At 50.5% G+C, this 57,671-nt stretch carries 56 protein-coding genes, 1 tRNA gene and 1 pseudogene (1 of these 58 running past the window's edge); 37 read left to right on the plus strand and 21 right to left on the minus strand.

The features are described 5' to 3' along the window. Nucleotides 1-210: pseudogene (locus P304_RS0108145) on the minus strand (hypothetical protein); the annotation flags it as partial. Nucleotides 211-747: 537 nt separating this feature from the next. Here P304_RS0108145 and P304_RS0108150 point away from each other — a divergent pair. Genes P304_RS0108150 through P304_RS0108180 form a run of 7 tightly spaced genes read left to right on the plus strand, consistent with a single transcriptional unit; the run spans nt 748 to nt 8,950 of the window. Then, the gene (locus tag P304_RS0108150; protein WP_027390143.1) at nt 748-1,710 is read left to right on the plus strand and encodes a TAXI family TRAP transporter solute-binding subunit; all 963 of its coding nucleotides are present in this window, start codon (nt 748-750) and stop codon (nt 1,708-1,710) included. A gap of 33 nt (nt 1,711-1,743) precedes the next feature. Then, nucleotides 1,744-2,193 carry a DUF1850 domain-containing protein gene (locus P304_RS0108155; protein ID WP_160165039.1) on the plus strand — a complete coding sequence of 150 codons (450 nt, stop codon included), beginning with the start codon at nt 1,744-1,746 and terminating at the stop codon, nt 2,191-2,193. Then, nucleotides 2,190-4,142, plus strand: a complete 1,953-nt coding sequence (locus tag P304_RS0108160; RefSeq protein WP_027390145.1) for a TRAP transporter permease — start codon at nt 2,190-2,192, stop codon at nt 4,140-4,142. The genes P304_RS0108155 and P304_RS0108160 overlap by 4 nt, the downstream gene beginning before the upstream one ends. A 39-nt stretch (nt 4,143-4,181) precedes the next feature. Continuing rightward, entirely contained in the window at nt 4,182-6,176 is a 1,995-nt protein-coding gene (locus P304_RS0108165) for an ATP-binding protein (RefSeq protein ID WP_027390146.1), read from the plus strand. Between the two features lie 6 nt (nt 6,177-6,182). Next, a complete protein-coding gene (locus P304_RS0108170; protein ID WP_027390147.1) occupies nt 6,183-7,556 on the plus strand; it encodes a sigma-54-dependent transcriptional regulator in 1,374 nt (457 codons plus the stop codon). Next, the gene (locus tag P304_RS0108175; RefSeq protein WP_027390148.1) at nt 7,553-8,212 is read left to right on the plus strand and encodes a class I SAM-dependent methyltransferase; all 660 of its coding nucleotides are present in this window, start codon (nt 7,553-7,555) and stop codon (nt 8,210-8,212) included. Before P304_RS0108170 ends, P304_RS0108175 begins: the two co-directional genes overlap by 4 nt. A gap of 3 nt (nt 8,213-8,215) precedes the next feature. Continuing rightward, nucleotides 8,216-8,950: a DUF1847 domain-containing protein gene (locus P304_RS0108180; RefSeq protein ID WP_027390149.1), complete on the plus strand. Its 735-nt coding sequence runs from the start codon at nt 8,216-8,218 to the stop codon at nt 8,948-8,950. 34 nt (nt 8,951-8,984) lie between these two features. Here P304_RS0108180 and P304_RS0108185 read toward each other — a convergent pair whose 3' ends face one another. After that, nucleotides 8,985-9,791, minus strand: coding sequence for an NAD(+)--dinitrogen-reductase ADP-D-ribosyltransferase (locus P304_RS0108185; RefSeq protein WP_027390150.1), 807 nt, complete (start codon nt 9,789-9,791; stop codon nt 8,985-8,987). Between the two features lie 38 nt (nt 9,792-9,829). Here P304_RS0108185 and P304_RS14705 point away from each other — a divergent pair, with 38 nt between their 5' ends. Further along, on the plus strand, nt 9,830-10,792 hold the full coding sequence (locus tag P304_RS14705; RefSeq protein WP_084417629.1) for an ADP-ribosylglycohydrolase family protein: 963 nt from the start codon (nt 9,830-9,832) through the stop codon (nt 10,790-10,792). On the opposite strand, the gene P304_RS0108195 is transcribed toward P304_RS14705, so the two are convergent. Beyond that, nucleotides 10,789-12,219 (minus strand): 3-deoxy-7-phosphoheptulonate synthase class II, encoded by a 1,431-nt coding sequence (locus P304_RS0108195; protein ID WP_236613321.1) that lies wholly within the window; start codon nt 12,217-12,219, stop codon nt 10,789-10,791. The genes P304_RS14705 and P304_RS0108195 overlap by 4 nt on opposite strands. Nucleotides 12,220-12,239: 20 nt before the next feature. Between P304_RS0108195 and P304_RS0108200 the strand changes: the two genes are divergently transcribed. The 12 genes from P304_RS0108200 (at nt 12,240) to P304_RS14720 (ending at nt 22,462) form a co-directional block, all read left to right on the plus strand. Continuing rightward, on the plus strand, nt 12,240-13,613 hold the full coding sequence (locus P304_RS0108200; RefSeq protein WP_027390152.1) for a Do family serine endopeptidase: 1,374 nt from the start codon (nt 12,240-12,242) through the stop codon (nt 13,611-13,613). A gap of 127 nt (nt 13,614-13,740) precedes the next feature. Beyond that, nucleotides 13,741-14,667 (plus strand): ADP-glyceromanno-heptose 6-epimerase, encoded by a 927-nt coding sequence (gene rfaD / locus P304_RS0108205; RefSeq protein ID WP_027390153.1) that lies wholly within the window; start codon nt 13,741-13,743, stop codon nt 14,665-14,667. Then, entirely contained in the window at nt 14,664-15,230 is a 567-nt protein-coding gene (mobA, locus tag P304_RS16210) for a molybdenum cofactor guanylyltransferase (RefSeq protein WP_051321534.1), read from the plus strand. Before rfaD ends, mobA begins: the two co-directional genes overlap by 4 nt. Before the next feature lie 47 nt (nt 15,231-15,277). Further along, nucleotides 15,278-15,427, plus strand: a complete 150-nt coding sequence (locus tag P304_RS17060) for a hypothetical protein (protein WP_160165040.1) — start codon at nt 15,278-15,280, stop codon at nt 15,425-15,427. 44 nt (nt 15,428-15,471) lie between these two features. After that, nucleotides 15,472-16,542: an OmpA family protein gene (locus P304_RS0108220; RefSeq protein ID WP_051321535.1), complete on the plus strand. Its 1,071-nt coding sequence runs from the start codon at nt 15,472-15,474 to the stop codon at nt 16,540-16,542. Nucleotides 16,543-16,607: 65 nt separating this feature from the next. Beyond that, complete coding sequence (locus P304_RS0108225; RefSeq protein ID WP_027390155.1) at nt 16,608-17,042, plus strand: hypothetical protein; 435 nt, start codon at nt 16,608-16,610, stop codon at nt 17,040-17,042. Further along, nucleotides 17,030-17,806: an RNA methyltransferase gene (locus P304_RS0108230; RefSeq protein ID WP_027390156.1), complete on the plus strand. Its 777-nt coding sequence runs from the start codon at nt 17,030-17,032 to the stop codon at nt 17,804-17,806. Before P304_RS0108225 ends, P304_RS0108230 begins: the two co-directional genes overlap by 13 nt. A gap of 84 nt (nt 17,807-17,890) precedes the next feature. Beyond that, nucleotides 17,891-18,340, plus strand: coding sequence for an adenine phosphoribosyltransferase (locus P304_RS14715; protein WP_201766939.1), 450 nt, complete (start codon nt 17,891-17,893; stop codon nt 18,338-18,340). 145 nt (nt 18,341-18,485) lie between these two features. Next, nucleotides 18,486-19,262, plus strand: coding sequence for a 3',5'-cyclic-nucleotide phosphodiesterase (locus tag P304_RS0108240; RefSeq protein WP_027390157.1), 777 nt, complete (start codon nt 18,486-18,488; stop codon nt 19,260-19,262). 45 nt (nt 19,263-19,307) lie between these two features. Next, entirely contained in the window at nt 19,308-20,771 is a 1,464-nt protein-coding gene (locus P304_RS0108245) for a circularly permuted type 2 ATP-grasp protein (protein WP_034764824.1), read from the plus strand. Beyond that, the gene (locus P304_RS0108250) at nt 20,761-21,717 is read left to right on the plus strand and encodes an alpha-E domain-containing protein (RefSeq protein ID WP_027390159.1); all 957 of its coding nucleotides are present in this window, start codon (nt 20,761-20,763) and stop codon (nt 21,715-21,717) included. Before P304_RS0108245 ends, P304_RS0108250 begins: the two co-directional genes overlap by 11 nt. Nucleotides 21,718-21,736: 19 nt before the next feature. Beyond that, nucleotides 21,737-22,462 (plus strand): Eco47II family restriction endonuclease, encoded by a 726-nt coding sequence (locus tag P304_RS14720; protein ID WP_236613322.1) that lies wholly within the window; start codon nt 21,737-21,739, stop codon nt 22,460-22,462. Here P304_RS14720 and dcm read toward each other — a convergent pair. Further along, nucleotides 22,353-23,660: a DNA (cytosine-5-)-methyltransferase gene (gene dcm, locus P304_RS16660; RefSeq protein ID WP_084417632.1), complete on the minus strand. Its 1,308-nt coding sequence runs from the start codon at nt 23,658-23,660 to the stop codon at nt 22,353-22,355. The genes P304_RS14720 and dcm overlap by 110 nt on opposite strands. 170 nt (nt 23,661-23,830) lie before the next feature. Between dcm and P304_RS0108265 the strand changes: the two genes are divergently transcribed. After that, nucleotides 23,831-23,906: transfer RNA gene (locus P304_RS0108265), tRNA-Gly, on the plus strand. A gap of 46 nt (nt 23,907-23,952) precedes the next feature. Here P304_RS0108265 and P304_RS0108270 read toward each other — a convergent pair. The 11 genes from P304_RS0108270 to P304_RS0108325 all read right to left on the minus strand — a co-directional run bounded on the left by P304_RS0108270 (nt 23,953) and on the right by P304_RS0108325 (nt 34,073). After that, entirely contained in the window at nt 23,953-24,384 is a 432-nt protein-coding gene (locus P304_RS0108270; RefSeq protein WP_236613324.1) for a flagellar export protein FliJ, read from the minus strand. A 29-nt stretch (nt 24,385-24,413) separates the two neighbouring features. Beyond that, nucleotides 24,414-25,727, minus strand: coding sequence for a flagellar protein export ATPase FliI (gene fliI / locus P304_RS0108275; RefSeq protein WP_034764826.1), 1,314 nt, complete (start codon nt 25,725-25,727; stop codon nt 24,414-24,416). Next, complete coding sequence (locus P304_RS0108280; protein ID WP_027390162.1) at nt 25,727-26,878, minus strand: FliH/SctL family protein; 1,152 nt, start codon at nt 26,876-26,878, stop codon at nt 25,727-25,729. The genes fliI and P304_RS0108280 overlap by 1 nt, the downstream gene beginning before the upstream one ends. A gap of 35 nt (nt 26,879-26,913) precedes the next feature. After that, entirely contained in the window at nt 26,914-27,921 is a 1,008-nt protein-coding gene (gene fliG, locus P304_RS0108285) for a flagellar motor switch protein FliG (RefSeq protein ID WP_027390163.1), read from the minus strand. Then, nucleotides 27,921-29,594, minus strand: a complete 1,674-nt coding sequence (fliF, locus tag P304_RS14730) for a flagellar basal-body MS-ring/collar protein FliF (RefSeq protein WP_051321538.1) — start codon at nt 29,592-29,594, stop codon at nt 27,921-27,923. The genes fliG and fliF overlap by 1 nt, the downstream gene beginning before the upstream one ends. 84 nt (nt 29,595-29,678) lie before the next feature. Then, nucleotides 29,679-30,002, minus strand: a complete 324-nt coding sequence (gene fliE, locus P304_RS0108300; RefSeq protein WP_027390164.1) for a flagellar hook-basal body complex protein FliE — start codon at nt 30,000-30,002, stop codon at nt 29,679-29,681. A 3-nt stretch (nt 30,003-30,005) separates the two neighbouring features. Further along, nucleotides 30,006-30,473 carry a flagellar basal body rod protein FlgC gene (gene flgC, locus P304_RS0108305; RefSeq protein ID WP_027390165.1) on the minus strand — a complete coding sequence of 156 codons (468 nt, stop codon included), beginning with the start codon at nt 30,471-30,473 and terminating at the stop codon, nt 30,006-30,008. Between the two features lie 2 nt (nt 30,474-30,475). Then, nucleotides 30,476-30,901, minus strand: a complete 426-nt coding sequence (flgB, locus tag P304_RS0108310; RefSeq protein ID WP_027390166.1) for a flagellar basal body rod protein FlgB — start codon at nt 30,899-30,901, stop codon at nt 30,476-30,478. Between the two features lie 56 nt (nt 30,902-30,957). Beyond that, on the minus strand, nt 30,958-32,442 hold the full coding sequence (locus P304_RS0108315) for a sigma 54-interacting transcriptional regulator (protein ID WP_034764829.1): 1,485 nt from the start codon (nt 32,440-32,442) through the stop codon (nt 30,958-30,960). A gap of 115 nt (nt 32,443-32,557) precedes the next feature. Continuing rightward, nucleotides 32,558-32,749 (minus strand): YjfB family protein, encoded by a 192-nt coding sequence (locus P304_RS0108320; protein WP_027390168.1) that lies wholly within the window; start codon nt 32,747-32,749, stop codon nt 32,558-32,560. Nucleotides 32,750-32,852: 103 nt separating this feature from the next. Beyond that, complete coding sequence (locus P304_RS0108325; RefSeq protein ID WP_027390169.1) at nt 32,853-34,073, minus strand: EAL and HDOD domain-containing protein; 1,221 nt, start codon at nt 34,071-34,073, stop codon at nt 32,853-32,855. Nucleotides 34,074-34,235: 162 nt separating this feature from the next. On the opposite strand from P304_RS0108325, the gene P304_RS0108330 reads away from it, so the two are divergent. Both P304_RS0108330 and P304_RS14735 read left to right on the plus strand, forming a co-directional pair. Continuing rightward, the gene (locus P304_RS0108330) at nt 34,236-34,427 is read left to right on the plus strand and encodes a hypothetical protein (RefSeq protein WP_027390170.1); all 192 of its coding nucleotides are present in this window, start codon (nt 34,236-34,238) and stop codon (nt 34,425-34,427) included. A gap of 85 nt (nt 34,428-34,512) precedes the next feature. Beyond that, nucleotides 34,513-35,127, plus strand: coding sequence for a response regulator transcription factor (locus P304_RS14735; RefSeq protein ID WP_034764833.1), 615 nt, complete (start codon nt 34,513-34,515; stop codon nt 35,125-35,127). 237 nt (nt 35,128-35,364) lie between these two features. On the opposite strand, the gene P304_RS16220 is transcribed toward P304_RS14735, so the two are convergent. The 3 genes from P304_RS16220 to P304_RS14745 are packed head-to-tail and all read right to left on the minus strand — an operon-like array spanning nt 35,365 to nt 39,931. Continuing rightward, the gene (locus P304_RS16220) at nt 35,365-37,647 is read right to left on the minus strand and encodes an alpha/beta hydrolase-fold protein (protein WP_051321539.1); all 2,283 of its coding nucleotides are present in this window, start codon (nt 37,645-37,647) and stop codon (nt 35,365-35,367) included. Between the two features lie 9 nt (nt 37,648-37,656). Beyond that, nucleotides 37,657-38,073 (minus strand): hypothetical protein, encoded by a 417-nt coding sequence (locus P304_RS0108345; protein WP_027390171.1) that lies wholly within the window; start codon nt 38,071-38,073, stop codon nt 37,657-37,659. A gap of 19 nt (nt 38,074-38,092) precedes the next feature. Further along, complete coding sequence (locus P304_RS14745) at nt 38,093-39,931, minus strand: N-acetylmuramoyl-L-alanine amidase (protein WP_027390172.1); 1,839 nt, start codon at nt 39,929-39,931, stop codon at nt 38,093-38,095. Between the two features lie 618 nt (nt 39,932-40,549). On the opposite strand from P304_RS14745, the gene P304_RS0108360 reads away from it, so the two are divergent. From P304_RS0108360 to P304_RS0108385, 6 genes are all read left to right on the plus strand, one after another. Beyond that, a complete protein-coding gene (locus tag P304_RS0108360) occupies nt 40,550-41,332 on the plus strand; it encodes a class II glutamine amidotransferase (protein WP_027390174.1) in 783 nt (260 codons plus the stop codon). 123 nt (nt 41,333-41,455) lie between these two features. After that, nucleotides 41,456-41,833: a hypothetical protein gene (locus P304_RS0108365; protein ID WP_027390175.1), complete on the plus strand. Its 378-nt coding sequence runs from the start codon at nt 41,456-41,458 to the stop codon at nt 41,831-41,833. Between the two features lie 52 nt (nt 41,834-41,885). Next, a complete protein-coding gene (locus P304_RS0108370) occupies nt 41,886-43,118 on the plus strand; it encodes a TolC family protein (protein ID WP_027390176.1) in 1,233 nt (410 codons plus the stop codon). Continuing rightward, on the plus strand, nt 43,115-44,611 hold the full coding sequence (locus P304_RS14750; protein WP_051321540.1) for an efflux RND transporter periplasmic adaptor subunit: 1,497 nt from the start codon (nt 43,115-43,117) through the stop codon (nt 44,609-44,611). The genes P304_RS0108370 and P304_RS14750 overlap by 4 nt, the downstream gene beginning before the upstream one ends. Further along, a complete protein-coding gene (locus P304_RS0108380; RefSeq protein ID WP_027390177.1) occupies nt 44,608-47,733 on the plus strand; it encodes an efflux RND transporter permease subunit in 3,126 nt (1,041 codons plus the stop codon). Before P304_RS14750 ends, P304_RS0108380 begins: the two co-directional genes overlap by 4 nt. A 3-nt stretch (nt 47,734-47,736) precedes the next feature. Further along, complete coding sequence (locus P304_RS0108385) at nt 47,737-48,123, plus strand: copper-binding protein (RefSeq protein WP_027390178.1); 387 nt, start codon at nt 47,737-47,739, stop codon at nt 48,121-48,123. A 348-nt stretch (nt 48,124-48,471) separates the two neighbouring features. On the opposite strand, the gene P304_RS0108390 is transcribed toward P304_RS0108385, so the two are convergent. Further along, a complete protein-coding gene (locus P304_RS0108390) occupies nt 48,472-49,023 on the minus strand; it encodes a hypothetical protein (RefSeq protein ID WP_027390179.1) in 552 nt (183 codons plus the stop codon). Between the two features lie 79 nt (nt 49,024-49,102). Continuing rightward, complete coding sequence (locus tag P304_RS0108395) at nt 49,103-49,618, minus strand: hypothetical protein (RefSeq protein ID WP_027390180.1); 516 nt, start codon at nt 49,616-49,618, stop codon at nt 49,103-49,105. 217 nt (nt 49,619-49,835) lie between these two features. On the opposite strand from P304_RS0108395, the gene msrB reads away from it, so the two are divergent. Continuing rightward, nucleotides 49,836-51,005 carry a peptide-methionine (R)-S-oxide reductase MsrB gene (gene msrB, locus P304_RS0108400; RefSeq protein ID WP_027390181.1) on the plus strand — a complete coding sequence of 390 codons (1,170 nt, stop codon included), beginning with the start codon at nt 49,836-49,838 and terminating at the stop codon, nt 51,003-51,005. Nucleotides 51,006-51,554: 549 nt separating this feature from the next. Beyond that, a complete protein-coding gene (locus tag P304_RS0108405) occupies nt 51,555-52,553 on the plus strand; it encodes an adenosine kinase (protein ID WP_027390182.1) in 999 nt (332 codons plus the stop codon). Nucleotides 52,554-52,555: 2 nt separating this feature from the next. Here P304_RS0108405 and P304_RS14755 read toward each other — a convergent pair whose 3' ends face one another. Then, complete coding sequence (locus P304_RS14755) at nt 52,556-53,908, minus strand: MFS transporter (RefSeq protein WP_201766940.1); 1,353 nt, start codon at nt 53,906-53,908, stop codon at nt 52,556-52,558. Between the two features lie 274 nt (nt 53,909-54,182). Between P304_RS14755 and rpmH the strand changes: the two genes are divergently transcribed. The 6 genes in view from rpmH to fsa are tightly spaced (at most 29 nt apart) and all read left to right on the plus strand, a layout consistent with a single transcriptional unit that may run on beyond the window. After that, a complete protein-coding gene (gene rpmH, locus P304_RS16665; RefSeq protein WP_084417634.1) occupies nt 54,183-54,326 on the plus strand; it encodes a 50S ribosomal protein L34 in 144 nt (47 codons plus the stop codon). Beyond that, nucleotides 54,262-54,663, plus strand: a complete 402-nt coding sequence (rnpA, locus tag P304_RS16225; protein ID WP_051321541.1) for a ribonuclease P protein component — start codon at nt 54,262-54,264, stop codon at nt 54,661-54,663. Before rpmH ends, rnpA begins: the two co-directional genes overlap by 65 nt. Before the next feature lie 29 nt (nt 54,664-54,692). Continuing rightward, nucleotides 54,693-54,935, plus strand: a complete 243-nt coding sequence (yidD, locus tag P304_RS0108420) for a membrane protein insertion efficiency factor YidD (protein WP_027390183.1) — start codon at nt 54,693-54,695, stop codon at nt 54,933-54,935. Continuing rightward, entirely contained in the window at nt 54,920-56,485 is a 1,566-nt protein-coding gene (gene yidC / locus P304_RS16230) for a membrane protein insertase YidC (protein ID WP_051321542.1), read from the plus strand. Before yidD ends, yidC begins: the two co-directional genes overlap by 16 nt. A gap of 22 nt (nt 56,486-56,507) precedes the next feature. Then, entirely contained in the window at nt 56,508-57,233 is a 726-nt protein-coding gene (gene jag, locus P304_RS0108430; RefSeq protein ID WP_027390184.1) for an RNA-binding cell elongation regulator Jag/EloR, read from the plus strand. 2 nt (nt 57,234-57,235) lie between these two features. Further along, on the plus strand, nt 57,236-57,671 hold the 5' portion of the coding sequence (gene fsa / locus P304_RS0108435; RefSeq protein WP_027390185.1) for a fructose-6-phosphate aldolase. It continues 209 nt past the right edge of the window; 436 of the gene's 645 nt are visible here — the first part of the coding sequence; its start codon is at nt 57,236-57,238; its stop codon lies off the right edge, out of view.

The raw sequence follows: 57,671 nt of genomic DNA on the forward strand, positions 1-57,671 counted from the left end.
GAACGCCATAACGCCCCCAAAGAGAGCCAGGAGCGCGAAGCCTTGCAAAACCCACTCCGAAACAGCTTGGTAAGGCATAAGAAAGCCGAAACCAAGAGATGCTCCCACCGTAGCGAGCAAAGGAAGGCAGCATGGGGTGGCTGCGGCCAAGGCAGCAAAAATACCGCCGATGGCGCCCGCTTTATCAAAATAGCTAAATTTTTCTGACATTTTTAACTCCTGCAACTATTAAGGAAAACTTTCCATATTTTGTGATATTAAGGCTACAAACACGGAAAATTGTATCCCGCATTCTTCCGTGTTGCAATGAAAAATAGAAAATAGTTTCACTTTCTATCTATTGCGATATTAGAGGTGAAACATGGAAAAAAAGTCACAAATTACGTCCCGATTCAAGTGTAAAGCTCATGGATCAGGTTCGTGCAGTGTTGCGTTATGTTTACCGCTTTGGCGGACAATCGCACCCGATCTATTGACGGCAATGTTTCGGCTGCGACACAAAAGCAGGCACTGAATGCTTTGGGAGCGATATTAAGCCATTTACCGAAGATTAGGATTGAATGTTGTCGTGCGACAGTGCGGCGATTTCTGCCGCAGGCGGCAAATAATGCCGCATCATTGTGACGTAAGGCACGATCCAGATCTCCTCTTTCGCGTCACTAATGCAGAAAATAACAGGGTTTTACTGTTTTGGTGCTTCCTTTGCTATCTCTGCCGCGCAGTAGAAAACATTTTAGGAGGCACACCATGAAAAGAGTTTTACTGGCATTTCTGATGGTTCTGGTCGGCATTGGATCGGGCTTTGCCAATTCAAACAAGGATTTTGGCAAGGGTCTGTTCGTTACGGTCGCAACGGGTGGCACGTCTGGCGTGTACTATCCGATTGGTGGCGCGATTTCAAACATCCTTTCACGCGATCTAGGTATCGACACTTCGGTGCAATCAACGGGTGCTTCGGTAGAAAACGTCAACCTGCTGGCACGCAACCGCGCAGAGCTGGCGATTGTCATGGCGGACACGGTAGCGCAGGCGTACAACAGCACCGGTGCTTTTGAAGGCAAGCCTTCGGTCAAGAATCTTCGTGGCCTTACGGCGCTGTATCCGAACTTTGTTCAGGTGGTTACCACATCAAAAAGCGGCATCACCAGCATTGATCAACTGAAAGGCAAGCGCGTTGGTGTTGGTGCGGCCAACTCCGGCGTTGAGCTGAATGCCCGTCTGGTGCTCGAAGCGCATGGCTTAACGTACGAAGATATCCGTCAGGATTACCTTTCGTACAGCGAAGCGGTAGATCAGATCAAAAACGGTATGATTGACGCGGCGTTTGTGACCAGCGGTGTGCCAAATGCTACGGTTATCGACTTGGCGACCACGCACGACGCGGTCATCCTCCCGATTGAAGGGGACGCTATCAAGTATCTGATGGAAAAGTATCCGTTCTTTTCAGCCGGCACTATTCCCGGTGGAACGTATACGCAGAAAGAAGACGTGAAAACAGCGACTATCACAAACCTATTGCTGGTCAATGCCACGCTTTCTGATGAAGTTGTTTACCGCATTACCAAATCACTTTTTGAAAATCTTGATTCGCTCTACAGCGCCCACAATGCCGCTCGCAACGTGAAGCTCGAAACGGTTGCTGATGGTATGCCGGTTCCTTTCCATCCTGGCGCAGAAAAGTACTTCAAAGAAGTAGGCGCGCTGAAATAAGCAGGGATTTCCTTGATGCGTACTCTGGCGTGTATGGCCACTTTTTTTCTGATGTTTATGGCTTCTGGTGCTCAGGCCCACTCTTCGGAGTGGTGCCTGAGCCTTCAACACGGGCGCAGTGGTCACGTGTACCATACGCAAGCGGTCACAACGGGTGATACGTTTGAACTGCGCTGGGTACATTCGGTCGAACTGACACCCTGGATTGAGGCGTACCGCGTTGAGGCAGATGGCACGCTGACCCTGTACCACACCCGTTTTCAGTCGTATGGCGCGGGCGCGCCGGAAGGGTCTACCGCGGTGCGTGCGGCTGACGGCTGGTTTTTCATTGATGATGTGAATCGTCCGTTGCCGGGATTGCGCTGGATTCACTCGCATGCGGCACATCACGAAATATGGCAAAATGGCACACGGAGTGTCAGTGCTCCTGAGCTACCGCACCATGAACCGATTTTACTTACTGTCACGAGGTCGTCATTATGAGTACTACCAATGAGCCTACGCTCGACCCGAATGCCCAAGCGGTTCTGGAAAAATATGACAAGGAATCGTGCTTCCGCACGGTACAGAATAAAGGCATCAAATGGTTTATTTCGGCGCTGGCGATTTCCCTTTCGCTTTACCACCTTTACACCTCTTATTTCGGTATGCCGGTGACGCTGGTGCACCGTTCGCTGCATGTGGCGGTGGTGCTGGCACTGATTTTTCTTTTGTATCCAGCGTCTAAAAAAATGAGTCGTAGCCGGGTGCACTGGTCGGATATTCTCCTGACTCTTGGTGCTTTCAGCACGACGATATACATGATGGTGGAGCACACGGCGATTTATAGCCGTGGTGGTATCCCTAGTCAGATGGATCTGGTATTTGGCGTCATTCTTGTGGTGCTTGTCATCGAAGCGGCTCGCCGGATTACGGGCTGGGCGCTGCCGCTGATGTCAGTTATTTTTCTCGTGTACGGGTTGTATGGCCGCGAGCTTTCGGGAATTTTCCGCCACCGTGGTTATCACTGGGAAGACATTGTCAACTACATGTATGTAACGACGGAAGGGATTTTTGGCACGGCGATTGGCGTTTCGGCGACCTACATCTTTTTGTTCATTCTCTTTGGCTCTTTTCTGGCAAAGTCGGGTATGGGGCAGCTTTTTAATGACTTGGCCATGGCGATTGCCGGACAGACCAAAGGTGGCCCTGCTAAGGTGTCGGTGATTGCCAGCGGTTTTCTGGGAAGTATCAACGGTGCCGCAGTGGCCAACGTGGTGACGACGGGCTCGTTCACCATTCCGCTTATGAAAAAAATTGGCTATACGCGCGAATTTGCCGGAGCGGTGGAAGCCTCCGCCAGCGTTGGCGGGCAGATACTACCACCAGTTATGGGGGCGGCAGCCTTTATCATGGCCGAAGTGCTGGGAATGCCGTACCGCGACATTGCGATTGCGGCGCTTCTGCCAGCGTTGCTCTTTTATCTGGGGATCATCGTCCAAATTCATCTGCGCGCGACCAAAGATGGCTTAAAAGGCATCTCGCGTGAAAATCTACCCCGCGTACGTCAGGTAATGAAAGAGCGCGGTCACTTACTGGTTCCGCTCCTCTTTTTGATGTACATGCTCTTTTTCAGCGGAAAAACTATTATCTACTCCGCGTTTCTGACGATCATCGTTACGGTTGCGGTGGCGATGCTCCACCCCACCACCCGCCTGACGCTGCGGGATTTTCTGGAAGCGCTAGAAGATGGTGCGCGGACGGCGGTTCCGGTGGCAATCGCCTGTGCCGCGGTTGGGATCATTGTCGGGGTTGCCACGCTGACAGGATTCGGTCTGAAGCTTGCGAATGGCATTGTGTTGCTGGGAGGTCAGTCGCTCTTTCTGACGCTCGTCTTCACGATGGTAGCTTGTATTGTCCTTGGCATGGGATTACCGAGTATTCCTACTTACATTATTACCGCGACGATTGCCGCTCCGGCGCTGGTCGAACTTGGTATCCAGCCGCTTGTGGCGCACCTGTTTGTCTTCTATTTTGGTATTTTCGCCAACATTACGCCGCCGGTGGCGCTCGCCTCGTTTGCTGCCGCTGGGATATCGGGTGGCGACCAGATGAAAACCGGCATGATGTCTATGAAGCTTTCGATTGCCGGCTTTATCGTCCCGTACATTTTCGTGTACAATAACGCGCTCTTGCTGATTAACACGACGTTTCTGGAAGGGACGATTGTCACCCTGACGTCAATCGTCGGCGTAACCATGCTGGGCGTAGCGGCCGAAGGGCATCTGTTCACCCGCATTCATTGGCTGCTCAGAATTCTGCTCGGCAGCGGAGCGCTCCTTTTTATGAACCCGAACATGGTGCAGGATATTGTTGGATTCGGGATTGCGATTCTGGCGGTCGCGCTCCAGTGGATGAAAGCGAAGCGGGAAAATATCCCCATCGAAATATAACGCCAAAATGAAAGAGAGAGGCACGTGGCTGCGCCCACCATGCAACAGATAACGCTACGACTTCTTCTGCTGCTTCTCATCAGCATCGCCCCGCTTGTAACACAGGCGGGGCAATCGCTTTCGCAACTGCGGGTGGCCTACGAGCCTGATCTGGTGCCGCAGAATTTCCTGTCGGAAACCACCGCGCAGGGTTTTGCGGTGGAACTCTTGGAAGCGATTGCCGGATGGCATAATTTTGAACTCCTCTACCTGCCAATGACCAAACGCGAAGCGATTGAACGGATGGCGCGTCAGGAGATCGATATCATTCTCAGTACACCGTTTTCCCGCATACAATCGGAGATGATGGAATTTACGGATCCCTACTACTCGGCGTCTATTGGTATTCTGGCGCGTGGGCGGAGTGCGGGCGATGCCAGCGTGACGGAACTGGCGGAGTCGTTGGTGGCCTTGCAGAATATGACCGTGGAGTATGAGTTTCTCAAAAATATCCGCCGTATTCGTTATCAGGTCGCGCATTCGCAACGGGCGGCGTTAGAGCTTTTTGTTGCGGGTCGTGCTGATTATTTCATCGGCAATACCACCACCGCACGCCACTATCTGGAAGCGCATGGACTCCAGCACCAGTACCATTTTGCGCACACCTACCTGATGCCGGTCGATTATTCTTTTGCGGTGCAGAAGGAAAACTACGTCCTGCTCAATATCCTGAACAGCGGCATTCGGCAGCTCAAAAGTTCCGGTGCTCACAGCGATCTGCATCGCAAATGGTTCGGGTATCAAGAGCATGTTTCGTCGGGGATGTTGCTGTTGATCCTGAAAATTGGCTTTTGGGTGCTGGTGGGTTTTCTGGTTATTGTGCTTTTGGGAGCACGTTGGAATCGGCAACTCAAGCGTGAAGTGGAACGCAAAACCCGCGATTTAAGCCATGTGAACGCATCGCTGCGCGACCAGATTACCCTGACGCAAAACAACAGTGAATTTCTCAAACAGATTATCGACAGCAGCCCGCGTGGCATTGTGACACTCGACAAGGCGAGCCGCATCACCAAAATCAACCATCGTGCCATGAAGATTCTGGGATTGGAAACACCGCCGCTTGGCCGACGCTACGACGAAATCCCTTTGCTTGGCGAACTTTTGGCAGGGAAAGCCGAACCGGTGCTTGTCGGTACGCGTGCCAGCTTTCTTGGTGAGTACAAAGAGTGGCACGGCGCGGCGCCGCGTCCGTATCAACTGCGCTACTACGTCTACCCGCTCTACCAGTTCAATCAGGAAATCAACGGGCTGATTCTGACGTTTGAAGATGTGACGGAAGAATTTGAATTGCGCCGCAAACTGTTTGAACAGGAAAAAAGCCGCGCGTTGATTCGTGTCGTGGCAGGCATTGCCCACGAAATCCGCAATCCGCTCAGTTCTATAAAAACCTTTGTTGAGTTGATTCCACGTAAAATTCACAGCGAAAAATTTCAGCGCGAAATCTCCACCTACGTGCCACGCGAAATCGTCCGCATTAACGAGCTAATTGAAGGGTTGATCAACTACGCTCGTCCGCGCCAGATAACCTTGGAGCGGGTGGAGGTCAAAACACTGCTCGAAGAGTGTGCCATTTTGTTTGAGCGCAGTATTCTGAATAAAGGGTTTCAGCTTACCTACACTGCGCCGGAAGCGCTGTGTATCCTTGTCGATCACCACCAGATTAAACAGGTGATCATTAATTTTCTGATCAACGCCCTTGATGCGCTAGAAGAAAAAAGCCATGATGGCGCCAGAGCCCTCTCCATTGATCTGCGGGCGTTTACCGTGGGAAAACGCGTCTGTATTCAGGTCGCTGATAATGGGGTCGGTATGAACGAAGAAGGGAAAGTGAAAATGCTGGAACCCTTTTTTACCACGAAGCCGAAAGGAACGGGGCTTGGCCTGCCGATTGCCGATCAGTTAATTCGTGAAAATAACGGTGAACTGAAAATAGAAAGTCAACAAGGGGTTGGCACGGTAATTTCGGTCTTTTTTGATCTGGCCGCGAAGGAATAACATCGCATGAAAAAAATCCTGATCATTGACGATGAAGCGTCTATCGGAGCCGCGCTAACGTTCGCTCTGGAAGATAATTACGATATTATCTCCTGCACCGATCCGGCGCAGGGGCTTGCCATTGCCGAAAAGGAGACGTTCCACCTCTGTTTGCTCGACCTGAAAATCGGCAATGTTGATGGCATCGATGTGTTGCGGCAACTCAAAACGCTTCAGCCTGCTATTGAAGTGATTATGATCACGGCTTATGGCACCATTGAGTCGTCGGTGCGTGCTCTGCAAAATGGGGCTTTTTCGTATGTAACCAAGCCGATCAATATCGACGAATTGCTGGTCAGCATCGAGCGCGCGTTGGATTATAAGCGACTCAACTCGCAAGTCGAATACCTGGCGCGCGAGCTGGAGCAGAAATATCGCTACCGCGACCTTGTCGGCAACAGCCGCGCGATGGAACCGGTGTATCGACTGATTGACCGTGTCAAAGATGTTGATTCTGCTGTCCTGATTACGGGCGAAAGTGGCACCGGCAAGGAGCTGGTGGCGCGAGCTATCCACTTTTCCGGCAAGCGGAACACCGGGCCGCTGGAAGTGGTCAACTGCGCCGCGATTCCCGAACATCTGCTGGAGAGCGAACTCTTCGGCTATGAAAAAGGGGCGTTTACCGGTGCGGTCGGTGCCAAACCGGGAAAGTTTGAGGTGGCACACGGCGGCACCATCTTTCTGGATGAAATCGGCGATATGCCACTGGCGCTGCAGGCTAAACTCCTCCGCGTGCTTCAAACCAAAAAAGTATCGCGCCTTGGCTCCAATAAAACGCTTGATCTTGATTTTCGCGTTATTTCAGCCACCAATCACGACTTGTCACAGGCGATCAGCGCAAAATCCTTTCGTGAAGACCTCTTTTTTCGCATCAACGTGATTCAAATCGACCTACCACCGCTCCGTGCTCGGGCGGAAGATATTCCGCTGCTTGCCCACCATTTTCTGAAAAAATACAATGACGAACTCGGTTTTGCGCTCCGCCTGAGTAGCGAAGCGCTGCAACGGCTGAGTCATTACCATTTTCCCGGAAATATTCGCGAGCTGGCAAACATCATTGAATCCTCCATGGTTATGGCAGGTGGTGCTGAAATTGGCGTTGGCGATCTCCCGGGCTATGTGCGCCATGTGGACGTGCCTGCAAACGTGCCTCAGACGCAGAGTGAAGCCAGCTTGCAGCCCTTTGTCGGCCTGACGCTCAAGGAACTGGAAAAGCGATTCATTGAAACTACCTTGGCTAGCATGGGTGGCCACCGCAAAAAAACTGCCGAAGTGCTGGGTATCAGCGAGCGCAACCTGCGCTATCAGCTCAACAGTGCGCCGGAGCCGGAAGAAGCATGACAACCGCTCCCACCTTTCTCTGCCCTCTTTGCCATGATGACGCGTCCAAAAGCCTTGTGTACCAAACGCGCAAAAAGCGACGCTATTGGCAGTGTTCGTCATGTGAACTGATTTTTGTTGATCCGTCGTCACTTCCGACACTTGATGTTGAAAGATCGGTCTATCAGCACCACGAAAATTCTCCTAGCCATGCGGGCTATGTTGCTTTTTTGCAACGCATTATCGCACCGGCGCTTGCGTATCTGCATGCCGACATGCGCGGTCTTGATTTTGGCTGTGGGCCGGGGCCGACACTCAGTATTTTGCTGGAAAGGGAAGGGATTGCTTGCGCGAACTATGACCCGCTCTTTTTTCCTGATAAACCAAACGGTGTTTATGATTTCATTTTTGCGACGGAGTGTTTTGAGCATTTTCACCAGCCGTCTCGTGAACTGTCACAGCTATATTCACTTCTTGCCATAAATGGTTACCTCTTTGTGATGACTGATCTCTATGACGATTCTATCGACTTTCGCACTTGGTATTATAAGTGCGATCCAACACACGTTTCATTTTACAAACGTCGTTCAATTCAGTACATTTGCCAACAGTATGGCTTTCGACTTCTCGAATTGCGCGATGAGCGCATTATACTTTTGCAGCGAACGGGAGGGTAAATCATGGAACACGATCACGCACAAAGCACTCCATCGTGCGCCAACTGTGGCGCCACATGGCAACACAAAGGGGGGACGAATTGCTGGAGCAGCGCTCCAGGCGCACTACCGCGTCCGAATAACTGCCCTTCGACTCACTATGGTGAGGTTGTGGAAAACGCTATTGGTGAGTATCTCGGCGATAGCGAAGATGCGCGGATTGCGCTGGTGGCGGGTCAGGTTGAGGGGTTGTGCTATCAGCCTTTGCCCGGAACAGATGCTGTCAATGCGCGGTGGACGCGGGTGGAAGATACCATCGCGTTTGCCAAGTTGATGAACTATAAACGGATTGGCATTGCTACTTGCATCGGCATGTTGGAAGAGAGCCGTCGACTCACACAAATATTGGAAGCGCAAGGGTTTCAGCCGATGAGTGTCTGCTGCAAGGCAGGAAGCTTCGACAAGCTCGAAGCGGGATTAAAGGAGAGTGATAAGGTTCGTCCAGGGACGTTTGAGCCGGTGTGTAATCCAATTGCACAAGCGAAGATTTGCAATGCCGAAAAAACTGACATGAACATTATTGTCGGTCTTTGTGTGGGGCATGATATGCTATTTAGTAAACATTCGGAAGCGCCGGTGACGACACTGGTGGTTAAGGATCGTGTCACGGGACATAACCCGATTGCGGTGCTCTACGGGCAGAACTTCTACTACAAGCGGCTGCAGAAGTTCCCCCTGAAGGTGGAGTTGCCAGAGTAGCGGACACTCCACCGCTGGAGTTTTTCAGCAGTGGCTAAAACCAAGCGATATCGGTCAGGTAATTCCCACCGATAACCAGGAACTCCTTCTCGCCAGCAAACGTCTGGCGCGGGAGGAGGCCAGAGCAAAAAAATATTTTCGTTGTTGGAATCTCAACATTCAGAATCATGTCACCAAATTGCCCGGCAATGTCGCGATCTGCGCTAAACGATACGAGGCTGTTGTAGGCAATAATCGCTTGCTTGGGCGAGGGTTTTTCCAGTACGGCATGTTCGTTTAGGTCGTTTACCCCTCGATACAGCGGTATTTTTGGCGCCAGTTCGGGAAAAAATCGCGCCAGCATTTCCTGCGTAAACGTATAAAGCAAATCGAGTTGATAGTACATCTGGTTGCGATTCAGTCGCGGACTCATCCGTTCAATCAGATAGTCGTGGTAGCTTTCACAGTGAATCGAGCGGATCGGTCTGCGGTGAAACATCGGCACCATTCCGAAGCGGCTTTCCGCCCACCCTTTTAGTACCGCTCCTTCTTTACTGTTCGCATCAAAAAGCCAACCACGCAGCAGGCGAATATAGCCCGCTACCAATTTTCCCCTCACTTTTACCTTGAGGGTAAATAACTCCTCCATAAACTGCATAAAAAGTAGGCCTGCTGACTCAAGGTCGGGAACCTCTCTAAGGGCTCGAAAGAAATCTGCATGGTATTCGTACACACCACTAATGCGAATCGGCACGGGATTTGCCTGATACTGTGTACTGGCAAACAGTGACGACGGGAGGTAGATCATGTTCAGGGGATTGTATCGCGGCTCCCAGGAAGTTTCCGGTGTGGTATCGATCATCGTGCGGGCTCCATTTCCTGTCGAATTTGGATCTGTGTATGAATGAAGTAATCGCTAAAAGAGCGCTTGGTGCCGCTCTGGCATATGCTGCCGGTGACGCATTTGGTGCGACGACAGAGTTTATGACGCCTGCGGAAATCAAGGATCGCTACGGAGTACGTCGCAAAATGATTGGCGAAGGGTGGCTTCGTCTCCGTCCAGGGCAAGTAACAGATGATACTCAAATGTGCATATATCTGGCGAGGAGTATTTTGCGTTCCAAAGGATTTTGTCCCGTCGGTGTGGCGGATGGTTTTGTCGAGTGGATGCGATCAAAGCCTGTTGATATCGGAAGTACCGTGCGTGCAGGGATTCGGCGCTACATCACCGAAAAAAAGGTACTGGCGGAACCCAGTGAGTGGGCGGGGGGAAATGGCTCTGCCATGCGCATACTGCCGCTGGTTGTTTATTGCCTAAAATCATGGCATTTATTTCCAGCCATGGCGCTGGGGCAAGGGCGGATCACTCACCATAATCGCGATGCCGACTTGATTATGCTGGCGCTTGGCGAGTGCCTGAAGGTCGCTATCGAAACGGGCGATAAAATGGCGGTGCTTGATGTTGCCAGTGCGTTTATCCGCCGCTACCCAGCGTATTCATTTTCGCGCTACAAAGGGGAGTGTTCGGGCTATATTGTTGATACGTTTAAATGTGTTATGCACTATTTTTTTGACGAGACAAGCCTAGAAAATATCATCATTGGTACTGCCAGCCAAGGGGGCGACGCTGACACGACCAGCGCGATTGCGGGGATGTTGGCGGGTGCCATTTACGGGGTTGATGCCATTCCGCGTCAATGGCAGCGGACGCTGGACAGTGATGTTCAGCGTACACTTACCGGACATATGTACGAGCTGCTGCAATTGCCCTGCTGCTGGGTAGAGGCGCAGTGGGAAGCGCAGTGTAACGCAGAATGGTTCGCTCTGGAGCAGGCTGAAGGTACTTTATACGATGGTCTTTAATCGCGTAAAAGTTGCGAAAGTAAAAACGCCATTTCCAAGCTTTGGCTGGCATTCAGGCGCGGATCGCAAGCAGTCAGATAATTGCGTCCGAGGTCTTCGTCCGTTACCTGTGCGGCGCCGCCCGTGCATTCGGTGACGTTATCGCCCGTCATTTCAAAGTGCACTCCGCCAAGGCTGCTGCCCGCTTCGCGATGAATGCGGAAGCACGCTTCAAGCTCACCCAGAATATCACCGAAATCGCGTGTTTTATGGCTCCCTGCGGTTACGCGCGTATTGCCGTGCATCGGGTCGCAGCTCCACACAACAGGATGACCGCTGCACTGCACTCTGTTGACCATTCCTGGTAGGGCAGCTTCAACCTGATCGCGCCCCATGCGGGTAATCAGGGTGACTTTGCCAGCGACTTTCTGTGGATTCAGCTTGGCAAGGAGCTCTAGCACTTCCTGCGGGTCAACTTTCGGTCCCAGCTTTACCCCGATCGGATTCGCGATACCACGGCAGTATTCGACGTGGGCACCGTCGAGTTGGCGCGTCCGCTCGCCGATCCAGATCATGTGGGCGCCCATATTATAGTAGAGCCCGCTTTGCGGGTCTTTTCTCGTCAGTGCGCTTTCAAAGCCCAAAAGTAACCCTTCGTGTGAGGTAAAAAAGTCCACGCTCCCCAGTGTATCGGAGCGGACGCCGCATGACCCCATGAAGGCGAGGGCGTCGCTCAGTCTTTCTAGAATCGCGCGATACTCCGGCCAACGGCTACTATTTTCGATTTCTGAAAGATTCCATGCCGCTGCGTTATGTAAATCGGCAAATCCGGCGCTGATCATACCGCGGGCGCAGTTCAGCGTTGTGGCTGCAAGGTAGTAGGCTTGAAGCATCCGTTTCGGGTTGGGGGTGCGCGCCAGTAGTTCAGGGGTAGGATCGTTGATGATATCGCCCCGATAGCTCGGCAATGTGAGATCGCCGATTTTTTCGGTGTCGCTGGAGCGTGGTTTGGCATATTGTCCGGCAATGCGGCCAAGTCGTACCACGGGACGCCGCGCGCCGTAGGTCAGAATGAGACTCACTTGTAGGAGAATCTTGAGCTGTCCGGCAATGCTTTCGTGGCGACAGGCGGAAAATTGCTCGGCGCAATCGCCCCCTTGCAAAACAAACCTTTCGCCACGCCCCGCTTGGGCAAGCTGTACCAGTAGGCGGTCGATTTCGCCGGGGAAGACAAGCGGCGGTAATGTGGCAAGGTGTTGCAGCACGGTATGGTAGGCGGCTGGGTCGGAATACTGCGGCTGCTGTTTGGCGGGAAACTGTTCCCAGGTCGTCGGGTTCCAAGTTGTTTGATTCATGGCTCTCTCGGTGTTTGGTTTTTCTGTAGTGGCGTATGCCGGCTTACGGTTGCAGCGCTGCAAGGCATGGTCTATACTTGAGTTATTACTCATCAATATTTTTGGAGGTATATATGCGACGTTTTCTTCTGTTTCTGGTGCTTTTTGTGTGCGTTAGCCCTCTCGCTTTTGCCCAAGCGTATCCCGACATTACCCGCCTCGTCAAGCAAGTAGAGCCATCGGTAGTAAACATTTCTACCGCCAAAGAAGTCACGACAGCGCAGCGTGGCGTCCCTTTGCCGGAAGAGTTTTTCCGTCGCTTTTTTGGTGATGACTTTCCTTTCCAATTTCCGCAACAACCCCAGCAGGGTGAGCCGCAAACGCGTCGCTCAACGAGCCTGGGATCAGGATTTGTGGTTTCGAGCGATGGTTATATTGTCACCAATAACCACGTTATCGAAGGGGCGGATGAAATTACCGTGACCATGAATGATGAGCGGGAGTTTAAAGCAAAGCTGATTGGGCGTGATAAAGCGCTGGATTTGGCACTCCTGAAAATTGAAGTTGCTGGGTTGACCCCGCTACGTTTGGGCGACTCGGACGCCGTTGATGTCGGTCAATGGGTCTTTGCGGTTGGCAACCCGTTTGGGCTGAGTGGCACGGTAACGGTTGGCGTGATCAGCGCCAAAGATCGTGAAATCGGCCAGTCGCCCTACGACAGCTTTTTGCAAACCGATGCTTCGATTAACCCCGGCAACAGTGGCGGCCCACTGCTGAACCTGAACGGCGAAGTCATCGGCATCAACACGGCTATCGTGGCGTCTGGTCAGGGGCTCGGGTTTGCTATTCCAATCAATATCCTGAGCAGTTCGTTAACACAACTCAAAGAAAAAGGGAAAATTTCGCGCGGCTGGCTGGGAGTGGCGCTCCAGAAGTTAACGCCGGAGCTGGCGCAGTCGTCTGGGTTGCCGAAGGATGCCAAAGGGGTTTTGGTAACGTCGGTCGAGCCGGGACAACCCGCCGAAAAAGGCGGAGTACGCGCTGGCGATGTTATTGTGACATTTAACGGTCAGGAGATTGGCAAATACCACGACATTTTCAAAATGGTCGCGCGCACAGCGCCGGGCACCACGGTAAATATGGAAGTGATGCGCGCTGGTGGTCGCAAACTCCTGCGGGTGACGCTTGGCGAGCGCCCTGATGAACAGACGGCGGATGGGGCGGCTCCGGCACCAAAAGCGCCGGAAGAACCGGGCGTGTTCCGTGAGCACGGTATTGCCTTTGCGATGGAGAATAGTGTACTGGTGATCCGCAGTGTTGAAGAAAAAAGTGCGGCCTTTGGTGCTGGGGTTCGTATAGGGATGCAGGTGCTGGAGGTGAACGATCAGCCGGTCAATGACTTCGGCACGCTTAAACGGGCGCTGCGCCGGACATCGACGGGATTTGTCAAGCTGCTGGTGCGGCATCAGGGGGCGAATCGGTTTATTGCGTTTAGATTAGAGTCGTAACTGATAGTTGTTCTTTTTTTTGGCACCAAAAGAAAGAACCAAAGAAAAGTGCCCTCGCGCTTCAAAGGCAAAAGCTTACCGAGGGAAGAACAAGATACAATGTGAAGAATAACAAAAAGGAAACTCTATGAAATTTATTGTTACCGGCGGCGCCGGCTTCGTCGGCTCCAACATCGCCTTTACACTTGAAAAGATGGGTCACGAAGTGCTTATCATTGACGATTTCTCCAGCGGCGACTACCGCAATCTGATCGGTTTCCCCGGTGAAGTGTTAGCCATCGACATCACGGATCGTTCCGCGATGGAGTACATCGTCGGCACCGACATTGACGGTATTTTCCACGAGGCGGCGATAACCGACACCACGGTCATGGATCAAAAGCGGATGATGCAGGTGAATACCGATGCCTACCGCTTTTTGCTCGACTGGGCTGTTTCCGACAATGTGCGCGTGGTCTACGCCTCTAGCGCCGGGGTGTACGGTAATTCGGCAGCGCCAAATCGTATCGACCACGGTCTGCTGCCGGAAAATGTCTACGGTTTTTCCAAGTATTCGATGGATATGACGACGAAGCGTTACCTGAATGATTTCCCTGATTTGGGTGTCGTCGGTCTGCGCTACTTTAACGTCTACGGCCCAGGCGAGTCGTTCAAGGGGCATGCGGCGAGCATGGTCTATCAACTCTATCATCAAATTAAGGCGGGCAAAACGCCGCGTCTTTTCAAACACGGCGAACAGAAGCGTGACTTTATTTTTATCGAAGATATCGTCCAGGCCAATATGAAAGCGATGTTTGGCGAAGAGGTTCAGTCTGGAGTGTATAATGTTGGCACGGGCAAAGCGCGGACGTTTAACGATATGATTGCTATCATTCAGCGTTGCCTTGGGACGTCCATCGAAGTCGAATATTTCGACAATCCCTACCGCTTTTACCAAAACCACACCGAAGCCGATATCAGCGAGACGACGAAACAGCTTGGTTATAAGCCGGAATTTACTTTTGAGGCCGGAATCGCCAAATACATCGAATACCTTGAGGCGACTGGCCGTTGAAAACACTCGGCGTTGTTTTAGCGGGAGGCAAAAGTTCGCGCATGGGATGCGATAAGGCGCTCTTGCAAATTGATGGACAGACATTGCTGGAGCGTGCCACGGCAACGCTTGCGCCGCATTGCGAGCAGGTTGTAGTGTCGGGACGTATGACAGAAGGGCTATTATCGATTCCCGACACACACCCAGGCGACGGGCCGATGGGCGGTTTGGCCACGATTGCTGAGGCGCTTGATATGCATTTTCCGCAGGTCGAAACGGTGTTGCTGGCACCATGCGATATGCCGTTCGTTCCCTCAGAGGCCTACCGAATTTTACTGGACGTCTTGCAGGGAGATCCGACGCTTTTGGTGGCGGTCGCGACCAATGGCACCAGAGAATTTCCCCTGACCGCGGCGTATCGCCGCGAAGGTTTGCAACGCATGGCGGCATCATACGCCACAGGCAATCATCGTGTCTTTCGTGCGCTGCAGACGTTGCTCTGGCAACGTGTTGCCCTCGCAGAAGCGTGGCTGGTCAATATTAATACGCCAGAGGTCTACCGAAAGGCATTGGCAAGTGAGTGAGTTTAGGCTACACTTTGCTGCATATATTGATTTGAGGAGGAATCTCTATGAGCGATCATGATGTTCATGAGGCCATTGAAACGCCACTAACATTTGACCAAGCAATGCCTTACGTTTTAGGTTTTATCGGTACGTGGATTTTTGCATTTGTTGTGTATCTTGGCGTTATTGCCATGAGCGGAAGCGGCACGCACTAAGCGTGTGTTCGCTAACATTGGTTTACTGATTTAGGAGGCTTTCTATGATGAATCGTATTATGTTCCTGTGTTTCTTTGTTGTCGTATCAGTTCTTGGAGCGTTCAGCTCTGTTGCCGCTCAAGAAAAAATGATCCAGCTGAAAGCAGATAATTTCCTCTTTTTTGTCGACCATTCACTCTCAATGTCAGTGCGTCATGCGCAAACTGGTGAATTCAAACATGTCATGGGAAATGACGCTCTGGCGGCAGTCAATAGCGACTTGCCTGCACTTGGGGCAAAAGGCGCATTGCACAGCTATGCGCCTTTCAGTGAATACGTTGCGGTAGCACCATACAGCCAGAAAACGATAGCTGATGGGCTTGCCAAGCTTCCGACATCGCTCTTTTCTTTTGGCGCAACGACCCCTATGGGTGTCGGCCTAGCGCAACTTTCGGAGCAGGTGATGAAGGGGCTGACGGGGAAAATCGGCGTTATCGTGGTTACCGATGGTGAGTCAAACCGTGGCGAAGCACCTTTGGCAGTTCTGGAAGGGTTGAAAAGCCAGTACAAAGATCGCCTGTGTGTCCACTTTATCAGTGTCGCGGATGAAGCACCGAATCGTGCCAGTATTGCTGATATGGCAGCATTATTTTCTGGATGTGGTGCCAGCGTAACGGCAGCCGACCTTCAGGATAAAACGAAGCGCGATGCTTTTATTAGCAAAGTGTTTTATGAAATGGTTGCAAAACCAGCAGCAGTCGCTCCGGCGCCTGTAGCGAAGCCGAAGCCGGTAGTTGAAGACGTTGTCGTGCTTCGTGGTATTCAGTTTGACTTTGACCGTGCAGACATTAAAGAGCAGTGGCAGTCTGTATTGCAAGAGGGTGCTGCTATTATCAAGCGCAACACGGGTAAAAAGGTTGTTTTAGAAGGTCATACTTGTTCACTTGGATCAGAAGCGTACAACCAAGGGTTGTCACAGCGTCGTGCGAATGCGGTGCGGGCGTTCTTGATTGAGCAAGGTGTGTCGGCATCACAAATTCAGGCGATTGGCAAGGGCGAGCTTCAACCTCGCTACGACAATACTACAAGTGATGGCCGTGCGATGAACCGTCGAGTCGAAATATCTTTTGAATAATTACGATGTGTGCTGATCGTTCGCACCATCTTTTATTGCTCCAATTATCCCCAAGGAGCCACCGTTTGCGGTGGCTCTTCGTGGGGATTTTTTGTTGTTATTTTTCTGTTTTTCCACCGCTGGTTTTGGCACAAGATGACGACCTGCTCCATGCAAGTTTGCATGCTGAGTTTGCCAGTTTTGCTGTGCAATGGATTGAAAAGGTACGTACCAATACGGTGCCTCGCCCTGACAAGAAAGAGGTCATTCCCAATGGCACTCACTTTACGGGACGCTATGCTGCCATTGACCCTGCCTCGGTTGATTTTTCCGTTAAGCGTTCAGGCGCTACCATTAACTCGCCGTGGGTAGCCACACTCCAATATCTGGAAGGGGTGTATGAGCATCAGGCGATAAGTATGGAAGAGGCGCTCAATGGTGCGGCATTCGAATTGGTGCGCTTACGCCGTATAACCGAGGTGTTTCGCTATGATGCGGTACGCAAGCGGTGGGTGGAATAGCTCTGTCGCACATTACCTGCTCCACTCTTACTGTTCTGCTTCACCATGTTGAAGGAGCTATTAACCTTGGCTTTGTCGCACGGGCGCTTGCCAATACGGGTTTTCGCCGTATGGTTTGCTGTGGCGGGGCGGCACCGCAACACTTTGAAGCCAAAAAATATGCTTTGCATGCTAATGACATTCTGGAGTCATGTGGCGTTGTTTCCACGTTCGACGAGTTGATTGCTTCTGTTGATACGGTGATTGCACTGACTCCGCGCTCGCCGTGGCCGGACGGCAATGAGCTGCTGCTTGACGATTTCCCCTGTTTTGTTCAGCAGCAGGTTGTCAGAGGAAAGCGAGTGGGGTTGCTCTTTGGCAATGAAGCACAGGGGTTGAGTAATCATGAATTGTCGCTCTGCCATCGCCGCATGGCGTTACCGGCACATCCGGAATACGTCAGCCTGAATGTTGCACAAGCGGTGTTGATCACGTTATGGGAGCTGCGGCGCGCGCCATTTTTTCAGGAAGATATTCCACAAATTTCCCCACTTGCGCCGCCTCAGGCGAGTGCTGCTCAGCAGGGGCAAATTCTCAAAAAGCTGCGTAACATCTTGGAAAAAAACGGGTTCCTGAACCCACAAAATCCAGAAGCTATCTGGCAAGAAGTGGCACAAATAGTGTGTTCGCGGCAATGGAGCGAACGCGAAGCAACGCTTTTGTTGGGAATACTGACAAAATGCCACAACGCGCAAAAGCTTTCCGCAGGCCAATCAGATGGATAAATTGTTGTCTGACAGGTAAAAAACGGTGGTTTTTCCCTTTGTGCTCCTGATAAGATCGTACAAAAAACAACAAGGGATGTACCTATGGACTTCCGCTCAAAAATTCGCGATGTCGTTGACTTTCCCAAGCCAGGAATTGTTTTTAAAGATATTACGCCGCTCTTGCGTGATCCCGCGGCATTTCATAGTGCTATGGGCATTTTGCGAGACCATATTGCACCACAAAACCCCGATGCCATCGTGGCGATCGAGTCGCGTGGATTTCTTACCGGCAGTATTCTGGCATACGAACTTGGTGTTCCTCTTGTGGTGGTGCGTAAGCCTGGAAAACTCCCGGCAAAAACGATTTCTGTGAAATACGCCCTAGAGTATGGCGAAGATGAGCTTCAGATCCACGCCGATGCCCTTCATGCTGGTGACCGCGTGATTATTGCGGATGATCTGCTCGCCACTGGCGGTACAGTTTCTGCGACATGCCAGTTGGTTCAGAAACTTGGCGCGACACCGCTGGAAGCGGNCGGTTTTCTTGGTTGAGTTATTCGGCCTTGGAGGACGCGAAAAGCTTGCACCACTCCCCATTTTCAGTCTTATGGATTTTGATGTCGACGAATAACGTTCGATGCGTGCGCTGATTCGGTAGCCCTGCCTTTTTCGATCTTGTTGCGACAGGAGTGAAATAATGAAAATACAATGTCTTGGCGTGCACGACTCACTTGCCCCCGGTAAAGGAAGCATGTGCTTGCTGATTGACGGAACGCTGGCGTTGGATGCTGGCGCTATTACTGATACGTTACCTTTTGAGCAGCAAGTTACTATTCGTGATGTTATTGTATCTCATGTCCACATTGATCACGTCAAAACACTCCCGTTTCTCGCCGAAAGTTTCGCGATTTCGTTTACGGGCAATATCGTGCAAACCCTCCGTGTACACGCCAAACCAGCGATTATCCGAGCACTGAAAGCGCATCTTTTTAATAATGTGCTCTGGCCGGATTTTACCACTATCCCAAGCGTTGCCGATCCCGTATTAACTCTGATTGATCAAGGGCAGACGTTTGTGGTTCAAGGGTATACCATTACGTTTATCCCGCTGACCCATACCGTTCCAACGTATGCTATCCATGTGCAGCACCGCGACAGCGAATTCCTGTATATTTCCGATACCGGGCCGACGGAACGGATTTGGCAGTACATAAATCAACTTGAACGCCCGTTAGATGCTATTTTTATCGATGTCGCCTTTCCGAATTCATTAGAAAATCTGGCATGGGCGAGTGGCCACTTAACCCCAAAATTACTTCGAGCAGAACTGGGGAAGGTGACGAATATCCCCAAACATATGTACGCGATTCATTTGAAGTCGGTGTATATCGAGAAAATTAGCAAAGAGTTGGTGAGTGCGCTGGATGGATACGACTACTCTATTCCCAAGCCGATGGATATATTGACATTATAAGTACATGAATGACGATCGGGAGATATGCGAAAGGAGTGTGGTGGTATGAACTTTAATGAGTATGAAGTCGGTGAATTCTACGACGAAATGTTTGATGCTTCAGGAAAGCCGCGCCCTGCAACGAAATTACTCTACGAGCGGATAACGTCGCTCAAGCCGGGCGAGCTGAAAATGCGTCAGGCCGCTTCTGAAAAGGCGCTGCTAGACCTTGGGATCACATTTACCGTATATGGCAATGAAGAAGGAACCGAAAAGGTTTTTCCCTTTGATGTGTTGCCACGGGTGATTAGCGGCGAAGAGTGGCAAGAACTCGAACGTGGATTGCGCCAGCGCATTGTTGCCCTCAATATGTTTATTGATGATGTCTATAACGATCAGCAAATAATCAAAGATGGGATTATTCCCCGCGAAATTGTGGAATCGTCCGCTGGATACTTACCAAGCTGTCTTGGCCTAAACCCGCCGCGGAACATTTGGTGCCATATTGCTGGTTCTGACTTGGTGCGCGACGAAACGGGGCAGATGTATGTACTGGAAGATAATTTGCGCTGTCCCTCCGGAGTTTCGTATGTACTGGCGAATCGCCATTTAATGAAACGAACTTTCCCGAAAGTGTTTGCTCAGCTTGAAATCCTCCCCGTGGTCGACTATCCCGCGCGGCTACTGGATATGCTTATCAGTGTGGCGCCACAAGGTACCCCGAATCCAACCGTCGTACTGCTTACCCCGGGCAGCTACAACTCTGCATATTTTGAGCACTCATTTTTGGCGCAACAAATGGGGATTGAATTGGTTGAAGGGCGCGATTTAGTCGTACATGAAGGATTTGTCTGTATGCGAACAACCAAGGGGTTGCGTCGTGTTGACGTTATTTATCGCCGCATCGGTGACGACTATCTCGACCCTGAAGTCTTCCGTCCAGAATCGGTACTCGGTGTTTCTGGCATTATGGACGTGTACCGTGCTGGCCGTGTGACGCTTGTAAATGCTCCCGGAGCTGGTGTGGCCGATGATAAAGTTATTTACGCCTATGTTCCAGAGATGATTCGCTACTATCTTGACGAAGAAGCGTTGATTCCAAATGTTCCCACCTACCTGTGCTGGCGTGAAGAGGATCGCAAATACGTCTTGGCGAATCTGCCCACAATGGTGGTGAAAGCGGCGAACGAAGCTGGCGGGTATGGCATGCTTATCGGCCCCGGATCAACCAAAGAGCAGCAGGATGAATTTGCCAAAAAAATCGTGGATAATCCTCGCAATTATATCGCGCAACCCGCACTAAAGCTTTCGCGCACACCGGTTATTGCTGGAGATACATTTGAAGGGCGACACATCGACTTGCGCCCCTATATTTTGTATGGAGACGAAATTTCCATTACCCCTGGCGGACTAACCCGTGTTGCTCTGAAAAAAGGATCGCTGGTGGTGAATTCTTCACAAGGTGGTGGCAGTAAAGACACATGGGTGCTGGCGCCTGGACCCGTCAAGGAGGTGTTCGATGCTCAGTAGAGTTGCTGATGCTATTTATTGGATGAGTCGCTACTTAGAGCGTGCCGATAGCACTATCCGCCTGATAGAAGCTACCGAACAGCTTTCTCTCGATTTCCCCGCCGAAAAGGGTTTTTCCCACTGGTCGGCACTCATGAACGTTTCGGGCGATGCGCAATTGTATGCCGAACGGTACAACGTTGTTCGTCCACATACTGTTTTATTGTTTTTATTGTTCGATCTTGAATGCACCAATTCGGTCTATTCTTGCATTCGCGGTGCGCGCGAAAATGCCCGTATTGTGCGCGAAATCCTTTCCCCAGAGGCGTGGGAGCAGTTGAATCTCATCTATCACACAATGAAAAATGGGATCACTCACGTTGAATCCGTTGTAGAAAACCCATTCGAAATATGCGAGAAAATCCGCCTTGGCAGCATTATGGTTGCCGGTTTGATCGAAGACACGATGCCGCACGAAGAGGCGTGGCATTTCTTCCGCCTCGGAAAAGCCGTTGAACGTGCCGATAAAACATCGCGTATACTTGACGTAAAAACCTACTCGCTCTTGGAATCGCTTGGTGACTTTGGCAGTTCGTTTGACGATACACTCTGGGCGGCACTCCTGCGCTCCATCAGCGCCTTAGAGCCCTATCGTCAGATTTATGGGCCGGTAAACCCGCAAAACGTCGCGAAATTCCTATTGCAATCGCATACATACCCGCGCGCGCTTCTTTTTTGCCTGCTTTCAGCACAAAGGACACTCCATTACTTCTCAGGAAGACCGGTGGGAACCTTTGGCAATCAGGCTGAAAAAGTCGTCGGCAAATTAGTGGCAGAGCTTTCGTACACGGAAGTCGATGATATTTTGGAGCAAGGACTGCACGAGTTCTGCGACACCTTCCAAGGGCAATTGAATCAACTCGATGACGCCATTCGCGAAAGCTACTTTTACATTTCGGAGGGGTAGTTTGCTGAAAAAGAACACAATGCTGACATGGATTCCAGACGAGGCACTCATAGGCCATGTCAAAGTTGTGCTTGAAAAAGGACTCGACGGGATCAACAAAGCAGAAAAGGATTTTGCGCGGAATGCGATTGATCCTTTTTCTGCTCTTTTCGACGCTGGTTTACAAAATATCTCTTTAGGGCAGTGGATTGCTTCCGAAAAGCGCCGTCAGGCTCAGAAAACCCTGCAAAATGCGCTGGGACATTTTCATCAAAGCATATTGTCAAGCGTTGAACACTGCTATTGTCCGCAAGAGGGGTTTGTCGATCTGGCCAATGATCACCTGAAAATTGTGGCTGAAATCAAAAACAAGCACAATACCGTCAAAAAGTCTGATCTCAAATCCGTTTACGAAGAACTTGACGGCGCCGTTAACCACAAGACATCAAAATATCACGGATATACGGCGTATTACGTCACGGTTATTTCCGCTCGACAACAACGATTTACAAAACCTTTTACGCCACCAGATAACCGCAACAGCAGCCGGAAAACGGAGCAGCGTCGTATTCTTGAAATCGATGGGATGAGTTTTTACGAACTTCTTACCGGACAAAAAGATGCGCTCTACCAACTCTATCGTGTGCTTCCAAATGTTATTCAAACACTAATGGCAGAAGAGGGGAGTTGTACTGGTGTGAATCTTGCTCGCGATCCCCTCTTTCTTGATTTTTTCCAGCAGACGTTCGCTCAACCCGTTCCATAGTCTCAGCATCAAAACTTCCTTCCAGCATGCCTCGCACACAGCATCCGACGTGATAGGCGAGATTCACCGGCACGGCATTACCTATTTGCTTGTACTGGGCATTGGTTGATCCCGCAAAGTGCCATTCATCGGGAAAGCTTTGAATACGCGCATACTCACGCACTGACAGCGGTCTTGTTTCAGAGGGGTGGCACCGTTCCGTTTGTTTTTGTGCCGGATTACACGTCAACGTTAGGCTTGGCTCCGACCAAGAGAGGCGGCGAGCCATGCCAGTTTTTCCTCCTGTATGGAAGTAACTCGCACCCATATACTCCCGTTGCACGGTGTCAGGCAAATCTCGCCAGTAGCCACCTTCGGGAACCTGCTCCATGACTTTTCGCTTTTTTTCCGTGTATTGAGCGCCATTGCTTTCGGGGACTTGATGGAGCGCTGCGCGTAGCGGAACGATGTAATTTTTCGCTTTAGGAAGAAAAAAATCACTCTCGAAGTCGCGACGTAATCCAATGATAACAAGACGTTCACGCTTTTGGGCAACATCAAGATACTGCGCTCGCAAAACTCGGTGAACTGTGTCATACCCAAGTTCGTCAAGTACTTGAAGCATTGTTTGAAGCGTATTGCCGTTATCATGATTCAGTAATCCCCTAACATTTTCCCCTACAACTATGCGAGGGGTGGTTTCGGCAATGCAGCGAGCAAACTCAAAAAATAATGTCCCACGCGTATCTTCAAACCCAAGTCGGTGGCCTGCATAGCTAAAAGCTTGGCAAGGGAAACCACCCGCGACAACATCAGCCTGAAGACTTTTGAAATCAACCTTGCTTACATCAGCATGAACGGTAGGCCATATTGGTCGATTATGATGGAGCGTGGAAACGGCAGTTTTATCTATTTCGACAAGCAGGCTGTGCGTAAATCCCGCGTTTTCAAATCCTAGAGCCATTCCACCCGCTCCTGCAAAAAGCTCGATAGATGAAAAACCGCTCTGTGAATCGGCTTTCAGTACTTCAAACCGATCCACCTGCGAATTTTGCATCTGCTGCCTGTGAACTCGATGAACCTCATCAAGCGAAAATACACGATGATTACATGTATCGCGGTGCGATTTGATCAATCCCTTTTTTTCCCAGCGACGAATGGTGTCTGGATGAAGATTTAATTCATGGGCAACCTGAGATACCGAAAACAACGCTACCATATCATTGTACCCCCTGCATTATGCAATGGTTACTATATTTCACGTCAACGAGAATGGCAATCATGAAAAGCATATCCTGAGTTTAAACACTACGGAGCACCGATATCTTTTTATCAAAACATGTTTCCGCTTGACGAAGTGTAGGAATTTCGCTAGTGTTCCGCTTCGTCGCGGGTGTAGCTCAGTTGGTAGAGCATCAGCTTCCCAAGCTGAGGGTCGCGGGTTCGAGTCCCGTCCCCCGCTCCAAAATGCGACCATTAAAAAAAGCCAAGCACAACAGTGCTTGGCTTTTTTAGTCTTTACGCATGTTTTCGCGCATCTGCGTGTTGTAGCGGATGGCGTTGATTTCATTGAGCATTTTTTCTTCGTCCAGTTTTTCTTTTTGTAACCACGCAATATGATCGCGCTCTTTGAGCAGTTCGAGGCTTTTCTTCTCCATAAATTGTTTTTTTAGCTTTTCATTTTCGCGTTTGAGATCGGCTTCAATGCTGGCGATTTCGATTTTTTTCTGATGAATTTTCTGCATGAGTATTGGGTAATAATTACTGTAGAGCTGTGCTGTTGGCATATCGCCACTGCGGCGGTAATGGGCGGTGGCTTCGACATTTTCGGCGGCGGATTTTTCTAATTCGACGAACTGTTGCTGAGCGAGTTGCCGTTTTTCGCGCAGTGCGGCTATCTTTCGTTGTTGCTCGTCAATGAGTCTTTCTCGGTGTTCTAGCAACTTTGCGAAGCGAAATATAAATGACAATCTTATTCACCAAGCGCTTTCTGCATGTGGGCAATGACCTGCTCAATCGGAGTCACTTCGTTGACGTCTTGGCGCAAAAAGGTGTTGATAGCGTCCATGCGGCTAATGGCAAGGTCGATCTGCTTATTTGTCCCTTTTACATAGGCGCCAATGTTGATTAAGTCTTCCGTTTCGCTATACACGGCTAAAAGATTGCGTAAGCGCCCTGCTTTCTCGCGATGTTCGGGGGTCGTGACTTCGCCAAAAACGCGCGATGCGCTGCCAAGAACATCAATGGCGGGAAAGTGATTGCGAGCGGCGATGCGGCGCGTTAAGACGATGTGGCCGTCTAGAATCGAGCGCGAGGCATCGGCAATAGGTTCCATCAAATCATCTCCATCGACGAGGACAGTGTAGAGTGCTGTGATGGATCCTTCTCCGTCACTGGTTCCGGCACGTTCCATCAGTTTCGGTAGAAGGGCAAAAACTGATGGAGTATATCCTTTTGTGGTTGGTGGTTCGCCAACGGCGAGTCCAATTTCGCGCTGTGACATGCAAAAACGTGTGACAGAGTCCATCATCAGCATCACATTTTTCCCTTGGTCGCGGAAGTATTCAGCAATTGCGGTGGCGACAAATGCCCCTTGACGACGTACCAGCGCAGGTTGATCGGACGTTGCGACGACCAGAATGCTGCGCGAAAGCCCTTCTTCGCCCAAATCGCGCTCGACAAACTCGCGCACTTCGCGGCCACGTTCACCAATCAGAGCGATCACGTTGATTTCGGCTTGAGTGTTTTTGGCGATCATCCCCAACAGTGTCGATTTTCCGACGCCGGAGCCAGCAAAGATGCCCACGCGCTGCCCTTTGCCGCAGGTCAGCAGTCCATCAATGGCGCGCACGCCGGTGCCAACGGGGGTTTCAATCCGTTTGCGGGTGAATGGGTTCGGCGGCGTTGCCAGTACGGGGTAAAAAATTTTGCAGTTTGGTTCGCCTTTGCCGTCAATGGGAGCGCCAAGTCCATTGAGGACGCGCCCAATCAACTCGGGGCCGACGCCTACGACAAATGGCTCCTTAACGGCCTCAACGCGGCTTCCTGGGCCAATGCCAACGGGATCGCCGAGCGGCATGAGTAGGATGCGATCTTCTTTGAATCCAACGACTTCAGCGTGTATTGGGCGCGCGGTGGCGATGATGGGATGAATCAGGCAGAGCTCGCCGATGGAGGCAGCAGGGCCGCGTGATTCAATCAGCAGGCCGATAATTTGCGAAACTTTTCCGACTAATTTTACGGTTTTAGTCGTGTCGATGCGTTGCTTGAGGGCGGTAATGTCGATTAGTGTACCCCTTCCCCTTTGAGGGCGTGTGCAATTTCGCTGAGGCTCCCTTTCACGTCTGTTTGCACGGAGCCATATTCATTTTCCACAACACAACTGCCACGGCGGAGATATTCATCGGCTTCAATATCAATCGTTTTCAGACCGCTGACTTCTTTGATAAGATCAAACTTTGCTTTACTGATAGCGTCATAATCTTCGCGTGCCACTTTAATCAGAATTTTTTCACGGTTCACGAGCTCGGCAATTGCCTTTTTGACCTGACCAACGATGACGAGGCGATTGGTTTGCAATTCAGCATTGATAATGTTCCCCGCAATATGCACGGCAAGGTCGATTAACTCGCCTTCCGCCCCAAGGTAGGTGCTTTCAAATTTCTTTGCGGCTTCGTTGAGGCGTGTGACGGCGGCAACGTAATCCTGGCGTACTTGGTCGAGTTTTTCGGCTTCGATGGTAATCAATTCTTGTTTGGCGGCTTCGTGTCCGACGACTCGTGCGGCTTCGGTCACGGCGGCGGCTTCTTCGCGCGCTTTGGCAAGTACGGTACTGGCTTCGCTTTTTGCCTGTTCGAGTGCCGATGTATGGCGCGCTTCTTCTTCAATCAGTTGATTGATTTTTGCTTCACTGGCAGCGATGTGAGCAGTCAACTCAGCAAGTTTTTTTTCGGCTTTATTGAGTTCCTGCTGTCGTGCTCTAACTTCTGTGTCGGAGAGGTGGTGTGTATTGGCGTCCATTGGTTGGGGCGCGTTTTTTGCGGCGACATCAGTTTTTTTGGATTCTACCGCTGGTGTCGCAGAAAGGGTCGTTTTTCCATGGGAAAACGATACATAGAGTGTCTGTGTGTCTTCGGTTATTTCCTGTACTTCGCGTTGCTCCGCTTCCCCGAAAAAAGGAAAAACGCTGGAGTCGGCTGGTGGCGGATCTACTGGTGGGCGGCCATAACTACTTTCATCTAAGAGTGGGGTAAAATCCAATTTTTTAAATATTTTCCGGCCAGCTTCGGCTTGTTGTGTTTCTTCTGGGTGTTCCCAGTGGAATTTTGGCATGCGGTAAACATCGCGGGAATCTTCGCGCTTAAACTGTTTAGAGAACTGAAAATCATAGATTTTGACATCTTCGCGTTTATCGCCGCGCCGGATAATCTTTTTCACGGTTCCCTTCCTGTTCGCTCGCTCTCACGCGGTGGCTACCCGATCACTTCGTCCTGTTCGCCAAGCGTGATGACTCCTTCTTCTTCAAGTGCGCGGACAACTTCAACGACTTCCTGCTGTGCTTTTTCTACGTCACGCACTTTGACTGGTCCAAGGAATTCCATCTCTTCTTTGAGTGTGTCGGAGGCACGTTTTGACATGCAGCCAAAGAATTTTGCTTGTAGGTCGGCATCTGCCCCTTTGAGGGCAATCGTGAGGGCTTTTTTATCGACCCGTTTCAGAATTTCGGTAATGCCCTGATCGCCAAGCATCCGTATGTCGTCGAACACGAACATCATGTCGCGTATTTGTGCAGCCAATTCCGGTGCCAGTTTTTCCAGTTTTTCGAGTGTCGTTTTGCTGGTAGAGCGATCCATGCGGTTGAAAATTTCGGCCACGGAGCGTACGCCACCAATTTCGACGTTGTAGGAGGTGAAGGCGTCCAATTTTTCCTCCAAAACAGTGGAAATTTTCTTGACGACTTCAGGGGAGATTTCGTCAAGATTTGCCATACGAATGGCAACTTCCGGTTGCAGGTTTTCGGGCAGTGCGGCGAGTGATTCTGCCGCTTGGGTCGGGTCAAGGTGTGCCATAATAAGCGCAATAGTTTGTGGGTGTTCGTTCTGAATGAATTTAGCCAATTGTGCAGGATCGACTTTTTGCAAGAAGGCAAATCCGCTGGATTGTTCCAAAGCGCGTGTTAAACGGTCGATGATTTTCCGCGCTTTTTCCGGCCCCAGTGATTTGTTCAGAATTGATTTCGCATATTCCAAGCCACCTTTTGTTAAATAGCCTTTGGCCATCGACATTTGGTGGAATTCGTCGAGTACCTGATCGACGGTTTCTTGTTCGACGTCACGCATAAGAACGATCTCTTTGGAAATCTCGCCAACTTCTTCGTCGTCAAGGTTTTCAAGGATCAGTGAACCATAATGGTCGCCCAAAGCAATCAAAAGAACCGCGGCTTTTTGATAGCCCGAAAGCATGTCATAGGTAACGCCCATTATGCTCCCTTGCCTTCTTCTTTAATCCATACGCGCACCAATTGCGCCGCCATGGCTGGATTCTCTTCCACCAATTCCGAAAGTTTCTTTTTGATGACTTTTCCGCGCACTGCGTCGACGGAAAGCGAAGACTCGGAATCAATTTGATTTTCCATTTCTGATTCAAGTTCGGAAAGTGTTTTGGGGAGTTTTGTCGGGATAATGGTTTTTGGTTTCTTTTCGCCCGTACCAAAAGTACGTTTGATTTCATCTTCAGGGCGCGTCATATCAACAACCCAGCGCATGACAGGCCGGACGACAAACAAGAACGTAAACAGGAAGAAAAGGAAAATCCCAAGGTACTTCAGGAGTTCAGTCCACACGTCTTGCATCTCCATGATTTGATCAAACATCCCTTTCGGAGGGGTGCCAAATTCTAAGCTTGTTACGACAACGCGGTCGCCACGGTCTGGAAGATAGCCGATAGCGCTCTGCACCAGCTCGGTAATTTTCGTAAGCTCGGCTTCGTCACGGGCTTGATAGACAAGCTGGTTTTTGCCATCGTCATTCAACTGGTCAACGTACCGTCCATTGACCGCGACGCCAACAGTAATGCGCTTAATTTGCCCACGACTTCTGACGATATGGCGCGTTGTTTTGCCAACTTCATAGTTGATGGTTTCCGCTTCTTTGGAGCGTTGACGGCTAATGCCTGCTTCAGGGTCTTCTTGATCGGCAACGTTGGCGCGTACGCCTGGGATACCCCCCTCGACGTTGCGACCGATTTCTTGCTCGTTAATGCGCTGTTCGGAGCGGACGACGTTTTCGGGATCAAACGTTTCTATTTGCTCTTCAATCTTATCGAAATCGAGTTCAACCGTAACATTTGAAAACGCATTGCCCTGACCAAGGATACTCACAAGCAAGTTATCGAGTTGCCCTTTCAGCTTGCGCTCTACATCCTTTTGATAGGTGAGCTGTGTAACGGTGAGCGTATTTTCTTTATCACGCTCTTGAATCAGTTCATTCAGAATACGCCCTTTATCATCAATGACAACGACGTGCTCCGGTTTCAGCCCTTCAACTGATGAGGCAACAAGGTGGATAATCCCTTTTACTTGCGGACCGCTTAACGTGGAATACTTGACCAACTTCAGCGCAACACTTGCTTCTGCCGGTTTTTCCTGATCAATAAACAGGGATTTTTCCGGCAGGGCAATGTGCACACGGGCGTTTTCTATCCCATCAATCGCCATAATCGTGCGCGCTAATTCTCCTTGTAGGGCGCGGCGAAAATTGACTTTTTGGATGAATTCGGTCATCCCGAGGCTGGTATTGTCAAAAATCTCAAACCCGACACCACCGCCTTTGGGCAGCCCTTGCTGCGCTAAGTCAAGTCGTGTCTGGTATATTTTATCGCTTGAAACCACAATGGCTGAGCCTTCGCTGGTCAGCTGATATGGGATGCGCATTTCGGTGAGTTTACTGGTGATCTCGCCTGCGTCTGCAGTGGAGAGGTTGGAATACAATATTGATTGTCCCGGTTTATTGGAAACGGCGGCCCAGATTATCAACGTCACAATCGTAATCACGGCAGCGGCCAATGTTAAGGCAATAGTAATCTTTTGTGGCAAGGAGAGCTTATCGAAGAGTGTTTTTAGCTGACTGACAAGATCTTGTATGGAAAACTTCATGGCAGACCGCTCACAGGAGAAAATTTCTACTGAAGTTAGCACCAGTCCGAAAAGTTTTCAAACAGAAAAAATTGCGGACACACGCTAAACTTGTGTCCGCATAACTTCCTGGTAAGCATCGACTATTTTATTACGAACCTGCATCATCATTTGCAAGGAGACGCTGGCTTGTTGCATTTTGATCATTGTGGAGTGAATATCTTTCGACTCACCCGCCATAAGTTCACTAATAGCGTGATCTGCATCTTTTTGTGCGACGACCACTTCTTTCATGGACTGTTTAAGGAATTCGGAAAATTGTGGCGAATCCTTGCCGATTTCCTCCAGAGACGGCTTCGCTTTTTCAAGCTCGGCAGTCGGTTTTGTCATCTGAAGAATCGGCATCCCGCCTATGTTGAGGCTGCTCATGGCTTACCCCTTCCCTATTTCAAGAGCCTTGTTGGCCATTTGTTTGATCGTTTCAATGATGGTGATGTTCGCTTCATACGAACGGCTGGCAGTTACCATATCGGTCATCTCTTCCACAATGTTGATATTAGGAAACGCAACGTACCCTTCTTCGTCCGCATCCGGGTGTGATGGATCGTAACGGAGTGTTGGCGGATCGGTGTCCTCTATTATAGCCTGAACCTTAACCCCTTCAAGCTTTTCTCGCCACACTTCATCAAAGGACGTGGGAAAAAGTGATTGCATGAATTCGCGAGGCTTGTCGGCATCGATGGACTGTGATTTGTAGACAAGATCTTTTCGCTTATAGTACGTGCCGTCTTCAGTGCGGGTCGTATGCGCATTGGCCATATTACTCGAAATAACGTTCATCCGCTGACGCTGCGCAAAGAGGGCTGAACCGGTGATTTTTAATCCGTCAAAAAAACTCATGGTTATTTCCCTTCACGAATAGCGTTTTTCAGCCCTTCGATTTTCTTGGCAACGATTTGCGATGCGGCATTAAACATCATCGAGTTTTCGATCATATTTCCCATCTCTTTTTCCAGCTCAACATCATTGCCGTCATTGCGAACCGTTTGATTATTTTGCAGATCAATATATGGCACGAAAGGGATTAACCCATTGTCTGGCAAGTGATCGGGATGAGTTTTTGCCATTGGCATTAACTCTTTGTCCGCTTTGCTGCCGAATACTGCTTCGCGCAATTGGTCTTCAAACACCAATTTCTTTGCCTTGTAGTTGGGGGTTTCAGCGTTGGCTATGTTCGAGCTAATGATATCCTGGTTGCGCGAGCGTAGATCCATTACGGTACTGAGTATCGGAATTGTGCCTCGCGAAAACATGCTGTTGATGAACATAGTCGCCCCCTTTCTTGCAGGAAAAAGATATGCAGAAAACGTGCCATCTGCACGTGTCAGTCAATGTGAATTCCCATCGCGCGGTACTCTTTGATTTTATTGAGGAGCGTTCGACTGGTGATTCCAAGCAGATCGGCCGCTTTTGTGCGGTTGCCTTGGCACTGTTCAAGTGTTTTTAGAATAAGTCTTCGTTCCATATCCTGTACGCTGGTTCCAACGCTGACGGTAAGGCTTTCGCTGCCCGCATGATCGGGTGCATAACTGGCGACACCCTCGGTTGCGGCAACTTCAGGCACGGCGGTGGTGACGTTTATTTTTTCTTCACTGAGCGGATTTGGTGCAAGGATGCCATGTAAGAAAAGTTTTTCCGGCGTCAACCATGGTTCACGACTAATCACAACGGCACGTTCGATAATATTTTCCAGTTCGCGCACATTACCTGGCCAATCGTGTGCCATTAACGCGGCAATTCCTTCTGGGGTGACCCCTTCTATCGCTTTATGGTTACGCGCATTGTATTTTGCGACAAAGTGAGTAACTAATTGCGGAATATCATTTTTTCGCTTTCTGAGTGGAGGAATCTCTATAGGGATGACATTGAGACGATAGTAGAGATCTTCGCGGAATTCGCGTGCCGAAATAGTTTCCAGCAGTCGCCGATTGGTGGTGGCGACAATGCGGACATCAACCTTGACGGCTTTACTGCCGCCTACGCGATCAACTTCTCCTTCTTGCAAAACTCGTAAGAGTTTTGACTGAAGGTGGAGTGGCATTTCTGTCACTTCGTCAAGTAAAAGCGTACCGCCGTCAGCCTGTTCAAATTTCCCTAGCTTACGTGCCGTGGCTCCCGTAAAAGCCCCTTTTTCATACCCAAAAAGCTCGCTTTCAAGCAAGTTTTCTGGGAGTGCGGCACAGTTGATGGCAACAAACGGCTTGTGTGCACGTGAACCACTATAGTGTACCATTTTAGCAAACAGCTCTTTGCCCGTTCCCGATTCGCCGCTCACAAATACATTGGCGCTCGAATTTGCCACATCGCGCGCGAGCTGAACTAATTCTAGGGTGCGTGGATCGCACGTAATGATGGTCACGGTATCACTTTTAGGTTCGCAACGTGGCTCAGGAGTTTCCGCTGCGGTGGCCTCTTCGTGAGCGACCGTAGCGTCAGTATAGAGGAAAATCCGTTCAAATATTGCTTCGAGTGCTTCCGGAGAAAACGGTTTCATCAGGTAATCAAAAGCACCAGCTTTCATCGCATACACGGCGGTGTCAACGGTTGCGTAGGCGGTCATGAGAACGATAGGGAGTCGCGGGTAGATATCTAACGCACGTTGCAGGAATGCGACGCCATCCATAACTGGCATGCGCAGATCGGTTATGACCGCATCAAACGTATTTTCAGAGAGTTTTTTGAGAGCATTTGATCCGTCGAAAGCGGTAATTACGTCATATCCCGCTCGCACCAGCGTTTCGCGGAGAGCAAGGCGCATTTGATCTTCGTCGTCAACTACCAAAATCCGCTTTCTTCCGTGGCTCACCATATTTGCTCCTCATTGGGCGAATTTCCGTTTGATTGTATATAGTTTAAGCATTTTGTCAAAATAAAGAAAGGCGGCTAAGGGTGTCCCTTGCCGCCTTTTTCGTGCGTAATGCTTTTTAGCCCCGGATATCGACACCACCGGGACCAACAACTCCCTGGCCGATTGAGTTCATCATCTCTATCATGGCTTCACCTTGCTGCTGCGCAACATCCATCGTTTTTTTGGCCATTGTGACGGCGTACTCTTGCGAAACCCGTTGTTGGCTCATGGCAGTTGCTTGGGCTGCAATTCCAGAAAGATCGGACATGATGTGCCTCCTTGCTTGGTCGTTATGCCGTTGTTTCTACAAAAATAAAATAGCCGGCATATATCCTTTTCGTCCCGCAGGGAGGAGAACTTAAGGAAAGGCGCTACCGCTCCATGTGCTCTAAAACATCCCGCGATTTTTTTACCGACTGTAAATAGACGGCAGAGATGGCGTCAGGGTTTACCCCAAGCGGCTCGCATATTGATTCACATAATGGCCAATCGGCCTGTTCGTACGCTTCTATGAGGCGCAGCAAATTGCCTAGTGTTCCGATGCGTTTTAACAGTGCCCACTTCAGATCTTCTGCCAGCGGTAGGTCGGCAAGGAGTTCAGCGAGTGGACGTCCCATGAACGTATCAATCAGTGAAAAAACTCCTACCAGATAGGCGCTATCAGGAGGTATCGCTGTTTTTGCTGATTTAGCGAGTAAATCGCAAAAATGTCCGCGAATCAGCGTGAGTTCAATGAGTTCTTTGGGAAGCCCTTCGCCCATTTGTCCGAGCGCTACTACAGATGACCATTTTTGAACATTACTGAGTCCCAGGAGTCGTATCGCTTGGCCGACTGAAGTTACTTCGGTTCGCAAGCTGAAAACAGCCGAGTTAATCAGTTTCAGGAGTTTCATAGAAAGCGAGACATCTTGGCGGATAATCTGCTCCAACTTCTTCATGTCAACATCAGGGCGATTGATTTCTCGCATTAAATTCATGGAGTTTAACTTGTTAGGGCCAACGTCTTTTACTTCTGTAAGAGTTGGGCGACTGAAAAAATAGCCCTGAAAGTACTCATATCCCATCGCTTTTGCCATTTCAAACATTTCTCGTGTTTCCAGTTTTTCGGCAAGAAGTTTGATGTTTTTTCCTTCTACTCGCTTGGCGGTCGCTTCCCACTCTTCTTTCGGCGACAATAAACAATCGACTTTGATAATATTGGCAAGGTCTACCAGTGGCTGCATGGATGGCTTGTATTCGAAGTCATCAAGCACGACCATGTACCCATTCTCGCGCAAGTTGCGGCAGGCGGTAAGTATTTCCGGAGTTGGCTCGACATCTTCGAGGACTTCGACATGGAGTAATTCTTTTGGGAAAAGTGATGCCACATCGCTGATGAGCAGATTAGCGGTAAAATTAATAAAATAGCGCTGTTGCCCCGTTAAATTTGAAAGATCAAGTGAGTTAAGCGTTTCGGCAAGAACCTTTGCGGTTGCCTTGTCTCCGTCAGAGTAATCATATATTTCGGCGCCATCTATGCGAAATAACAGCTCGTAGGCATATACTTCCATATTGAGGTCGAATATAGGTTGCCGCGCAATAAATATATTCATCAGAGTCTCCACTTGACGATTTTCTAAGGGATATTACCATGTGAAAATCACAATAAAGTCCCTGCTGTAACGTGATTAAACCCTTTTTTGCGTCTAGAAGTTCAGTAGACATTTCCGAAATAATCGTGTACCAAGCCACTATTATTTTTTGAAAGGCTTTATATGTCGCCAGTAAATCCACAGTTTTTTGATGATATTGCGGAAGTTGAAGACCAGATTTTCACGATTCTTGATCGTTTTTTGCGCAAATACCCCCAGTTGCAGCTTGAAGGGATCGCCCTCGATTTTGACGGTGACGAAGGTGAAGAAGATGCACTTATCGGTGTTTCCCTTGAAATAAGCGAAGCACTGTAACTCAGGGAACTGTTTTTTATTGAAAGAGTAACTTGTGAAAGGTATGCTGCTTCTGGATTGGGAATAATCTTTGGTGGGGGTGATTATGCAAACAGATACTCTTTCTTTTTATAGCAAACATTTAAATGTTCTCTATGTGGAAGATGAAATTTCGGTGTTGAAAGCAGCGGAGAAACTTCTTTCCTTATATTTCAAAAATGTAGAGACCGCATCGAATGGGAAAATAGCGCTCGAAAAATATCAACCAGCGTTGCATCACATAGTTATTACCGACATCAACATGCCAATTATGAACGGGCTTGAGTTTATCAGGCAGATCCGCAAAATAAACCCAAGTCAACTTATTGTGGTCACCTCGGCACATAATGAAGCGGATTACCTGTGCAACCTGATCGCTCTTGGCGTTGATTTTTACCTTATGAAGCCGTTTGAAAATGAAGCGATTGTTAATACCCTTACGAAAGCCGGCTCAAAGCTCTTTCACGAAAAACGTTACGCTTATATGCGTCAAGTCATTCAACAAAATGGCGGATTATCGCAATCGAAAGCATTACTCAGTACGACCATCGACACGCTGAGTGCAATGCGTGATGAACTTGTTGTTGACCCCATGGCGATAGAGAGAGTGATTGAAAGCTTAGGTTCTATTGGTGGCACGCTCGACTATATTGATCAACTTTTTGTGGAAAACATTGAATAGCCAATAGCGCCACTCAAGTTTTTTTTGTCGCCAACCGATACATCGACATAACTCCATGGAGGGAGGGTAGTGTCATGGTAGGGATAGGGACAATTCTGTTAGTGTGCTATTTCTTGGTTCTTGCGGCTTCATTTGCTATGTACGTTGCTGGTGGTACACTGTAGCGGACACAAGTGAATATGCACTGACAAAAAAAGCGGGCGAGTATGCCCGCTTTTTTTGTCAGTGTACAGACGCTCAGAGTGCTTTGTGCTCTGACAGCAAGAACATCAATGGCAGCTCGAGTCGTTCGCGCCAAGCCGCTTCTGAGTGCTCGGCGCCGTCAAATTTGCACGTTATCCAATCTTCATTTTCCACATATCCCGCCAGACGGATTCGTCTATCAACGACCTGCTGATAGGCTTCATACGGCGCATCGACCCCTTCCGTTCCAAAATCAAAATAGAGCCGATGCGTTCCCGCAGGTGGCAAGTGATCAGCCAAATAGACCTCCATTTTTCCTGCAACGGCTGGCCAGTGCGTTGAAAGTGCGGCTACGCCACCAAATACGTGTGGATATTCGCACAGGCCGTAGATGGAAATAATGCCACCCATACTGGAACCCAGCAGAAACGTATTGTTTTGATCAGAAAGTGTGCGGTAATGCATATCAATAAAAGGCTTTAGCTCGTTAACGAGAAAGGCGAGATAGGTATCGCCTTTTGGTGTTCCCCATTCCTGTTGGTACGCGCGCTGCTCTACGTGACTCAGAGCGTTTTCAAAAACCCGCGTGGCATCGTATTCGTTATAACGTTCCGGTGTATTCCAAATGCCAACGACAATTGCTTCGCGGATGGCACCTTCGGCAATCAGCCGTTCCATGGTTACGCCGAATCCCCAATCGACCCCAGCAAAAGAGGTTGCTGGGTCAAACAAATTCTGCCCATCGTGAACGTACAGAACCGGATAGCGCTGGTATGCGTTGGTGGCATAGTGTGGTGGCCGCCAAATAGTGATATGGCGTGGCGCGCAGGTTGCCGAGGGAAAGTTGGAGTGCTGAACGAGCGTTCCATGCGTAGGAGTATGACGTGGTGGGTCGATATCAATTGCGAGTTGTGGCAATCCTCTTTCGCGTAACAGATGCGCGACGAGGCAGCGATAGTGATCAAGTTGGTCCTGCGTCGTGGCTTCAAAACGACACGAAAGCGCGGCGCGTGTAGTACTGGTTCGCAGTAATACCCATCCTTCGTGAAACACGATGCGGAGCCCATCAACCGTGATGACATCGCGAATACCGTACTGTTTGCGGAACTCAGGGGAAGCACAGTCAAGAGTGAGCGCTTCAAAAAAGGTTTGCAACGACGGCACGGGCGCAAAAACATAGAGTTCGGGGGTGTTGACCACTGTTTGAAAAGGGGCAATATATTCGCCTATTTCCGCTTGGTGGGTACGAAAAAAATTGCCAAAGCGGCACGCTGCGTACAGCGCATCGTCAAGCGCCGTAGTATCATCGCCAAAGAAAATATGGCCACTTAATTCCCCGGCAAGGAGGGCGTGCTGCTCAATCATCTGTGTGCGGAGCAAAGAGCGACCGGTCTTCCCGAACATTGCCTTGATCCCAAGTTCGTGCAGCTGGTCAAAGAAAACCTGCGAGAGTTTACAATCTCCAATGGCGGTTATGGCATCTGGCCGTTGCGAACGGATATCACATGCCAGTAGCAAGAGGAGTTCTTCCATGCGCAAGCGGCCGTGGCCGCCAAGAATAACCGCCAGCCGATCGCCATCGCCATCAAAGGCAAAGCCGATATCAAGTTTATGCGTGGCGACATACCGCTCGAGTGTCATCAGATTGGTGGCAATCGCCGGATTAGGGTGATGATCAGGGAAATGACCATCGGGGACGCAAAAGAGTTCGTGTATTTCGGCACCAAGCAAACGGAGCACGTGTGGTGCGATGATGCCACAACTGCCATGTCCCCCATCAATCGCAATGCGCAACCCATCGAGGCGAAAGGGTTTATTGGTTAAAAAATCACGGTATTGCTGGTGTACTGTTTCGCGCGCGATGGTGTCAGTCGGAAGTGAAATTTTATGCGGAGCATTGACGAAAGCTTGTACCGCACAGGAAGCAATCTGTTGTAAATCGCTTTGGGTAGGGATTTCACCGCGCAGTGTCAGTTTGAGTCCATTGATTTCCGGCGGGTGATGACTGCCGGTTATCATCAGCGAGACGTCAAAGCATGGTGTCGCGTAACGCGTCGCAAAGGCGGCGATAGGCGTGGTACATAACCCACCAAAATGAATAGAGCTTTGTGGCATTTGCTGGTGCAAAGCGCATAAGACATCATGGGCGATGCGCGGCGAATGGAGTCGACTATCGTGACCGACAAAGAGTGTTGGAACCGCAACGCCGCGCCCATGCAGCCACTGCGCTATCCCGCATACGATTGCCTGAATGGCAGCCGTATGGAGTCCGGCGCGGGCGTCACCGCGAATATCACTGATACGAAATATCGTTTGGTCGAGCGTGGCAACGTCCATGGTCAACAGTTAGCGAGGGAACAATTTGCGGATTTTGGGTTTTTCTTCGCCTGTTTTTTCAGATGAATCCGTTGGGATGGGTGGCATTGATTGCGAACGATTTTCGGCAAAAATCGCATCAAGTTCTTTGGGAAAATACGCCTGACCCTGAATTTTTTCGTCAAAAATCGAATAGGTGGCGACCACTGCATCGTTTGAAATCAACACTGACGTGCGGTTCCCTTCAAACACCAACGTACAGGCAAGGCACTCGTTTTCGTAACTCCATGGTGGTTGTGTCATCGGGTTAAAAATGAGAACGACTTGTTTTTCGGCATTGAAATATTTGTCAGCAATGCCGGTACAAAGTCCGCGCGTTTTATCGACGACAAGGTAGGCGGAGCCGTAATAGCGAATAAAGCCTTCAAAAATATCGAATTTTTCCATGACATCTCCCTCAGTATGATCATTGAGCCGCATAGCGCATGATGCCGCGTGCAATATGTTCTGCAAGTAATTCGCGATAGGCAGGACTCGCCAGTAATTCCCCTTCGCGTCGATTCGAAATAAAGCCCACTTCGAGCAAAATTGAGGGCATTTGCGCTCCGATAAGGACATAAAAAGGTGCTTTCTTCACCCCTTTATCGGGAATATCAGGATAACGCTGGCGCACACCATTTACAAGTTGCCGGTGTACGGCTTGCGCCAGTACGGTTGACTCGCTGATTTTTGAATTCATCATCAAATCTTTTAAAATACCTTGCAAGTCACTGACACTTTTTTCACTGATGGCATTTTCGCGTGCCGCCAATTCCATCGCTTCCGGGTCGGTAGCAATGTTCAGGAAGTACGTTTCAATCCCAAATGCTTTGGTATTACGGCTCGCGTTCGCATGGATCGAGATAAACATATCGGCTTTTTTCGTATTCGCAAAGGCTGTCCGTGCTTCTAGTGGTAAAAAAACATCCGTTGTACGAGTGAGGAGAACGTCAAGGGTGGAATGGCGACGCAAGTAGTCGGCTACTTTCAGTGAAAGATCGAGCACAACATCCTTTTCGCGCAACCCGCGATAGCCTATTGCGCCTGGATCACGGCCGCCGTGGCCAGCGTCGATCACCACGCGGTTGACGTGCAAGCCAAGTTGACGCGCTAAACTCATGGAGCCGCCGGAAAGAGTTGGCGTAAGCGAAGCAATTTGGGTGGAGCTGCTGCTTGGAGTTTGTCCTGGGCGGAGTTTCCCTTTCGCGTCGACGACGGGAACGGCGGTCGATGACGAAGTGGACGGTTCAATTTTTGATGGTGTTGCCACCGCTGCGGTGTTCATTGCTCCCGATGTCTGCTGTGTTTTCGCAACTGTGTTGCTGTTCAAGTCAATAACTAAGCGGGTTGGATTTTTGAGCGTGAAAACATTAAAATCATCAACCGTGTTGATGTCAAATACCACACGGAGCGTATCGCGATCAAAGCGGGCAGCGCGGATCGCCGTCAGTTGCGTATTATTAAGGGTGATATTGTCGAGATTGTCATCCTTGTCGACCCCGAAAATATCGATAAATAAACGGGGAGGCTTGCCAAGCACACGATCTTCGCGAAGCCAGTGCCGCTTAAAAGAAACTTCTGCATTGTCATCTGAAAAGCGGAGCACAGCGCGGGTATAGTCATCATTCGAATAGGTATCAATGTTGATAAGGCGCGCGGAAGAATTGGATGAAGTGTTGGCTGGTGCGCTTGATTTTGCGGGAGCCTGCACTACGCTGGGGGGGGATCCGGCTACCCGGTTGTTAATACTTTCAATCCGCTCACGGGCTTTTGCCACCATATCGCCAGAAGGAAACCGATTCAGTACCTGTTCGTATTGACGTAAGGCAAGCACTAAATCACCTTTTTCGATCTCGTACACCTCGCCAGCCAAAAACGCACCATCATCAGCTAAGTTGCTTTCTGGATAACGATTCGAGAGCGTACGGAACGTATTTAACGCTTGCTCTAAATCGTAGGTTTTAGAAGAAAGGCGATAGAGTTTCAGGTACGCATGCGCCGCATGGTACATCGCTTTCGGTGCATTCTCACTGCGCGGGAAGTTAAAGTAGAAATACTCGAATCTTTCGATAGCATTCAGCCATGAAGAACGGTATTGCACTGCGCTGTTCTTTTCCAGCGCGCGATAATAGTTGATGGCGTTCTGATAGTATTCCGTTTCGTAATTGCTACCCCATGCAGGAGTGACCATCAAGAGCAGAATGAGAATCAATCCCCGCATACAACGCCGCACAATCCCCCCTTTATTTTTCGGAAACGCCATCATAGCGATATTCTCCTACAGTCTCAATAACTTATCATGCAAGAAGTGTGCAAAAAGCAATATGTCAGGGGGGTAACTGGCCGAGCGTAAACCACGCGTTTCAGAACCATCGCAATATTATGTCACAATCGGAAGACAAAAAAAGGTGGGCAGAAGCCCACCAGGATTACTATTTTCTCTTCTTCGTACGTTGGCCGAAATATTTGGTAGTAACGGTAAGAATACTCTCCAACCAAATGACCGCCAAAACGCCAAGAATAACGAGCGTTATGTCAATTTTCTCATCTCCGAACACATTCATGGATTATAAACGGAAAAACCTAACCGGCACCGGAAGAATGTTCAGACATGCAATTTCTCATCTCCCCAAAGTTTGGTCGATCATATTGGGGGGCGAGATGTTTGTCAAACAGCTCTAGCAAGCAATGCGATGCCAAATCTTCTCTTCTCTCGTCTTCGCTGATCAAAACTCAGTTTCTCTTGCCTTCCCGGCTCTCTATACAAAAAATATTGCAGGCAATACGGCAAAATGCCACCATGATCCATGGAAAAAACTTATACTCGCACGCTGCTGGGCAACCCTACGAAACATCCAGCCGCCATATTGAAGGAGAAAAACCCATGTGCGAACTGCTTGGCATGAGCGCCAATGTGCCAACCGATATATGCTTTAGTTTTCGTGGACTGATGCAGCGCGGTGGCTGCACCGGGCCGCATCGTGATGGATGGGGGATTGCGTTTTATGAAGGGAAAGGGCTGCGTTGTTTTCACGATCCGCAGCCAAGTGCCGAATCTCGGTTGGCGCAACTTATTGCGGATTATCCCATCAAAAGCGGTATTGTTATCAGCCATATCCGTCAGGCCAACGTGGGTGGCGTTTGTCTGGAAAATACCCATCCGTTTAGCCGTGAATTGTGGGGTTCGCCATGGACGTTTGCCCATAACGGTCAGTTGAGTGCTGAATTGTTCCAGCTTCCGCTGGGGTTTTATGAGCCGACAGGATCTACCGACAGCGAATATGCGTTTTGTTGGATGCTGGGCGAAATCCGACGCCAGTTTCCTAAGCGGCCATCAAACCTTATTGGCGTTCAAAAACTTATCCGTGAATGTTGCGAACAGCTCCGCTTATTGGGGGTCTTCAATATGCTTTTAAGTGAATCGACCCACTTGTTTGCCTACTGCACCACGAAACTGACATGGATTACCCGCTGCTCACCCTTCAACCAGGCGCAACTGCGTGACTGTGAAATGGCGGTGGATTTTCAGGCCGTGACGACGCCCAACGATGTGGTCACAGTCATTGCCACGGAACCGCTGACTGATAATGAAGTTTGGCACCCGATGCAATGTGGTGAATTACTGGTGCTGGTTGAGGGAGAAGTAGCGCTGATGGGTTCTGCGTAAAAAGTTTCCCCACAAGAATTGACCACCGCTTGACAATATTGCGCTTCGGTATATTGTTTGCATTCGTGCTGTGCCGAAGCGTAGGCAAGCGAACAAAATCCACAGAAAGGGGGGCAAAGCAAAATGAAGATAGTGCGCACACTGATATTTGTCGTGGCCGTTTTCTCGCTCCTCTTTCAGGGAATCGGTGCACCCTTGGCATTTGCTGCCACGCAAGGAGAATCGCCGACAGCGATTTCTATGCCTGACCATGCTCATAGTGAGGCACACCATCACGGCCATCATGCCGTTCAGGAAGAGTTTGCTGAAGCCGCCTCAGACTTCTGCCACGATGGCACCAACCCCTTGTGCGGCGATTGCATCTGCCACACCCTTTCCACATTTCACATCCCTTTCCAGCTTGCTCCACAAGAGATTCACAACACTCACCTAGCGCCACTCCGCGAGGTTCAACCCCGTATTTTTGTCAGTGTCAATCCGCGCCCTCCACAAGCATCCTGAGTTTGTTCGCGTTTGAGTTTTTAAACCACTGACAGAACTTTGGAGTATTTCTATGCTATTACCATCATTGAGCTTTGCCCGTGTCGGCAGGGCGGTATCGGTGCTATTAATCGGCGCGATTCTACCGCTGTCGGTTTTCAGTGCACCATTACTGGAGCTCTCGCAGGCCGAATCCATCGCCATCGGGCGTGATTTGCCACGACAGCAGAGTGAGCAGATCGGGCAGGGCTATCACACCGAATCACGTGCAGCGCGATTTTTCCCCGATCCACAGCTGATTGTCGGCTATGAAGATGCGGCGACCATGTATGAATATTCCATCGGCCTGCGCCAGGAAATTCCCCGCTGGAAGCGGCTTGATCTGCGGCAAGAACAGTTGGGGCACATGGCAGAAAGTGCACAGTACCGCGCAAATATTGCCACACTGGATGCTCTGCGCGAAACGCGGCTGGCGTGGTTTGACCTGTGGTATCAGTTGCGTGCCGTCGATATTATTGAACACCATGCCACCATTCTTGGCGAGCTTTCTCAGGTCGCCCGTGAACGCTATGCCGCCGGAGGGTTGACGCAACAACAACTCATACTGCTGGATCTTGAAGAGCGGATGCAGCGCGATCGTTTACTGGCAGCGCAGGAAAATACCGAAGTAACCCGCGCCGCGCTGGCGCGCTTGATTGGTGCTGAGGTGGCTGAGCAGAACCTTCCCGCAACACTCCCCACCCTTCCGACCCTTTTGGCACTGGAATCTTTGGAAGCACTGTTGCCGCAACATCCGGCTGTTCTTGCCATGCAATCGGGTATCAGCGTTGCCGAAAAAGAGACGGAAATTGCTGGGCAATACTACAGCAGTACAATGGTTGATTTCCTGTACGCCAGAAATAATCGCAATACGGAAACCTTTGGCGTCATGTTGACCGTGCCGATTCCTGTGTTCGCCAGTGCGCGTCAAGGGCGGCAGGAAGCGGCCAGCCGTCACATGGTTGAAGCAGCCAGACTGGAGCGTGCCGACCTTTTGCGCAGCATGCAGAGTGATATTGCCGTACAGCATCGCCGCTTGTCACGCCTTGACGAACGTCTGCAACTCTACCGCAGTGATATCCTGCCGCAGAGCCGCCTTGCCAGCGAAGCTGCCACGGCGAGCTATCAGCACAGCACGGATGATTTTATCAATCTGATGCGCAGTACGGTGTATGAGCTGGAAAATGAGTTGAGCGCGGTGCAACTGCAAGTGGATCGGGCAAAAACGGTGACGCGACTCCTCTACTATCAGGATGTGCAACCATGAAAAATGCCTTTTTTATTCTCATTGCCTTTTTCCTTGGTGCGGGAGCGGCGTGGTATATCGCCTCGAGTACGGTTGATCACTCCACGCACGAAAGCGTTGCCACAAGCGATCAAAGTGAACGGAAAATCCTCTATTACCGCCATCCACACAGCCCGCGCATCACGTCAGACAAACCGATGAAGGATGAAATGGGGATGGATTACATTCCGATTTATGCCGACGGGAACGACTCTGGCGGCAATGGCATTACCATCGCGCCGGAAGTAGTGCAGAACCTTGGTGTCCGTACCGCACCGGTGAGCCGCGCCACCATAACGCCGACCATAGAAGCATTTGCTACCGTCGCGTATGACGAAAAACGGCTGTCGCATGTCCATGTGCGCGCCGAAGGGTGGATAGAGCGGCTCATGGTGCGATCGCTTGGCGAACGGGTAAAACAGGGCGATCTGCTTTTTGAATGGTACTCGCCGCAGCTCGTTAATGCGCAGGAAGAATACCTGCGCGCTTTGCGGATTGGTCAGGCGGGTGTTAAACAGGCCGCGCACGAGCGGTTGCTGGCGCTCGGCATTGCGGCATCGACCATCGAGCGACTGGAAAAGCAAGGCCGTCCGTTCCAACTCTTGCCCGTTTATGCCCGTGCGAACGGCGTGGTCAGCGAAATCGCTGTGCGCGATGGGATGTACATTACCCCCGGACTTGACATTATGACCTTCGCCGACCTTTCCAGCACGTGGGTCTACGTTGATCTTTTTGAACATCAGGCGCGCCACGTTGCTCTTGGCCAGTCAGCGTCACTCACGCTCACGAGCCTGCCGCAAACCGTGTTGCGCGGCGCAGTGGAATACCTAGCACCGGAACTTGACCCGCAAACCCGCACGATCCGCGCCCGCTTGCGCTTTGCCAACCCAGACGAAACGATGAAGCCGAATATGTACGGTCGTGCGCATATTGCCCTGCCTGCCCGCGAAAACGTTCTGCTGATCCCACGCGAAGCGCTCATTCGCAGCGGGAATGAAGAGCGTGTTGTGCTGGCGCGTGATGCCGGACGCTTTGAAGTCGCTCGCGTCACAAGTGGCGTAGAAAGCGGTCATGAAGTGGAAATTCTGTCCGGTTTGCAGGAAAGCGATACCGTGGTGGTCTCGGCACAATTCCTGATCGACTCTGAGAGTAGCCTGAACGCGGCGTTCAAACGGATGGAACCGGTGGATACTGCTGAAGCAGAGGCCACCGACGCACCACTGCCCGTGATGGCGGTTTGGGCAGAGGGCACCTATCACGGCGCGGGACACAAAGAAGGTACTATCAACCTTTCACATGACCCGATTGTTGAATTTGGCTGGCCAGCCATGAAGATGGATTTGCCACTGGCGCCCGGTGTAACGCTCGGTGAAGTAGCGCCCGAAACACCAATCCGCTTTGAACTTGAGCGGCTGGACGAAATCACCTACCGCATTCTCGCCATTAAGCCGCGCAGCGGAGGGGGCACGCCATGATTGCCGCCGTCATTCGCTGGTCGATAGGCAACCGGATTTTCGTCCTGATTGCGGCAGTGCTGCTGACGTTCTGGGGAGTGTACGCAGTAAAGAACACACCGCTGGACGCCATTCCCGACCTGTCGGACGTGCAGGTGATCATCAAAACCTCGTATCCCGGCCAAGCGCCGCAGGTGGTCGAGCAACAGGTAACGTATCCGCTCTCCAGCGCCTTGCTGGCCGTGCCTAAAGCAGTGGCCGTGCGTGGCTATTCGATGTTCGGCGATTCGTACATCTACATCATTTTTGAAGAAGGCACTGACCTCTACTGGGCGCGTTCGCGCGTGCTGGAATACCTCAGTCAAGTTTCGGGCAATCTGCCAGAAGGGGCGACGCCGTCGCTCGGACCAGATGCCACCGGCGTGGGTTGGGTCTATCAATACGCTTTGGTTGACCGCACTGGTCGGCACGATCTGGGTGAACTACGCGCCTTGCAGGACTGGTTTTTGAAGTACGAACTGCAAACCGTGGCCGGCGTTTCCGAAGTAGCCACGGTCGGCGGCATGGTGCGGCAGTACCAAATTGTCGTCGCACCGGAAAAACTGCGCGCCTATGGCATCACCACCGATATGATCAGCAGCGCCGTCAGCCGTGCCAATCAGGAAGTGGGCGGATCGTCGATTGAAATGGCCGAAGCGGAGTATATGATTCGCGCCAAAGGGTACATTCAGAGTGCGGATGAACTGCGCCATATTCCGCTGACACTTGGCGCCAACGGTGTGCCAGTGTTGCTGGGTGATGTCGCGGAAATCACTATGGGGCCGCAACTGCGGCGCGGCATTGCCGAGATGGACGGCGAAGGTGAAGTGGTTGGCGGCATTATCGTGATGCGCTCCGGCGAAAATGCCTTGGAAGTCATCAAGCAGGTGAAGCAAAAACTCGACGAACTGCGCCCCGGCCTCCCCGCTGGAGTGGAAGTGGTTACCACCTACGACCGCTCCGGCGTTATCGAACGCGCGGTGGAAAACCTGCAAAATACCGTTATCAAAGAATTGCTCGTCGTCGTAGCGGTGTGTGCGCTGTTTTTGCTGCATATTCGCTCTTCGCTAGTAATTGCGATTTGTCTTCCATTGGGTGTTTTGGTGTCATTTATCATTATGCACTGGCAAGGTATCAATGCGAACATTATGTCGCTCGGCGGTATTGCACTGGCGATTGGTGCCATGGTCGATGCGTCGATTGTGATGGTGGAAAATGTGCATAAACATCTGGAAAAAGAGGAGATTACGCCGCAGAATCGCTGGCGGATTATTACCGACGCGTCGCTCGAAGTCGGGCCGCCACTCTTTTTCGCACTGCTGATTATCACCGTCAGTTTCCTGCCCGTATTTACGCTGGAAGCTCAGGAAGGGCGGATGTTCGCACCGCTGGCCTACACCAAAACCTATGCCATGGCAGCCGCCGCCGGGCTGGCCGTCACGCTGGTGCCGGTGCTGATGGGGTATTTTATCCGTGGCAAGATCATTCCGGAACAGAAGAATCCGCTGAATCGCGGACTGGTGGGGTTGTATCGTCCACTGGTCAATCTGGTACTCCGTTTTCCAAAAACCGTCATTGCGCTGGCGCTGATTTCGTGCCTCAGCGTGTGGTATCCGGTCAGTAAAATCGGCTCTGAATTTATGCCCGAACTCGACGAAGGGGATCTACTCTACATGCCGACGACGTTGCCGGGAATTTCGCCGAGTAAAGTGGCGGAACTGCTCATGCAAACGGATCGGCTGATTTTAACCATTCCCGAAGTAGAGCGGGTGTTCGGCAAAGCTGGGCGTGCTGAAACGGCGACCGATCCGGCACCACTCACGATGCTGGAAACTACCATTAAGCTCAAGCCGCGCGAGGAATGGCGCGAAGGGATGACAACGCGCAAAATCATCGAAGAATTGGATGCCATCGTCAAGCTCCCCGGCGTTACCAACGCATGGGTAATGCCGATCAAAACCCGTATTGATATGCTGGCCACTGGGATTCGTACTCCGGTCGGTATCAAAGTTGCGGGGCCAGATTTGGCAGTGATTGAAACCATTGGCACCGAAATCGAACAGGCGATCAAAAACTTGCCCGGAACCGCGTCCGTCTATTCTGAACGGGTGACGGGTGGCCGCTATATTGATGTCGATATCGACCGCGTGGCGGCCGCACGCTACGGCTTGAACATTGCCGATGTGCAAGAAGTGGTACGCAGCGCCATTGGCGGAATGAATGTCGGCCAAACTATCGAAGGGCTGGAGCGTTACCCGATCAACCTGCGCTATCCGCGCGATGAACGCGATTCGCTGCAATCACTGCGCCAGCTTCCGGTAGCAACGCCCAGCGGTGTGTGGGTGGCGCTGGAGCAAGTGGCGAAGGTCGATATTGTCGATGGGCCGCCAATGATTCGCAGTGAAAACGCGCGACTGAGCGGATGGACGTATGTCGACATTCAGGGGCGCGATCTGGGCGGCTATGTGCGTGAAGCGCGCGACACCGTACAGCGTTACGTAACGCTGCCGCCGGGCTATTCCATCAGTTGGTCGGGGCAGTATGAATATCTGGAGCGCGCCACCGAACGGCTGAAAATGGTGATTCCGCTGACATTGGCGACCATCTTTTTGCTGCTCTATCTGAGCTTCCGCCGTATCGGCGAAACACTGTTGATCATGCTGACGCTACCGCTGTCGCTGGTCGGCGGCTTCTGGTATCTGCACTGGCTGGGATACAACCTCTCTGTCGCGGCTGGCGTTGGTTTTATTGCCCTCGCGGGGGTGGCGGCAGAAACGGGCATCATCATGCTGGTATATCTCGACCAAGCGTATCAAAAACGACTTGATGCCGCGCAGCGCGAAGCGCGATCCGTATCACTGGCGGAATTGCGCGCAGCACTGGTTGAAGGGGCGCTGCTGCGGGTGCGTCCGAAAATTATGACCGTTGGCACCGTAATTGTCGGCCTGCTGCCGATTATGTTTAGCGAAGGCACCGGCGCAGAAGTAATGCGCCGCATCGCCGCACCGATGCTGGGTGGCATGGTAAGTGCCACTATTTTAACCCTTGTCATCATTCCGGCGATCTATTTCGTCTGGAAACAATACACTTTGAAGGAGCATTAAATCATGAAGAAAATCGTTACTACTACACTCGTTGTCGCTACACTTGCTTTTGGAACCACTTTTGCGCTGGCATCCAGCCACGGCAATTCGCATGGAAGCACGCACGGAAATTCGCACGGCAGTTCGCATGGGACATCGCATGGAGCGACGCAAAAAGCGGACAAAAAAGCCAGCGTGCAAGCCGAAATTTTAGGCATTGCGGCTGATGGAAAAAGTGTGGACGTTGATCATGCGCCCATCCGTGAATTCGGCTGGCCAGCTATGCAGATGAGCCTCGAGTTGCAGAATGCCAACGTTGCCAAAGACATTGCCGTTGGCGATAAGGTGATGCTAGAAATCAAACAGAAATCAGCAACGGAATACGTGATTACAAAAATCACCAAACAGTAAAACCGAAGCAAAGATTCCCCCTGCTATATTGGCGGGGGGAATCTGATTGCAATGCTTGTTCGAGAGCAATTGACACGAATTTGATATGGCATTGCTGGCTATTGTGATGTTTTTTGTATTTATGATTCTACCGCCACTCGCGGTCGTCTATCTCTTCCAATTTAAACGCCGAGGACGCAGAAACCCGCTAACATCGCAAATGTTGCGTGCACCGGGAGAATCTATATCGCAACGCATCAAGGAGTTGAACGAAAAAATCGACTCAGACCTAATAAGTTTATATGTTTGTTGCGATTTGCGACGAGCACGGAGTATGCCTAGCGTGAGAGGCTAGGCGTGCCATTAGCGTTACGCCCGCAAGCTGCCACCGGAGAGTCCAAAAAAAGAACTGATACTGCCATCAATGCCAATTTTCATATAAACTGGAGCCTTTCCCTCGGCAATGCGTCTTTCAACCAGTGCCTCTTGTTCTTTCGGCCGGTTTTCTAGTCGAGCATATTCTTTGCTGAATGCTTCGTGCGTTTCTCCAAGATGTACCAGCATTTGATGCGAAGAGAGTTTTCGAAACTGATTGCTCAGCTCGGTCTCTTTGTCAAAAGCCTTTTCTATTCTTGATTTATCAGGATGCTCTCCGGCGACACGGACATTGCCTGCCATATCGGTGCGCAGTACTGGTTCGGGTGGAATTTTCACCCCAATGTCCCGAAATATTTGCATAATTTTACCCGAAAAATCTTCCATCTCAGCTGCAAGCGACTCGCGTGTGGGAAGTTCCAGCTTTGGCAGCGCCAACAGATCGCTACTAAAGGGGATATCTTTCTTTTCTGTCGCTTCTTTTTTTGCGGTACTGCTGGCGACAGAGGATGTCTGAGTCAAGAAAGAGGTGTTGGTAATCTGCATGGTTTCCTCCTGTTGCAGTCATTAGGGTGGATACGCTTCACTTATCCACCCTACATTTTGCCATTTCACTACCCTACTTCTACGTTATTTCTTTTCCGTGTTTCGCTAGCCAGCGCGAATAGCTGTCTGCGCTCCCGGCAATCGCGTACGTGCGCTGTGAGCTCGAGAAGTCAAAGTGCACTTCCGGCTCCTTTGCCGCTCCAACAACACGTTTTTCCGCGGTTGACCCAAGCAACTGTTCCAGTAATTGGGCTCGCTGATCGGCCAGCTCTTTGCCACGCAGATTTCCATCTTTGGCAATAATTGATGAATAATCTCGGTCGTTTGTGGAGCTGTAAAGAAAGCCACCTTTCGAAACAGCAGCAATTTTTTCGCCATTTTGCCAAAATTCAATGTACGGTTCCGCTGCTTCAAGTTGCTCTTGAGTTGGCTTGGGGGGTTCCGGTGCTATCTTGGGTGGAGAGGATAAGGCAACTTTTTGCAGCCCGTCAGTTGGAAGTAATGTGGCATTGCCAGCAATTTGTTGTGCGGTTGACCGGATTTTTACGGCGGCAGGGGCATGGTTCATCGTGGTGGGCAGAGATGATGAAATCATAGTTTCCTCCTCTAATAGGCAAAATATTAGCAAATAGCATGCCAAAAAATTTTGCTCTGACTTGGTGTTGAGCAGGGATTTTTCCTGACGCAGGTGCTAGGTTGTCACGTCCTTTATGCAATGTTGGCATAAAAAGGAAGTATTGCCAAAATCACCTAGCTCCATACGTTCTACAGCGGAGCTCCACATCTGCTGGAAAGGGAATGAGGTGAGAGTTATGAAACGTTATCTGTTACTGCTGTCCTCAGCAGCTATCATCGTGCTGGCGGGGTTGCCCCTAAACGCTTTCAGTAAAATGGACACGAAATTCGCCCCCAACGACCCCAATCTGACAATGGCTACCTTCGCTGGTGGGTGTTTCTGGTGTGTGGAAGATGCCTTTGAAAAAGTCCCTGGTGTGATAGAGGCTGTATCTGGTTATAGCGGCGGCGACGAGATAAATCCGACCTATCAACAGGTTGCCGGCGGGCTGACTGGCCACACCGAAGCGGTGCAGGTGTATTACGACCAAGCGGTGATCACCTACGAAGGGCTGCTGCAAGCACTGTGGCGGACGGCCAATCCAACAGATGCCACAGGCCAGTATGTGGATCGTGGCAAGCAATATCGCCCAGCGATTTTTTATCACAACGAAGCGCAGAAGCACGCGGCCGAAATTTCGGTCATGGCACTGGAAAAGTCCGGCCGGTACGACGCTCCAATAGTGATTGAGATCGTCCCTTTCAAAGCTTTTTACAAGGCCGAAGAATACCATCAGGATTACTCCGCCAAAAATCCGCTGCGCTACAAGTTCTACACCTTTAACTCGGGACGCTACCAGTTCATTGAAAAGGTTTGGGGAAAAGATCAGGCCGTAGATTACTCCCAATACCGTCCCAAAAACGGCGCTGGCGCTGAGCAAGCGGAGCGTGACCAGCAGCCAATCCAGATGGCGGGATTCAACGCTGCGACCTTTGAAAAACCAAGCGACAGGGTACTCAAAGATCGACTGACAAAAGAACAGTACCACGTCACCCAGCAAGAGGGTACGGAGCCCCCCTTCAAAAACGAATATAATAATGAAAAGCGGCCAGGGATCTATGTGGATGTGGTATCCGGCGAACCGCTATTCTCATCCCGCGACAAATATGACTCCGGTACTGGCTGGCCCAGCTTTACCAAACCGATCAGCCCGGAGTGGTTGGCAGAAAAAGAGGATAGAACCTTTTTTTCGGTTCGCACTGAAATTCGCAGCCGCTACGCCGACTCCCATTTAGGACACGTATTCAACGATGGTCCGGCTCCAACCGGCCTGCGTTATTGCATGAACTCCGCAGCGCTGAAGTTCATCCCCATCGAGGAGATGGATGCACAGGGCTACGGCGCACTGATCAGGGAAGTGAAGTGAACAGATGGGATATCCGGTTGATGTGCTACGGCGACGGAAGTGCGACAGCGCTTACAGCAGGGTAACCCGTGGGAACATCTGGTGTCGGAAGGGGTTGCTACGTATTTAAAGGCATCTGGATTCAGCGAAATATTGCGCCAGATGGGGTAAGCGTGGAGCAGCCAAGGAAGAGAAGGAAAAGATCGATTTCTCCTTTGCTCATGCTTTTTCCCCTTGAAACATACGGCCGAAAAACCCAATATTCATACGTGCTCAGCACGAAACGTCGAGACGAGAGAAGGGGTGTTTATTGCGTAGCAAGTGCCCTTCGCCTCACGTTGATCGGGCTGGTTTCATCATCGTAAAAGCGGTGCGCTGAGAAGTAACGATAGCACCCATGCAGGTCGGCATATAACCGACCGATGCAAACCGGCCCACTTATTATTCTTGAGCCCACCTGTCTTGATCCTGCGCACATGGTAAGGATCGAAAAACAGGTGGGCTTTCGCTTTTGTTGCTTCTGTGGCATAACATTCCGGCAAGAAATTCTACTATTAGGAGGCTCTGCGGATGAAACAGTACCATGTATATGGCATTGGTAATGCCCTCGTTGATTACGAATTTTCGATAGATGATGCGGCGCTGACTGCGATTGATGTTGCCAAAGGGGTGATGACTCTCGTTGATCGGGAGCGGCAGGATTTTCTGATATCCCGCCTTGGTGGACAGGAGCACAAAAGGGCATGTGGTGGCTCCGCAGCGAACACGATTATCGGAGTGGCGCAATTTGGCGGTAAAGCGTACTACTCATGTCGCGTGGCGAACGATGAGTCGGGCGATTTTTACTATAAAGATCTCAAGTCGCATGGTGTTGACACGAATCTTGGTTTGGCCAATCGCCCTGAAGGGGTTACTGGAAAATGTTTGGTTCTGGTGACGCCTGATGCCGAACGGACGATGAACACCTATCTTGGTATTACGGCGGAGTTATGTTGTGACGAAGTCGAGCCGGACGCTATTTCCCGTTCTGAATATCTCTATATGGAAGGATATCTTTCGGCATCGCCCAGTGGAAAATTGGCAGTACTGGAAGCGAAAAAAATCGCCCAGCAGCATGGTGTTAAAACCGCATTAACGTTTTCCGATCCGAACATGGTGCAGTTTTTTGGCGCAGTCTTGCAAGAATTTGTGGGCGATGGCATTGATATGTTGTTTTGTAATGACAAAGAAGCGCTGCTCTACACGAAAACTGATACCGTTGCCGGTGCCGCTGAGCAGTTAAAGAAAATCGCTACGAACTTTGCTATTACAATGGGAGCGCATGGAGCAGTTATCTGGGATGGCACTACACTGCACAAAATCCCTGCTTTTCCCGTGAAAGCGGTTGATACCAACGGTGCGGGCGATATTTTTGCGGGTGCCTATTTGTATGCGATTACCCACGGTTATACGCAGGTGCAAGCGGGAACATTTGCGTCTCTCGCGGCCTCTCGCCTTGTAACCCGTTTTGGCCCGCGCTTGGGCGGAGCTGATGTGGTTGAGGTTTTACGGCAACTCCCCGCGCGGTAAGCTTACCTCTGAATTGAATCTGTTTCGTTTCCATTCAGAGGCGGTTGCGATCCTAGTACCGCCTCTGAAGTGCTTTCTTGATCATCGCTGGAGTCTTCCGTTTCCAAATATGTGCGGGGATCCATCTCCGCTGCAATGGTTGACGTACGCGTTACTGGTACAAACAGTCCGCGTTCGTCTTCAGGAACGGGTTCGTCAAGGTGGATTCTCCATTTAATAAACAATGCCAATCCGCAAAGCACGATAGCCAGCATGACAGGATAGCCACGGCTTCCTAATATCGACATAACAATACCTGCCATGAAGGGGCCGATGGAGGCCCCGATACCGTTCAACATCAAAAGGCCGCGTGTGCCATCAAGTATCTGACTCGCATCGAGCCGGTCGTGAGTTTGCGCTACACTGATTGCATACAGGGAAAAAGAAAACCCACCGTAGAGTAATGCGACTACCATAAAGGCGGCCATCGAAATGGCGTGCAATATGAGGAGTAGAAGCACGAATACGGCGGCACAGATGGCAATCCAAAAGAGTATCTGACGGCGATCGCGGTTATCCGAAAGCTTCCCAAGTGGCCATTGCAGCAGCGCTCCTCCAAACACCGCAAAAGAGATAAACGTCACCACATGAGTTTCGCTGAAGCCGAGTCCATGCGCAAACACCGCCGCCATTCCCCAAAAAGACCCTGTGATTAACCCTGAGAGCAACGAACCCACTGCGCCAACGGGTGCGGCATGAAACAGCGACTTGAGGGGGAAACTGCTTGATTCCATTGGGGTTGGCTGCGTAGTGCGGGTCAGAGCGACAGGCATCAGCCCCAGGGAAAAAAGGATGGAGACAAGTGCGAATGAGGCGAGTGAGCCCGGCCCGTAGATCAATACGCCAAATTGTCCGACCCCAAGTGCCAGTAGGCTAATGGTCATGTAGATGCCAAAGATCTGCGAGCGTTGCTGCGTTATTTGCTCGTTGAGCCAACTTTCCATAACCATATAGAGCCCGACGAGACTGATTCCATTGAGAATGCGCAATCCCCACCAAACGTAAGGATCAACAACTAAACCATGCAGGAGGGCAACAACCGAAGAAATAGCTGCCATAACGGCAAAAGTGCGCACGTAACCGACCCGACGAATGATTTTCGGGCACAAAAGAGAACCGGCAATGTACCCGATAAAAAATGCTGACATGATTATGCCTATTGCAGCTTCGGAAAATCCTTCTTCGCTGCCGCGCAGCCCTAAAAGCGTTCCCAGCAGGCCTGAGCCAATAAGGAGGATTCCCATGCCGGATAAAAGAGAACTGATAGAAAAAATATAATGCAACACGGTATGTTCCTGACGGGTAGTATGGTTCACGTATTACTCAAGGCGGTAGGCAGTGGTGCCGAGTGGCCTTCTTCATCGATTGCCAAACGTGTAGCACAGCTCTTGGTGTCGTGCCACCCAAATCACAACTTTTCGCATTCGGTACTTTTTGATGGAAGCGGTTGTTTTGCTTGCTTGACAATAGAAACCCATCTCCATATAATGCCGCGGTTTTTGTGAATCGTCCCGAGAAATGAAAAACAACGGTAGGTAGCGATTCGCCTGGAAGTAAAATTTTTATTATTTTTTAAGGAGATACAGTAACATGCAACAAAGAACATTCCGCCCAAACAATCGGAGAAAAGTAGTAAAGCAGGGATTCCGTGCCCGTATGGCGACCGCCAATGGCCGTCGCGTACTTTCACGCAGAAGAGCAAAAGGGAGAGCTGTCCTCGCGGCCAGTGCATAATGCGAGTTACCCCCGCCAGCTGCGCTTTACTCGTTCATCCGAGTTTCAGCAAGTGTATCGCGGGGGGAAAGCGTTTCATGGGCGGTGTTTTGTGCTGATTTGTCGCGAAAGCTCCCATGTGCAAGTTGGCGTTGTCGCCAGCAAAAAGGTTGGCAATGCGGTCGTGCGTAATCGCATGAAACGGCTGATGCGAGAGGCTTTTCGGCTGAATCGGGTCGCTTTTCAGCGTAACGCCGCCATTGTTATCGCGGCACGTCCGCCAGCGGCACAAGTGGCTGGAGCTGATGCGATTGATGAGATAACCCAATTATTCCGCAAGGCTAGTCTTCTGGATTAGCCTTTTATTGTTTTGTGCTAAAGGGTGCCATGAAATACCTAGCGATTTGGATTGTACAATTTTACCGTTATGTGATTTCGCCACTGAAACCACCATCGTGTCGCTTTCTTCCCACCTGTAGTGAATATTCTTTGGAATCATTCCGGCGTTTTGGTTTTATGCGGGGTAGCTATCTGACCGCGCGTCGCATTCTGCGCTGCCACCCTTTTCATCCGGGCGGAGTTGATATTGTTCCCGAAAAAATGGAGGTCTTCCGATGGATAAAAAAATGATTTTGGCGCTGGTGCTATCAATTATCGTATTGATTGGCTGGCAGATTCTCATCGTTGAGCCACAGTTTGAAGAACATCAGCGTCAGCTTGCGCAGAGTCAAGCTGCTGAAGCTGCCAATATGCCTGCGGCTGAAGAAGTGCCAATGGCCAACATCCCTTCGACCACGCTTCCGGCGACCCCTTCTGCGGTGCCCATGGAGATGGCCGCGACAATGGCGGCGGATGAATTTGTTGTATTTGAAACGGATGGTGCACGACTCACGTTCAGCCTTGCCGGTGCTGCGGTCACTTCAATTCAGCTTACTGAACACCTTGCTGATGGTACGGGTGGAGAGCTAGTGGAAATGCTTCATCCGCGCCAGGCGGCGTTCACTACACTCGTAGCGGGTCATCTTTCCAGTATGAATCTTGAGCGGCAGCGTTTTGAGGTTGTTGGGCGCTCGGCTGATGCCATTGCTTTTCAAACAATTCTTCCCGATGGCGCAATCCTTCAAAAGACCTATCACTTTCCTCGTCTGAGTGAAATGAAAATACAGTACCGTGTTGAGGGCGAGAGCGCATCGGGATTGCTATCGACTATCACCACGCTTCCATCTGCGGTTATTACTAACGTAAAAACGGACACGTTTTCGTATGCGGGTATGGTGCATAAGACGCTTGATTCTGGTTTGCAAAAAGTTGGTAGTTATGAAGATGTAAAAGCAATACAGGATATCCCGAATGCGCAATTTGCTGGAACCATGGATAAATTCTTTTTGCTGGCATTCTTGCCACAACAGGGGGAAGTATTCCGTATTTTCCCGGGCAACACGGTTCAGGCAGGTGGTTTAATTACTTCTATCGACCGTGATGTAATCGTCTTTTATGGTCCGAAAGAGAAGTCACTGCTCCAGCGTTACGCTGGTTTAGAGATGGACAAAAGTATCGACTATGGTTGGTTTGGTTTTATTGCTGCGCCGCTTATGAGTCTGATTCACTGGTTTTACGCGCTGACGGGGAATTATGGGGTGGCGATCATTTTGTTAACCGTGGTGATTAAAATCGTATTTTTTCCGCTGACGCACAAATCATATAAGGCAATGAAGAAGATCAGCAAGCTGCAGCCTGAAATGAAAAAGCTGCGCGAAAAGTTCAAAAATGACCCGCAAAAAATGAATGCCGCCGTTATGGAATTGTATAAAACCAATAAGGCGAATCCGATGAGCGGCTGTCTGCCTATCTTAGTGCAAATTCCGGTATTTTTTGCGCTGTATCAAAGTCTGTTGAATGCGATAGAATTGCGGCATGCTCCTTTTGCACTCTGGATTCAGGACTTGAGTGCTGCCGATCCCTATTATATAACACCGGTAATTATGGGCGCGACGATGTTCTTGCAGCAGAAACTCACCCCGTCAGCGATGGATCCAACGCAGCAGAAAATCATGCTGGCGCTTCCCGTCGTGTTTACTTTCTTGTTCTTCGGGTTCCCTGCGGGGCTTATTCTTTACTGGATTGTGAACAACGTGCTTTCGATAGCGCAGCAGTACTATATTAACAAAAAAGCCGACTGAGAGAAACAAGGAGTACGAACGAATGAAAGTGGTAGAAGTTGAAGGAAAATCGGTGGAAGAAGCTACCGAAGCGGCGCTAGAAAGACTCGGAGTAAGCCGCGACAAGGTCGTTATCGACATTCTGGAAGAGGGAGCCAAGGGGCTTTTTGGTTTAATCGGGAATCGGCCAGCGCGTGTTAAAGTGTCATACTCACCAACGCATGGCAAAGCAGAAGAAGCAAAAAATTATCTTCAGCATTTAGTTACAGCTATGGGTGTTGACGTTTCCCGCATCGACATTGAAGCTCTTGAAGAATCAGGCGAATGGAAGCTGCACATTAAGTCGACCGACGACACCGTACTCCGTTTTCATAATGGTGAAGTGCTCGAATCGCTGGCGTTTATTATTTCACGCCTCGTGAACCGCTCTGGTGACGATGTGGTTCGCCTAGCGATTGACTCGAACAACTTCTGGGAAGAGAGCGAGCTCGAGTTGCAGCGCTACGCCCTTGAATGCGCCACACGTGCTCAAGCTGAGCAGCATACCGTGGCACTGCGCCCGATGACGTCGCGCGAGCGTAAAATTATTCATGTGGCGCTGAAGGATATTGAAGGAATCAAAACGGTTTCAAGTGGCGAAGGGCATCGTCGCCGCGTCATTGTTGTACCAGAAGGCGCTGATCGTCGCTACCGCTCGCGTGGTCCGCGTGATGGTGAAAGTCGTGGCGAGTATCGCCCGCGTCGTAGCCAAGAAAACGACGGAGAGTAGCCATGAAATTTTTTATTGATACCGCCAATCGTACGGAAATTCGTGAAGCGAATAGTTGGGGATTGCTGGATGGCGTCACTACAAATCCTAGCTTAATGGCGAAAGAAAAAGGGAATGCGATTGATATTCTGCGCGAAATCTGCCGTGAAGTTCCCGGCCCAGTCAGTGCCGAAGTCAACGCTACCGATTATGCTGGCATGCTGAGCGAAGCAACTGAACTGGCGAAAATCGGTGACAATATCGTGATCAAGTTGCCGCTGACGCTTGATGGTTTGAAGGCCACGCGCTCGTTGAGCGAAAAAGGGATCAAGACAAATGTTACCCTTTGTTTTAGTGCGAATCAGGCGTTGATGGCTGCGAAAGCGGGCGCGACGTACGTCAGCCCATTTGTTGGCCGCCTTGATGATATTGGTACGGTTGGGATGGATTTAATTGCCC

The organism is Chrysiogenes arsenatis DSM 11915 (assembly GCF_000469585.1).
Taxonomy (GTDB): domain Bacteria; phylum Chrysiogenota; class Chrysiogenetes; order Chrysiogenales; family Chrysiogenaceae; genus Chrysiogenes; species Chrysiogenes arsenatis.

What these genes read in the sequence shown, in the direction of transcription:
- P304_RS0108150 (WP_027390143.1), top strand. Translation starts at nt 748, where the DNA reads ATGAAAAGAGTTTTACTGGCATTTCTGATGGTTCTGGTCGGCATTGGA.
- P304_RS0108155 (WP_160165039.1), top strand. Translation starts at nt 1,744, where the DNA reads ATGGCCACTTTTTTTCTGATGTTTATGGCTTCTGGTGCTCAGGCCCAC.
- P304_RS0108160 (WP_027390145.1), top strand. Translation starts at nt 2,190, where the DNA reads ATGAGTACTACCAATGAGCCTACGCTCGACCCGAATGCCCAAGCGGTT.
- P304_RS0108165 (WP_027390146.1), top strand. Translation starts at nt 4,182, where the DNA reads ATGCAACAGATAACGCTACGACTTCTTCTGCTGCTTCTCATCAGCATC.
- P304_RS0108170 (WP_027390147.1), top strand. Translation starts at nt 6,183, where the DNA reads ATGAAAAAAATCCTGATCATTGACGATGAAGCGTCTATCGGAGCCGCG.
- P304_RS0108175 (WP_027390148.1), top strand. Translation starts at nt 7,553, where the DNA reads ATGACAACCGCTCCCACCTTTCTCTGCCCTCTTTGCCATGATGACGCG.
- P304_RS0108180 (WP_027390149.1), top strand. Translation starts at nt 8,216, where the DNA reads ATGGAACACGATCACGCACAAAGCACTCCATCGTGCGCCAACTGTGGC.
- P304_RS0108185 (WP_027390150.1), bottom strand. Translation starts at nt 9,791, where the DNA reads ATGATCGATACCACACCGGAAACTTCCTGGGAGCCGCGATACAATCCC.
- P304_RS14705 (WP_084417629.1), top strand. Translation starts at nt 9,830, where the DNA reads ATGAATGAAGTAATCGCTAAAAGAGCGCTTGGTGCCGCTCTGGCATAT.
- P304_RS0108195 (WP_236613321.1), bottom strand. Translation starts at nt 12,219, where the DNA reads ATGAGTAATAACTCAAGTATAGACCATGCCTTGCAGCGCTGCAACCGT.
- P304_RS0108200 (WP_027390152.1), top strand. Translation starts at nt 12,240, where the DNA reads ATGCGACGTTTTCTTCTGTTTCTGGTGCTTTTTGTGTGCGTTAGCCCT.
- rfaD (WP_027390153.1), top strand. Translation starts at nt 13,741, where the DNA reads ATGAAATTTATTGTTACCGGCGGCGCCGGCTTCGTCGGCTCCAACATC.
- P304_RS17060 (WP_160165040.1), top strand. Translation starts at nt 15,278, where the DNA reads ATGAGCGATCATGATGTTCATGAGGCCATTGAAACGCCACTAACATTT.
- P304_RS0108220 (WP_051321535.1), top strand. Translation starts at nt 15,472, where the DNA reads ATGATGAATCGTATTATGTTCCTGTGTTTCTTTGTTGTCGTATCAGTT.
- P304_RS0108240 (WP_027390157.1), top strand. Translation starts at nt 18,486, where the DNA reads ATGAAAATACAATGTCTTGGCGTGCACGACTCACTTGCCCCCGGTAAA.
- P304_RS0108245 (WP_034764824.1), top strand. Translation starts at nt 19,308, where the DNA reads ATGAACTTTAATGAGTATGAAGTCGGTGAATTCTACGACGAAATGTTT.
- P304_RS0108250 (WP_027390159.1), top strand. Translation starts at nt 20,761, where the DNA reads ATGCTCAGTAGAGTTGCTGATGCTATTTATTGGATGAGTCGCTACTTA.
- P304_RS14720 (WP_236613322.1), top strand. Translation starts at nt 21,737, where the DNA reads ATGCTGACATGGATTCCAGACGAGGCACTCATAGGCCATGTCAAAGTT.
- dcm (WP_084417632.1), bottom strand. Translation starts at nt 23,660, where the DNA reads ATGGTAGCGTTGTTTTCGGTATCTCAGGTTGCCCATGAATTAAATCTT.
- fliG (WP_027390163.1), bottom strand. Translation starts at nt 27,921, where the DNA reads ATGGGCGTTACCTATGACATGCTTTCGGGCTATCAAAAAGCCGCGGTT.
- fliF (WP_051321538.1), bottom strand. Translation starts at nt 29,594, where the DNA reads ATGAAGTTTTCCATACAAGATCTTGTCAGTCAGCTAAAAACACTCTTC.
- fliE (WP_027390164.1), bottom strand. Translation starts at nt 30,002, where the DNA reads ATGAGCAGCCTCAACATAGGCGGGATGCCGATTCTTCAGATGACAAAA.
- flgC (WP_027390165.1), bottom strand. Translation starts at nt 30,473, where the DNA reads ATGAGTTTTTTTGACGGATTAAAAATCACCGGTTCAGCCCTCTTTGCG.
- flgB (WP_027390166.1), bottom strand. Translation starts at nt 30,901, where the DNA reads ATGTTCATCAACAGCATGTTTTCGCGAGGCACAATTCCGATACTCAGT.
- P304_RS0108315 (WP_034764829.1), bottom strand. Translation starts at nt 32,442, where the DNA reads ATGGTGAGCCACGGAAGAAAGCGGATTTTGGTAGTTGACGACGAAGAT.
- P304_RS0108320 (WP_027390168.1), bottom strand. Translation starts at nt 32,749, where the DNA reads ATGTCCGATCTTTCTGGAATTGCAGCCCAAGCAACTGCCATGAGCCAA.
- P304_RS0108325 (WP_027390169.1), bottom strand. Translation starts at nt 34,073, where the DNA reads ATGAATATATTTATTGCGCGGCAACCTATATTCGACCTCAATATGGAA.
- P304_RS0108330 (WP_027390170.1), top strand. Translation starts at nt 34,236, where the DNA reads ATGTCGCCAGTAAATCCACAGTTTTTTGATGATATTGCGGAAGTTGAA.
- P304_RS14735 (WP_034764833.1), top strand. Translation starts at nt 34,513, where the DNA reads ATGCAAACAGATACTCTTTCTTTTTATAGCAAACATTTAAATGTTCTC.
- P304_RS16220 (WP_051321539.1), bottom strand. Translation starts at nt 37,647, where the DNA reads ATGGACGTTGCCACGCTCGACCAAACGATATTTCGTATCAGTGATATT.
- P304_RS0108345 (WP_027390171.1), bottom strand. Translation starts at nt 38,073, where the DNA reads ATGGAAAAATTCGATATTTTTGAAGGCTTTATTCGCTATTACGGCTCC.
- P304_RS14745 (WP_027390172.1), bottom strand. Translation starts at nt 39,931, where the DNA reads ATGATGGCGTTTCCGAAAAATAAAGGGGGGATTGTGCGGCGTTGTATG.
- P304_RS0108360 (WP_027390174.1), top strand. Translation starts at nt 40,550, where the DNA reads ATGTGCGAACTGCTTGGCATGAGCGCCAATGTGCCAACCGATATATGC.
- P304_RS0108365 (WP_027390175.1), top strand. Translation starts at nt 41,456, where the DNA reads ATGAAGATAGTGCGCACACTGATATTTGTCGTGGCCGTTTTCTCGCTC.
- P304_RS0108370 (WP_027390176.1), top strand. Translation starts at nt 41,886, where the DNA reads ATGCTATTACCATCATTGAGCTTTGCCCGTGTCGGCAGGGCGGTATCG.
- P304_RS14750 (WP_051321540.1), top strand. Translation starts at nt 43,115, where the DNA reads ATGAAAAATGCCTTTTTTATTCTCATTGCCTTTTTCCTTGGTGCGGGA.
- P304_RS0108380 (WP_027390177.1), top strand. Translation starts at nt 44,608, where the DNA reads ATGATTGCCGCCGTCATTCGCTGGTCGATAGGCAACCGGATTTTCGTC.
- P304_RS0108385 (WP_027390178.1), top strand. Translation starts at nt 47,737, where the DNA reads ATGAAGAAAATCGTTACTACTACACTCGTTGTCGCTACACTTGCTTTT.
- P304_RS0108390 (WP_027390179.1), bottom strand. Translation starts at nt 49,023, where the DNA reads ATGCAGATTACCAACACCTCTTTCTTGACTCAGACATCCTCTGTCGCC.
- P304_RS0108395 (WP_027390180.1), bottom strand. Translation starts at nt 49,618, where the DNA reads ATGATTTCATCATCTCTGCCCACCACGATGAACCATGCCCCTGCCGCC.
- msrB (WP_027390181.1), top strand. Translation starts at nt 49,836, where the DNA reads ATGAAACGTTATCTGTTACTGCTGTCCTCAGCAGCTATCATCGTGCTG.
- P304_RS0108405 (WP_027390182.1), top strand. Translation starts at nt 51,555, where the DNA reads ATGAAACAGTACCATGTATATGGCATTGGTAATGCCCTCGTTGATTAC.
- rpmH (WP_084417634.1), top strand. Translation starts at nt 54,183, where the DNA reads ATGCAACAAAGAACATTCCGCCCAAACAATCGGAGAAAAGTAGTAAAG.
- rnpA (WP_051321541.1), top strand. Translation starts at nt 54,262, where the DNA reads ATGGCCGTCGCGTACTTTCACGCAGAAGAGCAAAAGGGAGAGCTGTCC.
- yidD (WP_027390183.1), top strand. Translation starts at nt 54,693, where the DNA reads ATGAAATACCTAGCGATTTGGATTGTACAATTTTACCGTTATGTGATT.
- yidC (WP_051321542.1), top strand. Translation starts at nt 54,920, where the DNA reads ATGGATAAAAAAATGATTTTGGCGCTGGTGCTATCAATTATCGTATTG.
- jag (WP_027390184.1), top strand. Translation starts at nt 56,508, where the DNA reads ATGAAAGTGGTAGAAGTTGAAGGAAAATCGGTGGAAGAAGCTACCGAA.